The organism is Pseudoalteromonas ulvae UL12 (genome assembly GCF_014925405.1).
Taxonomy (GTDB): Bacteria; Pseudomonadota; Gammaproteobacteria; order Enterobacterales; family Alteromonadaceae; genus Pseudoalteromonas; species Pseudoalteromonas ulvae.
This window is the reverse complement of sequence record NZ_AQHJ01000022.1, coordinates 1-57,671: the sequence shown is the minus strand read 5'-3', so window position 1 is coordinate 57,671 and position 57,671 is coordinate 1. Positions and strand designations below refer to the sequence as shown.

At 41.7% G+C, this 57,671-nt stretch carries 46 protein-coding genes, 31 tRNA genes and 1 rRNA gene (2 of these 78 only partly in view); 52 read left to right on the top strand and 26 right to left on the bottom strand.

All coding sequences use genetic code 11. From position 1 onward, the window contains the following. Nucleotides 1–5 carry the beginning of a bifunctional indole-3-glycerol-phosphate synthase TrpC/phosphoribosylanthranilate isomerase TrpF gene (gene trpCF / locus PULV_RS02430; protein WP_086743059.1) on the bottom strand. It extends 1,357 nt beyond the left edge of the window, so the window shows 5 of its 1,362 coding nt (coding positions 1–5); the start codon lies at nucleotides 3–5; its stop codon lies beyond the left edge, outside the window. Continuing rightward, on the bottom strand, nucleotides 1–1,005 hold the 5' portion of the coding sequence (trpD, locus tag PULV_RS02425; protein ID WP_086743060.1) for an anthranilate phosphoribosyltransferase. 3 nt of this gene lie to the left of the window's left edge; only the first 1,005 of its 1,008 coding nucleotides appear in the window; the start codon lies at nucleotides 1,003–1,005; its stop codon lies off the left edge, out of view. The genes trpCF and trpD overlap by 8 nt, the downstream gene beginning before the upstream one ends. A 4-nt stretch (nucleotides 1,006–1,009) precedes the next feature. Next, nucleotides 1,010–1,600 carry an aminodeoxychorismate/anthranilate synthase component II gene (locus PULV_RS02420; RefSeq protein WP_086743061.1) on the bottom strand — a complete coding sequence of 197 codons (591 nt, stop codon included), beginning with the start codon at nucleotides 1,598–1,600 and terminating at the stop codon, nucleotides 1,010–1,012. Beyond that, nucleotides 1,597–3,171, bottom strand: coding sequence for an anthranilate synthase component 1 (locus PULV_RS02415; protein WP_193330845.1), 1,575 nt, complete (start codon nucleotides 3,169–3,171; stop codon nucleotides 1,597–1,599). The genes PULV_RS02420 and PULV_RS02415 overlap by 4 nt, the downstream gene beginning before the upstream one ends. Nucleotides 3,172–3,640: 469 nt before the next feature. On the opposite strand from PULV_RS02415, the gene rnm reads away from it, so the two are divergent. The 5 genes from rnm to rluB all read left to right on the top strand — a co-directional run bounded on the left by rnm (nucleotide 3,641) and on the right by rluB (nucleotide 7,508). Further along, nucleotides 3,641–4,489: an RNase RNM gene (rnm, locus tag PULV_RS02410; protein WP_193330844.1), complete on the top strand. Its 849-nt coding sequence runs from the start codon at nucleotides 3,641–3,643 to the stop codon at nucleotides 4,487–4,489. A 25-nt stretch (nucleotides 4,490–4,514) separates the two neighbouring features. Further along, a complete protein-coding gene (locus PULV_RS02405) occupies nucleotides 4,515–5,135 on the top strand; it encodes an L-threonylcarbamoyladenylate synthase (RefSeq protein ID WP_193330843.1) in 621 nt (206 codons plus the stop codon). 6 nt (nucleotides 5,136–5,141) lie between these two features. Next, the gene (locus PULV_RS02400) at nucleotides 5,142–5,951 is read left to right on the top strand and encodes a segregation and condensation protein A (RefSeq protein WP_193330842.1); all 810 of its coding nucleotides are present in this window, start codon (nucleotides 5,142–5,144) and stop codon (nucleotides 5,949–5,951) included. A gap of 109 nt (nucleotides 5,952–6,060) precedes the next feature. Continuing rightward, entirely contained in the window at nucleotides 6,061–6,651 is a 591-nt protein-coding gene (scpB, locus tag PULV_RS02395) for an SMC-Scp complex subunit ScpB (RefSeq protein ID WP_086743066.1), read from the top strand. Next, entirely contained in the window at nucleotides 6,648–7,508 is an 861-nt protein-coding gene (gene rluB, locus PULV_RS02390) for a 23S rRNA pseudouridine(2605) synthase RluB (protein WP_086743067.1), read from the top strand. Before scpB ends, rluB begins: the two co-directional genes overlap by 4 nt. Nucleotides 7,509–7,590: 82 nt before the next feature. Here rluB and PULV_RS02385 read toward each other — a convergent pair whose 3' ends face one another. Next, complete coding sequence (locus tag PULV_RS02385) at nucleotides 7,591–8,334, bottom strand: YciK family oxidoreductase (RefSeq protein WP_086743068.1); 744 nt, start codon at nucleotides 8,332–8,334, stop codon at nucleotides 7,591–7,593. 193 nt (nucleotides 8,335–8,527) lie between these two features. Between PULV_RS02385 and PULV_RS02380 the strand changes: the two genes are divergently transcribed. Together PULV_RS02380 and sohB are read left to right on the top strand one after the other, a co-directional pair. Beyond that, nucleotides 8,528–10,957 carry a VolA/Pla-1 family phospholipase gene (locus PULV_RS02380; RefSeq protein ID WP_193330841.1) on the top strand — a complete coding sequence of 810 codons (2,430 nt, stop codon included), beginning with the start codon at nucleotides 8,528–8,530 and terminating at the stop codon, nucleotides 10,955–10,957. Between the two features lie 103 nt (nucleotides 10,958–11,060). Further along, nucleotides 11,061–12,077 (top strand): protease SohB, encoded by a 1,017-nt coding sequence (sohB, locus tag PULV_RS02375; protein WP_193330840.1) that lies wholly within the window; start codon nucleotides 11,061–11,063, stop codon nucleotides 12,075–12,077. A gap of 82 nt (nucleotides 12,078–12,159) precedes the next feature. Here sohB and PULV_RS02370 read toward each other — a convergent pair whose 3' ends face one another. After that, nucleotides 12,160–13,488: a dicarboxylate/amino acid:cation symporter gene (locus PULV_RS02370; RefSeq protein WP_193330839.1), complete on the bottom strand. Its 1,329-nt coding sequence runs from the start codon at nucleotides 13,486–13,488 to the stop codon at nucleotides 12,160–12,162. Nucleotides 13,489–13,652: 164 nt separating this feature from the next. Between PULV_RS02370 and PULV_RS02365 the strand changes: the two genes are divergently transcribed. Together PULV_RS02365 and topA are read left to right on the top strand one after the other, a co-directional pair. Then, on the top strand, nucleotides 13,653–16,361 hold the full coding sequence (locus PULV_RS02365; RefSeq protein ID WP_227009339.1) for an Ig-like domain-containing protein: 2,709 nt from the start codon (nucleotides 13,653–13,655) through the stop codon (nucleotides 16,359–16,361). Nucleotides 16,362–16,612: 251 nt separating this feature from the next. After that, nucleotides 16,613–19,267, top strand: a complete 2,655-nt coding sequence (gene topA, locus PULV_RS02360; RefSeq protein ID WP_193330838.1) for a type I DNA topoisomerase — start codon at nucleotides 16,613–16,615, stop codon at nucleotides 19,265–19,267. A 78-nt stretch (nucleotides 19,268–19,345) separates the two neighbouring features. On the opposite strand, the gene PULV_RS02355 is transcribed toward topA, so the two are convergent. The 3 genes from PULV_RS02355 to PULV_RS02345 all read right to left on the bottom strand — a co-directional run bounded on the left by PULV_RS02355 (nucleotide 19,346) and on the right by PULV_RS02345 (nucleotide 22,455). Further along, the gene (locus tag PULV_RS02355) at nucleotides 19,346–20,110 is read right to left on the bottom strand and encodes a hypothetical protein (protein WP_193330837.1); all 765 of its coding nucleotides are present in this window, start codon (nucleotides 20,108–20,110) and stop codon (nucleotides 19,346–19,348) included. 61 nt (nucleotides 20,111–20,171) lie between these two features. After that, a complete protein-coding gene (locus PULV_RS02350) occupies nucleotides 20,172–20,855 on the bottom strand; it encodes a sensor histidine kinase (RefSeq protein ID WP_086743075.1) in 684 nt (227 codons plus the stop codon). A 1-nt stretch (nucleotide 20,856) separates the two neighbouring features. Beyond that, entirely contained in the window at nucleotides 20,857–22,455 is a 1,599-nt protein-coding gene (locus PULV_RS02345) for a response regulator (protein ID WP_086743076.1), read from the bottom strand. 175 nt (nucleotides 22,456–22,630) lie between these two features. On the opposite strand from PULV_RS02345, the gene cysB reads away from it, so the two are divergent. Next, nucleotides 22,631–23,608 carry an HTH-type transcriptional regulator CysB gene (gene cysB, locus PULV_RS02340; protein ID WP_086743077.1) on the top strand — a complete coding sequence of 326 codons (978 nt, stop codon included), beginning with the start codon at nucleotides 22,631–22,633 and terminating at the stop codon, nucleotides 23,606–23,608. Nucleotides 23,609–23,675: 67 nt separating this feature from the next. Here cysB and PULV_RS02335 read toward each other — a convergent pair whose 3' ends face one another. From PULV_RS02335 to pabB, 3 genes are all read right to left on the bottom strand, one after another. After that, nucleotides 23,676–25,052, bottom strand: coding sequence for an L-serine ammonia-lyase (locus PULV_RS02335; protein ID WP_193330836.1), 1,377 nt, complete (start codon nucleotides 25,050–25,052; stop codon nucleotides 23,676–23,678). A 77-nt stretch (nucleotides 25,053–25,129) separates the two neighbouring features. After that, nucleotides 25,130–25,690 (bottom strand): NUDIX hydrolase, encoded by a 561-nt coding sequence (locus PULV_RS02330; RefSeq protein WP_086743079.1) that lies wholly within the window; start codon nucleotides 25,688–25,690, stop codon nucleotides 25,130–25,132. A gap of 3 nt (nucleotides 25,691–25,693) precedes the next feature. Continuing rightward, nucleotides 25,694–27,037 (bottom strand): aminodeoxychorismate synthase component I, encoded by a 1,344-nt coding sequence (gene pabB, locus PULV_RS02325; RefSeq protein WP_086743080.1) that lies wholly within the window; start codon nucleotides 27,035–27,037, stop codon nucleotides 25,694–25,696. 161 nt (nucleotides 27,038–27,198) lie between these two features. Between pabB and PULV_RS02320 the strand changes: the two genes are divergently transcribed. Together PULV_RS02320 and PULV_RS02315 are read left to right on the top strand one after the other, a co-directional pair. Beyond that, the gene (locus tag PULV_RS02320; protein ID WP_086743081.1) at nucleotides 27,199–28,728 is read left to right on the top strand and encodes a fumarate hydratase; all 1,530 of its coding nucleotides are present in this window, start codon (nucleotides 27,199–27,201) and stop codon (nucleotides 28,726–28,728) included. Between the two features lie 61 nt (nucleotides 28,729–28,789). Next, nucleotides 28,790–30,814 (top strand): S9 family peptidase, encoded by a 2,025-nt coding sequence (locus PULV_RS02315; RefSeq protein WP_193330835.1) that lies wholly within the window; start codon nucleotides 28,790–28,792, stop codon nucleotides 30,812–30,814. A gap of 66 nt (nucleotides 30,815–30,880) precedes the next feature. On the opposite strand, the gene ttcA is transcribed toward PULV_RS02315, so the two are convergent. The 11 genes from ttcA to ccoN form a co-directional block, all read right to left on the bottom strand. Continuing rightward, nucleotides 30,881–31,792, bottom strand: a complete 912-nt coding sequence (ttcA, locus tag PULV_RS02310; protein ID WP_193330834.1) for a tRNA 2-thiocytidine(32) synthetase TtcA — start codon at nucleotides 31,790–31,792, stop codon at nucleotides 30,881–30,883. Between the two features lie 106 nt (nucleotides 31,793–31,898). Beyond that, nucleotides 31,899–32,825 (bottom strand): universal stress protein UspE, encoded by a 927-nt coding sequence (gene uspE, locus PULV_RS02305; protein ID WP_193330833.1) that lies wholly within the window; start codon nucleotides 32,823–32,825, stop codon nucleotides 31,899–31,901. An 89-nt stretch (nucleotides 32,826–32,914) separates the two neighbouring features. Continuing rightward, complete coding sequence (locus PULV_RS02300) at nucleotides 32,915–33,649, bottom strand: FNR family transcription factor (RefSeq protein WP_086743085.1); 735 nt, start codon at nucleotides 33,647–33,649, stop codon at nucleotides 32,915–32,917. A 35-nt stretch (nucleotides 33,650–33,684) separates the two neighbouring features. After that, complete coding sequence (locus tag PULV_RS02295; RefSeq protein ID WP_193330832.1) at nucleotides 33,685–34,359, bottom strand: sulfite exporter TauE/SafE family protein; 675 nt, start codon at nucleotides 34,357–34,359, stop codon at nucleotides 33,685–33,687. Further along, nucleotides 34,352–34,519: a cbb3-type cytochrome oxidase assembly protein CcoS gene (ccoS, locus tag PULV_RS02290; RefSeq protein WP_086743087.1), complete on the bottom strand. Its 168-nt coding sequence runs from the start codon at nucleotides 34,517–34,519 to the stop codon at nucleotides 34,352–34,354. The genes PULV_RS02295 and ccoS overlap by 8 nt, the downstream gene beginning before the upstream one ends. Then, a complete protein-coding gene (locus PULV_RS02285) occupies nucleotides 34,516–36,921 on the bottom strand; it encodes a heavy metal translocating P-type ATPase (protein WP_193330831.1) in 2,406 nt (801 codons plus the stop codon). The genes ccoS and PULV_RS02285 overlap by 4 nt, the downstream gene beginning before the upstream one ends. A 3-nt stretch (nucleotides 36,922–36,924) precedes the next feature. Next, nucleotides 36,925–37,416: a FixH family protein gene (locus tag PULV_RS02280; protein WP_193330830.1), complete on the bottom strand. Its 492-nt coding sequence runs from the start codon at nucleotides 37,414–37,416 to the stop codon at nucleotides 36,925–36,927. A gap of 93 nt (nucleotides 37,417–37,509) precedes the next feature. Then, entirely contained in the window at nucleotides 37,510–38,475 is a 966-nt protein-coding gene (gene ccoP / locus PULV_RS02275; RefSeq protein ID WP_193330829.1) for a cytochrome-c oxidase, cbb3-type subunit III, read from the bottom strand. Further along, a complete protein-coding gene (locus PULV_RS02270; protein ID WP_086743091.1) occupies nucleotides 38,472–38,657 on the bottom strand; it encodes a cbb3-type cytochrome oxidase subunit 3 in 186 nt (61 codons plus the stop codon). Before PULV_RS02270 ends, ccoP begins: the two co-directional genes overlap by 4 nt. A gap of 6 nt (nucleotides 38,658–38,663) precedes the next feature. Beyond that, nucleotides 38,664–39,284 (bottom strand): cytochrome-c oxidase, cbb3-type subunit II, encoded by a 621-nt coding sequence (gene ccoO / locus PULV_RS02265; protein ID WP_193330828.1) that lies wholly within the window; start codon nucleotides 39,282–39,284, stop codon nucleotides 38,664–38,666. 10 nt (nucleotides 39,285–39,294) lie between these two features. Then, complete coding sequence (ccoN, locus tag PULV_RS02260; protein ID WP_193330827.1) at nucleotides 39,295–40,728, bottom strand: cytochrome-c oxidase, cbb3-type subunit I; 1,434 nt, start codon at nucleotides 40,726–40,728, stop codon at nucleotides 39,295–39,297. Between the two features lie 319 nt (nucleotides 40,729–41,047). Between ccoN and PULV_RS02255 the strand changes: the two genes are divergently transcribed. Both PULV_RS02255 and PULV_RS02250 read left to right on the top strand, forming a co-directional pair. Further along, complete coding sequence (locus PULV_RS02255; protein WP_086743094.1) at nucleotides 41,048–41,470, top strand: hypothetical protein; 423 nt, start codon at nucleotides 41,048–41,050, stop codon at nucleotides 41,468–41,470. Between the two features lie 94 nt (nucleotides 41,471–41,564). After that, the gene (locus tag PULV_RS02250; RefSeq protein ID WP_193330826.1) at nucleotides 41,565–42,131 is read left to right on the top strand and encodes a DUF4136 domain-containing protein; all 567 of its coding nucleotides are present in this window, start codon (nucleotides 41,565–41,567) and stop codon (nucleotides 42,129–42,131) included. 107 nt (nucleotides 42,132–42,238) lie between these two features. Here PULV_RS02250 and PULV_RS02245 read toward each other — a convergent pair whose 3' ends face one another. Further along, nucleotides 42,239–42,601 carry a hypothetical protein gene (locus PULV_RS02245; RefSeq protein ID WP_086743096.1) on the bottom strand — a complete coding sequence of 121 codons (363 nt, stop codon included), beginning with the start codon at nucleotides 42,599–42,601 and terminating at the stop codon, nucleotides 42,239–42,241. A gap of 153 nt (nucleotides 42,602–42,754) precedes the next feature. Between PULV_RS02245 and PULV_RS02240 the strand changes: the two genes are divergently transcribed. After that, a complete protein-coding gene (locus tag PULV_RS02240; RefSeq protein WP_193330825.1) occupies nucleotides 42,755–43,510 on the top strand; it encodes a Nif3-like dinuclear metal center hexameric protein in 756 nt (251 codons plus the stop codon). Nucleotides 43,511–43,697: 187 nt separating this feature from the next. Here PULV_RS02240 and PULV_RS02235 read toward each other — a convergent pair whose 3' ends face one another. Further along, a complete protein-coding gene (locus PULV_RS02235) occupies nucleotides 43,698–44,582 on the bottom strand; it encodes a LysR substrate-binding domain-containing protein (RefSeq protein WP_086743098.1) in 885 nt (294 codons plus the stop codon). Between the two features lie 686 nt (nucleotides 44,583–45,268). On the opposite strand from PULV_RS02235, the gene PULV_RS02230 reads away from it, so the two are divergent. The 36 genes from PULV_RS02230 (at nucleotide 45,269) to PULV_RS02055 (ending at nucleotide 53,805) form a co-directional block, all read left to right on the top strand. Then, on the top strand, nucleotides 45,269–46,414 hold the full coding sequence (locus PULV_RS02230) for a dicarboxylate/amino acid:cation symporter (RefSeq protein WP_193330824.1): 1,146 nt from the start codon (nucleotides 45,269–45,271) through the stop codon (nucleotides 46,412–46,414). A gap of 119 nt (nucleotides 46,415–46,533) precedes the next feature. Then, nucleotides 46,534–47,181: a UvrY/SirA/GacA family response regulator transcription factor gene (uvrY, locus tag PULV_RS02225; RefSeq protein ID WP_086743224.1), complete on the top strand. Its 648-nt coding sequence runs from the start codon at nucleotides 46,534–46,536 to the stop codon at nucleotides 47,179–47,181. Further along, nucleotides 47,168–49,015 carry an excinuclease ABC subunit UvrC gene (gene uvrC / locus PULV_RS02220; protein ID WP_227009338.1) on the top strand — a complete coding sequence of 616 codons (1,848 nt, stop codon included), beginning with the start codon at nucleotides 47,168–47,170 and terminating at the stop codon, nucleotides 49,013–49,015. The genes uvrY and uvrC overlap by 14 nt, the downstream gene beginning before the upstream one ends. A gap of 42 nt (nucleotides 49,016–49,057) precedes the next feature. After that, the gene (pgsA, locus tag PULV_RS02215; protein WP_086743101.1) at nucleotides 49,058–49,609 is read left to right on the top strand and encodes a CDP-diacylglycerol--glycerol-3-phosphate 3-phosphatidyltransferase; all 552 of its coding nucleotides are present in this window, start codon (nucleotides 49,058–49,060) and stop codon (nucleotides 49,607–49,609) included. A 174-nt stretch (nucleotides 49,610–49,783) separates the two neighbouring features. Then, nucleotides 49,784–49,859 (top strand) — tRNA-Gly (locus PULV_RS02210). Between the two features lie 14 nt (nucleotides 49,860–49,873). Further along, a tRNA-Cys gene (locus PULV_RS02205) sits at nucleotides 49,874–49,947 on the top strand. Nucleotides 49,948–49,981: 34 nt separating this feature from the next. After that, nucleotides 49,982–50,068: transfer RNA gene (locus PULV_RS02200), tRNA-Leu, on the top strand. Between the two features lie 46 nt (nucleotides 50,069–50,114). Next, nucleotides 50,115–50,190, top strand: a tRNA-Gly gene (locus PULV_RS02195). Nucleotides 50,191–50,223: 33 nt separating this feature from the next. After that, a tRNA-Leu gene (locus tag PULV_RS02190) sits at nucleotides 50,224–50,310 on the top strand. Nucleotides 50,311–50,351: 41 nt separating this feature from the next. Further along, nucleotides 50,352–50,427: transfer RNA gene (locus tag PULV_RS02185), tRNA-Gly, on the top strand. Nucleotides 50,428–50,460: 33 nt separating this feature from the next. Next, nucleotides 50,461–50,547, top strand: a tRNA-Leu gene (locus tag PULV_RS02180). Nucleotides 50,548–50,588: 41 nt separating this feature from the next. Further along, nucleotides 50,589–50,664, top strand: a tRNA-Gly gene (locus PULV_RS02175). A gap of 38 nt (nucleotides 50,665–50,702) precedes the next feature. Continuing rightward, nucleotides 50,703–50,789: transfer RNA gene (locus PULV_RS02170), tRNA-Leu, on the top strand. A gap of 41 nt (nucleotides 50,790–50,830) precedes the next feature. Next, nucleotides 50,831–50,906: transfer RNA gene (locus PULV_RS02165), tRNA-Gly, on the top strand. Nucleotides 50,907–50,944: 38 nt separating this feature from the next. Next, nucleotides 50,945–51,031, top strand: a tRNA-Leu gene (locus PULV_RS02160). A 41-nt stretch (nucleotides 51,032–51,072) separates the two neighbouring features. After that, nucleotides 51,073–51,148: transfer RNA gene (locus PULV_RS02155), tRNA-Gly, on the top strand. Between the two features lie 14 nt (nucleotides 51,149–51,162). After that, nucleotides 51,163–51,236: transfer RNA gene (locus tag PULV_RS02150), tRNA-Cys, on the top strand. 34 nt (nucleotides 51,237–51,270) lie between these two features. Continuing rightward, a tRNA-Leu gene (locus PULV_RS02145) sits at nucleotides 51,271–51,357 on the top strand. A gap of 41 nt (nucleotides 51,358–51,398) precedes the next feature. Next, nucleotides 51,399–51,474 (top strand) — tRNA-Gly (locus PULV_RS02140). Nucleotides 51,475–51,489: 15 nt separating this feature from the next. Continuing rightward, nucleotides 51,490–51,563: transfer RNA gene (locus tag PULV_RS02135), tRNA-Cys, on the top strand. A 31-nt stretch (nucleotides 51,564–51,594) separates the two neighbouring features. After that, nucleotides 51,595–51,681, top strand: a tRNA-Leu gene (locus PULV_RS02130). 32 nt (nucleotides 51,682–51,713) lie between these two features. Beyond that, nucleotides 51,714–51,789 (top strand) — tRNA-Gly (locus PULV_RS02125). 38 nt (nucleotides 51,790–51,827) lie between these two features. Further along, a tRNA-Leu gene (locus PULV_RS02120) sits at nucleotides 51,828–51,914 on the top strand. A gap of 32 nt (nucleotides 51,915–51,946) precedes the next feature. Next, a tRNA-Gly gene (locus tag PULV_RS02115) sits at nucleotides 51,947–52,022 on the top strand. Nucleotides 52,023–52,060: 38 nt separating this feature from the next. Next, a tRNA-Leu gene (locus tag PULV_RS02110) sits at nucleotides 52,061–52,147 on the top strand. A gap of 32 nt (nucleotides 52,148–52,179) precedes the next feature. Further along, nucleotides 52,180–52,255 (top strand) — tRNA-Gly (locus PULV_RS02105). A 38-nt stretch (nucleotides 52,256–52,293) separates the two neighbouring features. Beyond that, nucleotides 52,294–52,380, top strand: a tRNA-Leu gene (locus PULV_RS02100). Nucleotides 52,381–52,412: 32 nt separating this feature from the next. After that, a tRNA-Gly gene (locus tag PULV_RS02095) sits at nucleotides 52,413–52,488 on the top strand. Between the two features lie 38 nt (nucleotides 52,489–52,526). Beyond that, nucleotides 52,527–52,613, top strand: a tRNA-Leu gene (locus tag PULV_RS02090). 32 nt (nucleotides 52,614–52,645) lie between these two features. Beyond that, nucleotides 52,646–52,721: transfer RNA gene (locus PULV_RS02085), tRNA-Gly, on the top strand. Nucleotides 52,722–52,759: 38 nt separating this feature from the next. Then, nucleotides 52,760–52,846: transfer RNA gene (locus tag PULV_RS02080), tRNA-Leu, on the top strand. Between the two features lie 32 nt (nucleotides 52,847–52,878). Further along, nucleotides 52,879–52,954, top strand: a tRNA-Gly gene (locus PULV_RS02075). A gap of 38 nt (nucleotides 52,955–52,992) precedes the next feature. Then, nucleotides 52,993–53,079, top strand: a tRNA-Leu gene (locus PULV_RS02070). A 32-nt stretch (nucleotides 53,080–53,111) separates the two neighbouring features. Next, a tRNA-Gly gene (locus PULV_RS02065) sits at nucleotides 53,112–53,187 on the top strand. A 38-nt stretch (nucleotides 53,188–53,225) separates the two neighbouring features. Then, nucleotides 53,226–53,312: transfer RNA gene (locus PULV_RS02060), tRNA-Leu, on the top strand. 190 nt (nucleotides 53,313–53,502) lie between these two features. After that, nucleotides 53,503–53,805 carry a hypothetical protein gene (locus PULV_RS02055; protein WP_193330823.1) on the top strand — a complete coding sequence of 101 codons (303 nt, stop codon included), beginning with the start codon at nucleotides 53,503–53,505 and terminating at the stop codon, nucleotides 53,803–53,805. Nucleotides 53,806–53,968: 163 nt separating this feature from the next. Here the strand turns inward: PULV_RS02055 and PULV_RS02050 are convergent, their stop codons facing one another. Further along, complete coding sequence (locus PULV_RS02050; RefSeq protein WP_193330822.1) at nucleotides 53,969–55,381, bottom strand: alanine/glycine:cation symporter family protein; 1,413 nt, start codon at nucleotides 55,379–55,381, stop codon at nucleotides 53,969–53,971. A 621-nt stretch (nucleotides 55,382–56,002) separates the two neighbouring features. Between PULV_RS02050 and PULV_RS02045 the strand changes: the two genes are divergently transcribed. Then, nucleotides 56,003–57,536: ribosomal RNA gene (locus PULV_RS02045) — 16S ribosomal RNA — on the top strand. The last annotated feature ends 135 nt before the right edge of the window (nucleotides 57,537–57,671 follow it).

Below are 57,671 nucleotides of genomic sequence, written 5' to 3'. Positions count from 1 at the left end.
GCCATGACTTGCCTCAATGATGTTGTTTAAGGTGTGCAATGCTGAGCCACTTTGCAACACAGAGCGCACTGTGTCCGCTGCGTCTCGGAACGATTTGGCTTTATTTGCGAGATAGAGTAAAGCGGCGACATTGGCAATAATTGCTGCGTTATGAGCTTCGCTTCCGGCTCCTGATAAAATGGCCTTGCTGGCCTTGGCGTTTGATTCAGGACCATGACCTGCTAAATCACTCAATGCAAAGTGCTCTAAACCAAAATCAGACGGGTTTAAGGTATATTGCGTCAGCTCATCTTGATTAAGTTCGACCACATGGGTTTCGCCATGCAGAGCAATTTCATCAGTGCCTGCACCATGAACAACCATAGCCCGTTTGCAACCTAAGGTGCGCAGCGTTTGTGCCATTGGCAGGCATAAAGTTGGGTCGTAGACACCCAGTAATTGAATTTCAGGTGCAGCAGGGTTTGCCAGTGGGCCGAGTATATTAAAAATTGTGCGGGTTTTTAGGGTTGTTCGCACTGGCATCGCGTGTTTAACACCTTGATGGTAGAGCGGGGCAAATAAAAAGGTAAACCCTGTTTGCTCGAGGCATTTGCAGGCTTGTTCGGGAGTCATGTGAATGTTGATGCCCAGAGCCGTTAATAAATCTGCAGAGCCTGAGTTACTCGATACGCTTTTATTGCCATGTTTGACCATGTTTAAACCACAGGCAGCTGCAACAATCGCCGCTGTGGTGGAAATATTAATGGTATTAGAGCCATCGCCTCCGGTGCCACAGCTATCAGCAGTGTGTGTGGCTTTAGCTGTAAAAGGCACCGCATTCGCGCGCATCGCTTTGGCTGCACCAGCAATTTCATCGGCTGTTTCAGTTTTGATTTTTAACGCGATTAATGCTGCACTGAGCTGTATTTCGTTGACTTGACCTTTCATTACTGCATCGAAAAACTCTGTGGCTTGTTCGAATGATAAATCAGTTTGGGCAATCAATTGATGAATAAGAGTTTCCATTTGCTTATCCTGCTTGGCTTAAATATTCTAAACTCTGACGCAGTAATACTGAGCCATTGGGGGTTAAGATCGATTCTGGGTGAAATTGATAACCGATCACTTTATCTTGCTGGTGATACACCGCCATTGGGATCCCTTCAAAATCAGCTATCACAGCTAAATCTTCAGGCACATGTGTGGCCATCAGAGAATGATAGCGCGCCACTGGCATCGTCTCACCTAAGTCAGTAAACACCGGGTGAGCGGCTAAGTTAATATTGGATGATTTCCCATGTACAGTTTGGCCTGCGTGACCAATTACGCCCCCATAACTTTGAGTTAACGCTTGTTGGCCTAGACAAATTCCAAGCATTGGAAATTGCCCTTTACATAACGAAATCAATTCCATTAAACATCCGGCTTCGCTTGGTGCACCAGGCCCGGGTGATAAAACCAAAATAACAGGGGATGTTTCTTTGTTCATTTGATTAACAATAAACTGGGCACTGACATTATTTCGATAAACAATCAATTCAGCGCCAAGCTGTGCAAATTCATCAACCAAGTTATAACTGAAAGAATCAAAATTATCTAAGAAGTAAATTTTATATTTCATAATTTTACCTCGGTTAAAGTAGATTGAATGGCGTTAATTACGGCTTGCGCTTTGGCGCGTGTTTCATTGGCTTCAGCTTGCGGGTTAGAATCAAATACCACACCGGCACCAGCTTGCACATATGCAGTATTGTTGCTTACAAACGCGCTTCGGATCACAATGCAGGTGTCCATTGAACCATCTCCTGTGAGATATCCAACCGCGCCACCGTAGCTACCGCGGCGTTTTTTCTCTGTTTGGCGAATTAATTCAGCGGCTTTGACTTTCGGAGCCCCGACTAACGTGCCCATATTCATGCAAGCTTGATAAGCGTGAATCGCATCAAGCTCAGGTTTAAGCTGGCCAACTACACGAGACACTAAATGCATCACTTGTGAGTAGCGATCGACTTTTAATAGCTCTTTTGCAAAGCGTGTTCCTGGGACGGCAATCCGAGCCACATCATTACGGGCTAAATCGACTAACATTAAATGCTCGGCGCGTTCTTTTTCATCGTTTCGTAGGTCAAGTTCAATACGACTATCTAAATCTGGATTGATGCTGCCATCAGCATTTTTTCCTCGAGGGCGAGTCCCTGCAATCGGATAGACCTCAACCTGATCTGAATCTGCGCAGTATTTTAATGCGGACTCGGGTGAGGCACCAAACAAGATAAAATCTTGGTCATTCATATAAAACATGTATGGGCTTGGGTTTTGCACTTTTAATTGTTTATAAGCTGCAAGGGGATCGGGACAGGCTAGGCTAAACGTGCGTGATGGCACAACCTGAAAGATGTCACCATCAACAATATGCTTTTTCAACTCGATGACTTGTTGGCAAAAGGCTTCGTCACTGATATCAACATGAATTGTTTTATCTGCTTGGCATGCTGACGGTTGGTATTCGTGCACATCGGAGCACAATTGATTGAGTTCTTCTAACTGTTGCCCGACTTCAAAACAATTGGCATGTACATCGGGGCCATTAAAGACATTGCCTACTAATTCAGTGGTCTGTTTTTGGTGGTCAATGATTAATAATGTTTCGGCTAAATAAAACACATAATCTGGGCAGCTGTTATCTTTGCTGCTCACATCGGGTAATTGTTCGAAATTGGCCACCATGTCGTACGCAAAGACACCACCAAGGAAAAGAGCAAATGGATGAGCTGTGGTACTTTTGATTTTGTTAATGCAGGTACGTAAAGCACTAAATGCATTATCCGATGTTAGACGTTTGTACTCGTCTAAATCAGAGGCGGGTGTTTGGTAACGAAGCGTCAGGCTACTGGTTTGCAAATCAACTGAGCAATGCTCCACTTGCTTGGCAAGATAAGGCAGCAATTGTCTACCGTTATTCGATTGTGCATGTAAAGTAACCTGTTCACCTTGGCATTCAATACGAATAGCGGCATCGACTAAAATTAAACTTTTCACACTGTCTTTAGAATCAATTTCAGCCGATTCGAGTAACAGTGAATTTTTTTTAGTTAACTTTGCATACACAGATAAGGGGCTGGCGATGTATTCACGTGCGAGCGTAATGCTCGTCACTTCCCCTGGACTGGTGGTTATATGGCTAAAAATCAAAACTCATTCCCTCTAAAACAAAAAAACCCGCATTGGTCATGGCGGGTATGAAAAACTTAAGACACAAGTCATCCTTCCCGTTAAGGCAAACGCCACCACCAAGTAGTATGATTAGTCTTTAAGTTGTTCATTATTAACCTCAAATTTCGCATATAAAAAAACCCGCAAGATGCGGGTTTTAAAAAACTGTTAGACACGACAGTTCTCACCCGCTGATTACGAGTGCCACCACCAAATGATTGAAAGTGTGTGAACTGATTGATTCATTATTATTCATTGCCTTGTCTATATTCGGGCTTTAGTAAACAGGATAAGGGGTACTAGTGTCAAGGCTTTTGCTACGCAATTGTATATTATTATTTTAACAAATAGTGACTATCTGGTTATAAACGCCTTAAGCATATCTTTTATGGCAAGACGGCTGCTATAATTATATGACTAATGCCTCGCAATATATTGATTTAATTCCATGAAATACGACTTACACAGTCATACACTTTATTCGGATGGCAGCTTAAGCCCCGCGGACCTCATCGATCGTGCCATCGAGAAAAAAGTGGACGTGTTGGCAATCACAGATCACGATACCATTAATGCGTTGCCTGAAAGCCATGCATATATTGCAGATAATGACTTACCATTGACACTAATAAATGGCGTGGAAATTTCAACAAAGTGGAAAAGTTTTGAAATTCATATCGTCGGTTTAAACATTGATGTGACCAATGATACCTTGTTGGCTTTGTTAGACGAGCAACAAAAAAAGCGCGAAGCTAGAGCGATGGAAATTGGCATCCGCTTAGCTAAACATGGAATAGATACGCCTTATGAATCGGCCAAAGCGTTAGCGGGCAATGCGCAAGTAACAAGAGCGCACTTTGCGCGTGTTATTGTGGCACAAGGACAAGCTAAAAATGTGCCTGCAGTATTTAAAAAGTTTTTGGCGCGTGGAAAAATAGGTTACACCCCAAGTGAGTGGTGTGATATGCAAACGGCAATTCACGCAATTAATGCAGCGGGTGGCCAAGCGGTGCTTGCTCATCCTGGCCGTTATCAATTGTCGAATAAATGGCTTAGGCAGTTATTGCAGGACTATAAAGCTGCTGGTGGACAAGCAATGGAAGTGGCTCAGCCTCAACAAGCGCCCACAGAGCGACAGTTTTTAGGCCAATTGAGCCAAGAATATCAATTGTTAGGTTCACAAGGGTCTGATTTTCATTTTCCGACCAGTTGGTTGGAGTTAGGTAAAAATTTATATTTACCCAAAGACTGCCAAGCCGTGTGGCAATCATGGCCGACAGAAAGTCTAAATGGATAAAAGATAATACAGGAATGAATAAATTATGAGTCAGTTTTTTCAAATACATGTGGATAACCCACAAGCAAGATTAATTCGTCAAGCCATTGAAGTGATTCAAAAAGGTGGGGTGATTGTTTACCCAACTGATTCTGGGTATGCACTTGGCTGCAGTATCGGCAATAAAGTCGCAATGGAACGAATTCAAAAAATTCGAGCGCTCGAAAAGCATCATAATTTAACTTTGATGTGTCGCGACTTATCTGAGTTATCGACGTACTCACGTGTTGATAATCAAATCTTCCGTCTGGTTAAAAATAACACTCCAGGGCCGTATACGTTTATCTTCAAAGGTACAAAAGAAGTGCCAAAGCGGTTATTGAATGATAAAAAGAAAACGATTGGGATCCGAGTGCCAGACCATAAAATTACCCAAGCGTTACTTGAAGAATTAGGTGAGCCTTTAATGTCATGTTCACTGATTCTGCCAGGACAGCCACATACTGAGTCCGATCCTGAGGTGATTCGTGATCGACTCGAAAAACAGGTGGATTTAATAATTGATGGTGGCTATTTAATCGAACAAGCGACCACTGTAATTGACCTATCAGAAGACAGCATTGAAATATTGCGTGCTGGCTGTGGTGATGTCACTCCTTTTGAATAAAGCGCCATGAGTAATCCAGTTCAAAGTGTGTTACCGCTGGCTTTTTTGCATGGTGAGGCGTTTACTCAGCGACCGCAAGATCTCTATATTCCACCCGATGCACTTGAGGTGGCTTTGGAAGCTTTTGAAGGCCCGCTTGATTTATTGTTGTATCTGATAAAGCGCCATAAACTTGATATTCTTGAATTATCTATTCATTCGATTACTTGTCAGTATGTTCAATATGTCGAGTTAATGAAAGAGTTTAAGCTTGAATTAGCTGCTGAGTATCTTGTGATGGCTGCGTTATTGGCGCAGATCAAATCTCGACTTTTATTACCAGTACATGAAGAGCTAGCGGGCGAGGAAGAAGATCCTAGAGCAGAACTGGTCCGGCGGTTACAAGAGTACGAGCAATTCAAAAAAGCAGCTGAAGGATTAGATGATATTCCACGTTTAGATCGAGATGTGTTTGTTGTCGAGCTGCCAACGCCAATTAAAGATAAACCAGACGCGCTGTTACCTGATGTAAATATCAAAGAATTGCTGGTGGCATTAACAGATGTAATGGCCAGAGCGCAGATCTTTACACATCATCAAATAAGTGCCGAAGTACTCTCAACCCGAGAGCGAATGAGCCAGATTTTATCTGTATTATCTCAGCAAGACGATTTTGTAGAATTCGCTTTGCTCTTTGATTTACAAGAAGGCCGTAGCGGGGTGGTTGTCACCTTTATTGCTTTGCTGGAACTAATCAAAGAAGGATTAATTGAGTGTGTACAGCCAACGTTTGATGCTCAACTATATTTACGTTTGAAAGGTGCTGAGCCTCAATAGCGTTTATCAGATTAAAACAATGTATTTGCTTGGCATTACCTGTCATAATATCCATTAAATGTTTGTTTCACTTCGCATCGCTAACATTTGATGTTTGTTAGGTTATAGCATGAGCCATTCCCCGATTTCTGATCAACAATTAACACAACTAATTGAAGCTAGTATTTTTGTGGCAGGAAAGCCTGTCACGATTGAAATGCTGAAGTCATCAGTACTCGAAGAGTTTAATGTGTCCAAAAAGCGGATTAAACAGTGCCTTGATGAAATAACGCTACACTATAGTGACCGTGGTATATGCTTAGTGAATGTAGCATCGGGTTATCGATTTGAGAGTCATGCGAGTTTGGCTCCTTGGTTAGGGAAATTATGGCCTGATAAGGCGCCTAAGTATTCTCGGGCGTTATTGGAAACCTTATCGTTAATTGCTTATCGCCAGCCGATTACTCGAGGTGAAATAGAACAAGTACGTGGCGTGACCGTCAGTAGCCAGATTATGAAACAGCTACAAGACAGACAATGGATTGATATTGTTGGACATAAAGAGGTGCCGGGGCGTCCAGCGTTGTATGCAACAACAAAACAATTTTTAGATTATTTTTCGTTAGCTGGTTTAGAGCAACTGCCGCCGTTACCGCAGTTGCAAGAAAGTAAAATAGATCAGCTTTTAAGAGACCCTTCAGTGAGTGAACTGTCCAAATGAGTGAAAAACTGCAAAAAGTATTAGCCCGAGCCGGTAAAGGCTCTCGCCGTGAGATAGAAAAGTTTATCGAAGCTAATCGCGTGAGTGTCGATGGTAAAGTGGCACGTCTAGGGGATAGGGTTGAGCCTAATCAATCCATCCGCCTCGATGGCCATACGGTTAAAATAGAAGAACCAGAAGAGCGAATTTGTCGTGTATTAATGTACCACAAACCAGAAGGTGAGCTGTGTACTCGCAAAGATCCTGAAGGACGCCCGACTGTATTTGATCGTCTTATGCGTTTAGATGATGACCGCTGGATTGCGGTGGGTCGACTTGATGTCAATACATCGGGTTTATTATTGTTTACTAATGATGGTGAGCTTGCGAACCGTTTAATGCACCCAAAATATGAAGTTGAGCGTGAGTATGCGGTACGTGTTTTTGGTGAAGTTACAACACAAACACTCAAAACCTTAACAACAGGTGTTGAGCTTGAGGATGGCCCTGCTAAGTTTCTAAAAATTAAGCCTCATGGTGGCGAAGGCATTAATAAGTGGTTTAATGTCATTTTAACTGAAGGCCGTAATCGTGAAGTAAGACGTTTATGGCAGTCTCAAGATGTAGAAGTGTCGCGTTTGATTCGTGTTCGCTATGGCGATCTTGAGTTAGGCAAACGCATGCCTCAAGGTGGTTGGGAAGAGCTAAACTTAACGGAAGTGAATTACCTACGTAAATTAGTTGATTTAGGGCGTGAAACAGAAACTAAGTTATCTGTCATTCCTGAAAAACGTAAAGACAAACGCGCGAAAATTTCACGCATTCGTAAAGCGGTTAAAAAACATAAACAACGCACGCCAGTGAAAAAACGGACTTAATTTTTGTTTAATCACTGAAGTAAAAAACCGCCCAAAGTAATGACTTTGAGCGGTTTTTTAATATAGCGGGCAGTAAAAAATATTATTTTTGCTGTGCATCGATTGATTGGCCATTTACCCCAATCGAACGATCGCTCATCAAATACATGTAGGTAGGCATTAAATCAATCGCTTTGGCTAATTTGCTACGATCTTCACCCGGATAGGCCGCTGCACGCATACTTGTTTGAGTTGCACCTGGGTTAATACAGTTTATTCTGATATTGGTTTTGGTCACTTCTTTTGACCACGTTTGCATCATCCCTTCAACAGCAAATTTTGAAATAGCATAGGCGCCCCAAAATTCACGGCCTTCACGACCAACACCTGAAGAAGTAAAAATAATTGAAGCATTGTCTGATTTACGCAAAATAGGAAACATATATTTTGTTAAAACAGCCTGTGCGGTCACATTCACTTTCATGATGTTTTCGAACGTAGAGACACAAAAGTGCTCAAGTGGACCTAATGAACCCAAAATACCGGCATTATTTAACAAGCCATCTAAGCGGCCGAATTGATTTTCGATTGTGGCTGCTAAATCGCGGTAATGCTGTTTAGTCGCACCTTTCATATCTAATGGCACAATTGCGGGTTGTGGACCGCCAGCTTCAACAATTTCATCATAGACACATTCAAGTTTTTTGACCGTTTTACCTAACAAGATAACGGTTGCGCCAGCCTTCGCATACTCCAGCGCAGCAACACGGCCGATCCCGTCACCAGCACCAGTAATTAAAATAACTTTATTTTGAAGTTCTAGGGGATGTTTTTGCTCGTTTTGCATTAGAATATCCAATATTGAATTTTGTGCTATTTTATCACAGCAAATTAATGAAGTTGTGGAATTTATGTAAAATTTAGTGGCGAAAGTATTTCGTTTACGTTAACTTTAACTGGTCTAATGTCTGAATAATAATCACCGAACATATTTTTCAATAACTATTAAAAATAAGAAGATCGGGATCGGAGCTATAAATATGAAGAAAGTGCTACTCTCACTCGCAATTACCGCTGCATTAACAGGTTGTGGTGGAGGCGAAAGCCTCGAAGATATCAAAAATAAAGAGATCACAGTGATCCCTGCCTCAACAGTTGCCTTTGATCCGTCAAATGGCGTTGTGTCTGTGCCAAATGATTTACTTTTTGGTGGCACAAAAGATGGCACACTTAATATGCCAGGCGAAGCGGCTGAGCAAATTAATTATGCTGACCCACAAACCGCATTAGGGGCACTCGATGGTTGGTCTACACAAACCCCGTATGTAATTGACTTAATTTTCCCTGCCAACGTGTCATTGGATCAAACTTCTGTTGTGACGCCTGATTCAGTACGAATTTTTGAAGTGATAATGGGCGCAAGTTTAGTTGACCAAGATTGCTCAACTGTGCCTGCGGGATTAGGTTGTAAATTGGTTGGTGAATTAACCTATGGTGTAGATTTTGCGACTAAACCTGTTGGTGATAGCATCGCAATTATCCCGTTAAGACCTTTTAAGCCGGGTTCATCATACATTAATGTTTTGACTACGGGTGTTAAAGACAGTGAAGGTCGTTCTGTTAAGCCGTCTTCGACCTATAGTTTAGTTAAACAAGATATCAATACCCTTCCACTCGTTACTCCTGCGCAAAAACAACTTCAAACAGCGATAAACAGCTATGAAAATGTTATTACATCGAGTGGAATGATTACTAAAGAAGAGATTATCTTTTCTGGTGCGATGACAATGCAATCAGTAGGGACAGCACTGTCTACCGCTAAGAAATTAATGGCGGCTAATTTGCAGCTGAATCCTGCAGCACTTCCGCGCGTGGCAATCAATACAGATGCACCTGTAATAAGTGTTGCAGACATTTTTGCTAGTTTAGGTATGACGGATATTAATCCGTTATTTAGTGCGGTTAAGTATCAAAAAGGTACGATAGCTTTGCCTATCTACAATAAAATGCCTCAAGGTACAGGGATGGAAGCGTTAGCGCAAAGTACATGGCAAGGTTTATGTGACAATGCAGTCACTGTTGCCGGCTATAAAGCACTTGCTGGAGCTGCGTATCCAGTTGATCCGGTTAGTGAAGCTGATGGCCTATGTTTTGCGTTAAGCGAAGGGAGACTTCGTGATTTGGGACTTGATCCACAAAAGCACTTAACTAAATATAATTCTGTACCAAAAGTTCAATATTTAGAAAATACAGAAGTGCAATTCACGACTCCTGATAGTGACTTATCATTAATTAACTATGTACGTTCAACACAAGGTTTGCCAGCTATCGCGATGCCTGAAAGTGGCTGGCCTGTGGTGATTTTACAACATGGTATTACTCGTCAAAAAGAAGATATGCTTGCAGTGACTGCGGCCTTAACATTACAAGGCTTTGCAACTATTGCCATTGATCACCCAATGCATGGCACACGTGGTATAGATGTTGATGCTGATGGCCAAGATGACTTTAATGCCACCACAAAATCAGTTCTTCATTATATGAACTTGACTTCGCTATTGGTTGCACGTGATAACCTTCGCCAATCTGCAGCCGACTTATTGGCTTTGCGTTTAGGGTTGAATTTCATTAATGTGCCAAACATTAACAGTCAAGATGTCAGCTATGTGGGGCAATCATTAGGCTCTGTGGTCGCTCCAATGTTTATGACTCAAGCTAATCAATCACTTGGAAATCCAATGGTTGATGCAATGTTCAAAGTATCAAGTGCGTCTCTATCAAGTGGCGGCGGTGGTGTAGCAAGTTTCTTACTTGAATCACAAGAGTTTGGTCCATTTATACAAGCCTCGGTATTAACTGCTGCAGGAACTGATGAATCAGCTGAGTTTTTGGCGTTTGTACAATCAGTGCCAGCTAACTGTGTTGCATATGCGGCAGATCCTGAAGCATTTGTTACTTGTTCATATGGCGAATTCATGGCGTCATTACAGCAAGCTGGTGAAGTAGAGAAAATTGCTAATATTCAAGCTGCGTTTACTCAGTTTACTTTTGCAGCTCAAACGGTTTTAGATGGTGCAGATTCTACTAACTATGCGGCAGCGCTTCAGGTAACAGGCACTCCAGTTCATATTAGCTTAGTTGTGGGTGATGGCATGGACAACAAGATGGATACTGTTATCCCTCCTTATACCATGAACAACCCGTTAGCGAGTACCATTCCATTTGCAGCGATGGCAGGGTTAAGTGTTGCAACAGAAACGCAGATGACTGCTGAACCTATGTCATATGTCACTAAGTTCATCAAAGGTCATCATGGGTCGTTACTGACTCCTGCAACCAGAGATGGAGCGGGAGCAACAGCTGAGGAAAGTGCTCGCGCTAATGCAGAAATGCAATTGCAAATGGCGACTTTCTTAGCTAGCCGTGGCCGTATGTTAGTGGTTGGCGATAGTAGTTTATTAACCCAATAACTTATTTAAAGTTGAAAAAGCCGCTTTTTAGCGGCTTTTTTTTACCTATTTTTTTTGTAACTGACGTGATAAGTTTCATTAAAATTTATAATGAGGTTCGACTTTGGAATTTTTATATCAATATGGCTTATTTTTTGCCAAAACAATCACTTTCTTAATTGCTGCCGCTATTCTCATGGTCCTTTTTACTAGTGCTGCTCATAAACCGAAAAGCAAAAAAGGTGAAATTCAACTTGAAGATGTGTCAGCTGAACTTGATAAACTCAAAGCTGAATTTTTAGCAAATACGCTGAAAAAAGATGAATTAAAAAAATGGAAAAAAGCTCAGAAAAAAGCAGAAAAATTGTTAGATAAAGAAACAGATAAAAAACTGTATGTAATTGACTTTAAAGGGAGTATAGATGCACATGAAGTTGAACAACTCCGAGAGGAAATAACGGCCATTTTGACCATAGCACGACCTGAGAAAGATCAAGTATTGGTTCGCCTTGAAAGTGGCGGTGGAGTGGTGCATGGATATGGTTTAGCAGCCTCTCAATTACAACGAATTAAAAATGCCAAGGTTGAGTTGACTATTTGTGTTGATAAAGTGGCGGCTAGTGGAGGCTATATGATGGCGTGTGTCGCTGATAAATTAGTCGCAGCCCCTTTTTCAATTATTGGTTCTATCGGTGTTATTGCACAAATCCCTAACTTTCATAAAATTTTAAAGAAGAATGATGTTGATTTTGAGCAAATAACTGCGGGGGAGTTTAAGCGCACATTAACGTTATTTGGTGAAAATACCGATCAAGCGAGAGATAAATTTCGTGATGAGATACAACAAACTCATGAATTATTTAAAACATTCGTAAGTAACGAACGCCCTAATTTGAATATGTCTGAAGTTGCTACAGGAGAACATTGGTTTGCAACGCAGGCGTTTGATAAAGGGCTAGTTGATAAAATCGCAACAAGCGATGATATATTGCTTGAAGCCAATAAAGAGCGTCAGATTTTCAAAGTGCAATTTACGATGAAAAAATCGATGACAGAAAAACTAGGGATTGGATTAAGTTTATCGCTCGAAAAAGCAGTGATAAAATTCATGTCAGCAATGAATGTAATAAAACCTCATTAAACCATGTTTTATAGAGAGATTAAAAATGCCGAGTATTGACTCGGCATTTTTATATTTAACCAGAAATCAGGTTAAGCAGCGTTTATTTTTTAAAATTAATTTCTTCGAGTTCTTTTGCTGCATTCATATCATTAAAGATGTTTTGGTCAAATTCACCCTCCGATTTTGCGACTACACACGTTACCATACAATCGCCAGTGACATTGACAGCCGTACGCGTCATGTCAAGCAGTCGGTCAACGCCCATGATAATTGCAATCCCTTCTACAGGTAAGCCAACTTGATTGAGTACCATTGCCAGCATAATTAAACCTACACCGGGAACACCCGCAGTTCCCACAGACGCAAGTGTGGCAGTCAGTATCACCATTAAATAATCTGAGATACTTAAATCTACAGCAAAGACTTGCGCGATAAAGACAGTCGCAACACCTTGCATGATGGCTGTACCATCCATGTTAATAGTCGCGCCAAGTGGGACAGTAAATGAAGCCACACTGTTTTTTGCGCCAAGTTTCTTAGTCGCTGTTTCTAGCGTGATTGGCATGGTTGCGCTGGAACTTGAAGTGCTAAATGCAAACAGCGCTGCATCTTTCATCTTCATCAAGAATGTTAGGGGGCTCAGGTTCGCAAGTAGTTTTAATAATATGCTGTAATTTATAAAGGCATGAATTATCAATGCAAACAACACAACAAGGAAATATTTACCAAGACTTAAAATGACGCCCACTTCTATGGTCGTGAAAAGTTTAGCCATTAAACAAAAGACACCAATAGGAGCGACATTCATTAGCAAGGTCACCAGCTTTAAAATAATAACATTTAAGTCATCAAAAATGAGTCCTAAACGCTTTCCTGGTTCACCACTTAGTGCCAGTGCAATACCGAATAGTAATGAAAATACAATGACTTGTAGCATGTTTCCATTAGCCATGGCGCTAATTGGATTAGTCGGAAACATGTTAATAATTACTTGGACTAGACTAGGGGCACTTTTATTGTCAAAGGTCGCATCAGTTGGAATCGCGACACCGTCACCTGGGCTGAAAAATAACGCTAAGCTAATCGCTACCGTTATCGCAATCGCAGTGGTTAATAAATACAGTGCGATGGATTTTCCGCCTAAGCGCCCAAGCTTGGCTGGATCACTTAAGTTGCAAGTACCACAAACTAAAGAAATAAAGACCAAAGGGACAACCAGCATTTTTAAGCTAGCTATAAAAATGGCCCCACCAATATGAAATAGGCCATCAACAAAAAAGCCTTTTATCGCTAAGTCGAATAAGCCAAGTGAAATATATCGTTCGCCAGCATCCCCAATAATAAATTTGAGGACAGAGCCTAACAATATGCCAAACACCATACCGATCATGATGCGGCTCGTAAGACTGAGAGAGGTTCTTCTAGTCATAAAAAATAACTACTATTATTAAAATTTTACATAGCCTACCAGTCAAATTAAATTATTAAAGCTAAAAGCGGTAACTTTTTTCAAAAATGCTATGATTTTTACATTGCGAATAGGTTAAGATAGGGTAAATAACTCTATAATTATAACAAGCTAGGGAGAGGTACATGCCTTTAATACGCTTACTCTGTATTACGCTGTTCAGTTTAGCGCTCGCAGCCTGCGGTGGCGGTGGAAGCCTTGAAACCGAAACAGGTTCAAACGATAACTATAAACTTGTGGTAACCATGACCAGTTTTGACTCAGGGGAAGGCATTTCGACAGTGTCTAAGGACATCCCTGGTAAATTGGTCGCGACATTGACTAAAAATGGTCAACCAGACACCAATAAATTAATTTCTTTTACACTCGATGGCGAGATTGGTGTATTGGATCCTACGGCAGGGACTGCGCAAACAAATTCGTCAGGTGAAGCACAAATCAAATTACGTGCGGGTAGTGTTGCTGGTGCAGGTACGGTGACGGCCTCATTTTCTGTACCAGGTGGTTCAAACTTAACGGTTGAGCATGTATTTACAAGTCAAGGTGATGAGGGTGATACCGGTGGGGATGGTGATGTAACTATTTCTTTGTCTGTGTCATCAACCACAGTGTCAGCGGCTAACCCTATCATCGTTTCAGCGGCATTGACTAAGGATGGGGCTGTAGTAAGTAATAAGAAAGTGACATTCACTTCTTCATTAGGTGCATTATCCCCTTCATCAGGTACGGTTTTGACAGATGCAGAAGGGGTCGCACGACTTAATTTAACCGCTGGTAATGTTAAAGGTGCGGGCACAGTTACGGCGACGTTAGATTCAGGTGAATCTGAATCTCTCGACTTTCAAACACAAGGTGACGACACGGGTGTAGTCGGTGATATCAATATCACTATGCAGTTAGTAGACCTCGATGGAAATGAAATTACCAATATTGCGGCATCTAAGCCTGGGCGTGTGATTGCAACTGTCAATGGTATTACAGCGCCTGTTATCGTGACCTTTGAATCTACTGTTGGTGAAATACCAATTAAAACGGCGATTACTGATGCAAATCATCGAGCGACAGTTGATATAATTGCCGGCTCATTATTAGGTGCTGGTACTATTACAGCATCTATAGAGACAGGCGAAACCGGTAAAAAACTTTTTGTAGTGGGCTCTTCAACCGTCATTATGGGATCTGGTGATCCACTAGTAGAGGGTAAGGCGGAGATTAGCTTAGCGCAGATTTCAGCAGGTGGTACAACGGTTGTGTCTGTTAGAATTGTTGATGATCAAGGTAATTTATTTAGCGAGCCGGTTGATGTCAACTTTAGTTCAAGTTGCGCCACATTAAGCACTCCGACGGCTAAACTCAGTACTCCAATTACAACGTCAAATGGTATCGCGAATAGTACTTACCTTGCCAAGGGCTGTGTCGGTGATGATCCGATTAATGTCACTGCAAACGCTGGTGGTATCAATTTATCCGCAACAGGTGTTGTGAATGTCTTACCTGCAAATGTAGGCAGTATCGAGTTTATTTCAGCTTCACCAGAAAAGATTGCTTTGCTTGGCACTGGCGCCTTGGGTGGGTCTGAAAGCTCAACGGTTATCTTTAGAGTGCTTGATACCAACGGTAACCCTGTCAATAATCAAGTTGTGGACTTTTCACTTAATACAGATTTAGGTGGTATCACGATTATTCCAACAAGTGGTACAACTGATAGTCAGGGTCTTGTTCAAACCGTGGTTAACTCAGGTACTATCGCAACTTCTGTGCGAGTGACTGCGATTATTAATGGCTCAAATCCTGTCATTAGTTCTCAATCAAGTGTGTTGGTGGTTTCAACAGGCATCCCAGATCAAGACAGTTTCAGTTTATCCGCATCAGTCCTTAATCCTGAAGGCTGGGATATTGATGGTAATCAGGTGGAAATTACCGCTCGATTAGCTGATGCGTTTAATAACCCGGTTCCGGATGGAACTGCAGTAACCTTTACAACTGAAGGTGGTTCAATCGAACCTTCTTGTACAACAGATAATGGTGTGTGCTCTGTTAAGTGGACCAGTCAATTTCCAAGGCCCGAAGGCGTAAAGCTATTTAATCAAGAAGGTGTAGTTGTTAGAAAACCAACGAATTTTGAGAAATTCTATGGTCAAAAATATGGTGGCCGTGCGACGATTACAGCTACGGCTATCGGTGAAGAATCGTTCCCTGATTTAAATGGTAACGGTCGTTTTGACGCAACTGAAATGAATGCTTTTTTAGGCACTAACATAAGCGGTAAACCTTATGATCTCAAAGAGGCATTTGTTGATCATAATGAAGATGGCTTATATAACCCATCGGAAGGTGGTGATGTTAACAATAGTGGTGCATTAGAAGAGTTTGTTGACTTTAACAATGACGGTTTATTTACAGCTAAAGACAACAAATATAACGGTGTATTGTGCTCTATCCCTGCTCATGAAGGTTGTTCAGAACAAAAATCATTGAATGTACGCAGAAGTCTAGTATTAGTGATGTCTGGAAGTACTGGCTTTAGTACAGTTGGTGATGCCAAGCCTTTAGTGATGACAGGTGAAAACACTGATAGTACTTCTTTTATTATTGCTGATTTGCATAATCAACCTATGCCTGCAGGGACTGTAATCTCGTCAGTCGCCACGGTAGGCTCGGTTGTTGCTGGCGGGGAGTATACCTGGCCAAGTACCAATTTTAATGGTGGCTTTGCGTTTTCTGTGTCAGTGAAAGGTGAAAAAGAACCTAAATCAGGTAGCTTGATTATATCTGCTACGACCCCTTCAGGATTTTCAACTGCATTAGGTAGTATTCCAATTACAATAAATTAAAATTGTAATTGATTTGAAAAAGCGGCATTAAGGTAATTCTTAATGCCGCTTTTTTACATTCTCAGCAGGAAGAGATGCTAATCAAAAAGCAAACAATCTGCACAAAAAACTAGCTAAAATTGCAATTTATTGAAAAAACTTTCAATTTATTGCTTGTCACACTGGCAGTTTGTCGATATACCTTTAATAATAGAGCCCAAAATGGGTGTAACTAATCAATTTGAATACTAATTGTTCATAAATAGGCAGACATGGGTAAATCGCTAGTAATTGTAGAGTCACCGGCTAAGGCTAAAACAATTAATAAATACTTAGGGAAAGATTTTGTTGTTAAGTCCAGTGTTGGGCATATCCGCGATCTTCCTACTTCCGGCCAAAACAAAAAAGCACCGGCAACGAAAACGCCTGCTGAAGTGCGTAAAATGGATCCTGAAGAAAAGGCCGCTTATAAAAAAGCTCGCGACTATACTAATTTAGTTGCTCGGATGGGCATTGATCCCGCTAAAGGTTGGGAACCGCATTATGAAATCCTGCCAGGTAAAGAAAAGGTTGTCCAAGAATTACAAAAATTAGCAGAGACTGCCGACCAAATTTATCTCGCAACGGATTTGGATAGAGAAGGGGAGGCCATCGCTTGGCACCTTGAGCAAGTAATTGGAGGCGACGAATCTAAGTATAAACGAGTTGTTTTCAATGAAATTACAAAAAATGCAATTCAACAAGCCTTCTCGACACCCGGCGAACTTAACACTGATATGGTTTATGCACAGCAAGCGCGTCGTTTTCTAGACCGAGTTGTTGGTTTTATGGTGTCACCGCTACTTTGGCAAAAAGTAGCCAGAGGTTTATCTGCAGGACGCGTACAATCAGTTGCTGTGAGAGTATTGGTTGAGCGCGAACGTGAAATCAAAGCATTTGTACCAGAGGAGTTTTGGGATCTTCATGCAGATGTAGTGGCCAAAGAATCACATATTCGTCTAGCAGTAACTAAATATCAACACTCCGCTTTTAAACCTGTTAATCAAGCTCAAACAATGGCGGCTGTGACGGCATTGCAATCTGCGCCATTTACAGTTGTCGATAATGAGAAAAAACCAAGCAAGAGTAAGCCAAGCGCACCTTTTATTACGTCAACAATGCAACAAGCTGCAAGCACACGCTTAGGTTATGGTGTTAAAAAGACGATGATGTTAGCGCAGCGCTTATATGAAGCGGGTTACATTACTTATATGCGTACGGATTCGACTAATTTATCGACTGATGCAGTTGCAAGTTGTCGAGAGTTCGTAGAAAAGAAATATGGTTCTCAATACTTGCCAAGTGAGCCAATTTCATACAGTTCAAAAGGCAATGCTCAAGAAGCTCATGAAGCGATACGCCCTTCTAACGTTAGTTTCATGTCTGGCGATTTAGATGGCGTTGAAGCGGATGCTAAGAAGCTCTATGAGTTAATTTGGCGACAATTTGTAGCGTGTCAAATGGTGCCAGCTCAATATGACTTGACCACTATCACTGTAGAAGCTGCAGATTACCAGTTAAAAGCAAAAGGACGCGTGTTGGTCTTTGATGGCTGGACACGTGTACAACCCGCTGTTCGTAAAAAGAATGAAGACGAGCAAGCTCTGCCTAAAGTAGCTGTTGGTGATACCCTGACCTTACAAGAACTCGATCCTCAGCAACATTTTACTAAACCGCCTGCACGATTTGGAGAAGCGAGCTTAGTAAAAGAGTTAGAAAAACGTGGTATTGGTCGACCATCTACTTATGCCGCGATTATTTCCACAATTCAAGATCGGGGTTATGCCCGTGTTGAGAATCGCCGTTTCTTCGCTGAAAAAATGGGCGAGATAGTCAATGATCGCTTAGTTGAGAATTTTACAGATCTGTTAGATTTTGACTTTACAGCTAAGATGGAAGGTCGCTTAGATGACATTGCACTTGGTAATCTAGAGTGGACCGATGTACTCGATACTTTTTATAAAGACTTTTCTACTCAGTTGGAAGTTGCAGGCAAAGAACAATCTGAAGGTGGGATGCGTCAAAACCAAATGGTAGTGACAGATATCGAATGTCCAACATGTCAACGCGAAATGGGTATTCGAACAGCATCAACGGGTGTGTTCCTTGGCTGTACAGGTTACAACTTACCACCTAAAGAGCGCTGTACTACCACCATGAACTTAACCAGTGGTGACGAAGCGCTGGCGGTTGATTCTGAAGATGCTGAAACTGAAAGCTTAATGCAAATGAAGCGCTGCCCAATTTGTGAAACTGCGATGGATTCATATCTAATTGATGAACATCGTAAACTTCATGTTTGTGGTAATAATCCAGCATGTGAAGGATATTTAATTGAGAAAGGTACGTTTAAGCTTAAAGGATATGAAGGACCACTGATCGAGTGTGATAAATGTGGTGCTGATATGCAGCTTAAAGCGGGTCGTTTTGGTAAGTATTTTGGATGTACAGCCGAAGAATGTAAGAATACTCGTAAGTTATTACGTAATGGTGAAGCTGCGCCGCCAAAAGAAGACCCTACGCATCTACCTGAACTTGAGTGTGAAAAATCTGACGCATATTTTGTATTGCGGGACGGAGCTGCGGGTATCTTTTTAGCGGCATCAACGTTTCCAAAATCTCGAGAAACACGTGCACCGAAAGTATTAGAGTTGCAACGTTTTAGAGATCGCATTTCACCTAAGTTTCATTACTTAGCTGATGCACCTGCCGCTGATCCTGATGGGCAAGAGGCAATTGTTCGCTTTAGCCGAAAAGCAAAAGAGCAATACGTAATGTCAGAAGTCGACGGTAAAGCAACTGGCTGGACTGCTCACTTCAGAGATGGAAAGTGGGTTGAAGAGCTTAAGAAAGCCACAAAGAAAGTGAAAGAAAAAGAGAAATCTTAATTTCAAACTTATACAAAAAAACCGGCTAAAGCCGGTTTTTTTGTATATATGAAAATAAGTTATAACAACACTACTTGCTTACCATTTCTTTTTAGGTGCAAATAATACGTCCAAATCGTCTTGTTCTTGCGCAGCCTTTTTCTTACGGTCAGTTGCATTAGTCACTTTTAACTCAGTGGTGATTTCTTCGAGGTAACCCTCGATTTCACTACGCTTAGTTGTTATGTATTCATCAGTGTAAGTTTGCGCAGAAAGGGTTGCGAGCGCTTTTTCAAAGTATTGGCGCGCAGAGCCTAGCATATTAGCAGAACGTGCGGCCATGCCTCTTTTAGCTTGGCTATCGACATTTATTCTAAGTTGGAGTTTTTCAAGACGTTTATCTTCATTTAAGAAAAGCTGTGTATCGACCTTACCTTTAGTGTGCTCTGAACGGAGTAAATTGCGTAATTTTTTGATCCCCTGGACAAGGGCGATGATTTGCTTGTCATTATCGGGTAGGGCAACTTTATCATTAGCCGAGCTGTCGTTACTTTGTGAGCTCTGCATTCGTTCATTTGATTCAACTAATCGCGACTTTAATTCTTTAGAATTGGGTGAAAGCTCACACATAGATTTGAGGGAATCTACAATACGCTTGTGCATGACGCCAATTAGGGCTGAAGACATTGGCAGGTTAGCGGCATTCATTAAGATATCTTCTGTTTCTTCAATGATTTTTTTGTATTTAGTTAACTCTTGACGTCGTTCGACTTCTTGTTTTTCTCTGTGTTGCTGAATAGCATGTACCCAGACCGCGATGACGATCAGTGCAACGATTAATGTGACGATGATAGCGGCTATCATAAATACTTCTCTTTAATATTGATCATGGCTTATCCCTCTAATATTACATACATTTATAGACTTAGGGTAGTGTTAGGGTAAATACACTTCCATTAAGTTGGCCCCCATTCGTGAGTGTAATCTGACCATGTTGATTCTTATTTGTGTGAGCGTTTGCAATTAAACTCGCAAAATATAAACCTAAGCCGGTTCTACTCTTTGCTAGTGTTGCTGGTGACATTTCATCTGTTGCTTTTTCAAGCATTTCATCTGGGTAGCCATCACCGTCATCCATAATTTGTATTTGTAACATATTATCTTTTATTGATGCACTCAGTCGAATTGCTGATTTAGAGTAACGCATCGCATTTACGAGGATGTCATTGAGTAAATTACTGATCAGGTCATGGTCAAAAAACCAGCAAAGCTCATCATCAACCTCAATACTACAGTGTAGCACTTTGTTTTGAATATAAAGTTCATTTTTAGTGATTAGCTCTTCAAATAGCTCGTCTAAGTAATGCTCTTCAATATTTAATGGTAAGGTTGCTTGGCTATTGCGATACAAAGCTAGCAGTTGGAGTAAATTTGAATTTAAACGGGCTATTTCATAATGGAACTGAGCGAATTCAGCACGGGTCTTGGGGGTATGCTCAAGCTCAGTGCTGATAGTATCGATTGATTGTAATAATAAACACAGTGAGTTTTTCATGTCATGCATGCTTGCAGCAAGGACGGTTGAAAAATCGAGAGGCGAATGAGACATATTAAACCTTAGTCGCTAAAAGCGCTTTGAGGTGGTTGAATAAATTTTGACTATGAGCAAATCGGTGATCGCCCGGATCGATCGATTCTAACGATTGAGCACATAGGGTAATTAAAGATGGCTCAACCTGCTTAAACTGTTTATCAGCTGCAAGTCGATATAAACATTGTAATAGATTCAGTGCAATATTCACATTGCTAGGGGAGTTTATCAATGCTGTTTTAAATGCTTTTTTCGCTGTTAAGTAATCTTTTTCTTTAAACTTTAACATTCCTTGACGATTGTAATTATTGGCTTTGTCTATGTTTTCTTGTGTAAATTGCTCGGCTTGATGCGCTAAAAATTGATTCGATATTGATTGTTTCAGTTCTGGCTCGTCTAAACGTTGTCCAACAAAGGTAATTTCATTGATTAAATAGGGCTTTAATGTGTCTGGTAATGAATGGCATTTCTGTAATTGTATTTCCATCTCACTGAGTGCTGTACCTTTGTCGTTGGAGAGGTATTTGAGTAAGATTTGATGTAAGTTCACCACTAAGCTCAACTGTATATCATTAGGATATTTACGATTGATTTCACGGTACAGGCTAGCGTAATCCTTGGGAACTCTTAACGACAGGCTCCCATACGAGCCAAATTGAATTTGCAGCATAGTTTGTAATAAAGTGACAAAATCATCGGGCCGTATCTTGATTGAGTAACGTCCAAGCCCGATCACACGTTTAAAGGCATTAAGCGCAGTCTCAAGTTCTAAATATCGAAGCGCAAGTTGCCCTAGTTTTCGTTGTCTGATGAGTGTATTCGGCGAAAGGTCACAAGCCGTTTTTAAGAGTGTATAAGCATGCTCGAAATTACCCATGGCACAATCGGATTCTGCCAATAAGTCATACGCTTCAAGGGCATATTTATTTTTTGAGATTATTTTTTTACAAATTGTTTGTACGTCCGCCAATTGATTGATGCCACTGTATGCTCGGGCAAGTCCCATCTGTGCCCACGTTAATTCATGTTGTTCAATGACTGTTTTGAAAACATTAATGGCCTTAGGATAAAGGCCTGACTTAAGATAAATATCACCTTTTAAACGTAAACATTGCATCGATAGGCGTTTATTTTTTTGCATTAAGCTGTCGCAAAGTTCAATAGCGGTTATATTTTTTCCCTTTGCCAACGCAGAATGAACTGGTTGAAAGACTTCTTGTAATTGCACAAGTTTATCGAGCCGTGTTTTCAGAATATTTTTAGTGAATGGTTTGGCTAAATAATCATCAGGTCGGTACTCTAATGCTCCCATCACTAGTTCCATAGCCGTTTCGCCAGTAATTAGAATATACAAAGTACCGGGCTTTAATAATTGGCGATAATTAAGCTCCTCAAGGACTTGTAATCCACTTAAGCCATCACCTAAGTTGTAATCGACTAATACGACTTGATGCTGATGCTCAGCATATTTACGAATAGCTTCTTCGCCTTCACTACACGTATCAACATGCTTTACGCCAAAACTTTCGACCATTTGTTTGATTGATTGTCGAAAGTCAGAAAAGTCATCAACTACAAGAAACTTGAGATTCGTATAACGTTGTAGAGGATTGTTCATAATTGCGAAATTGATTTAACCATTTATTAAATGTAGCGCTTTGTGGCTAAACTAGTAATTATATTGATGAAAAAGTGCTTTTTTGAGCAAAAATCCTGATTTACTTTAATTAACACTTGGAATAGCCAGCGCAAACGATTATAAATAAAGGTAATAAGAATAGACTAAAACGATCATGAAATTACAACAACTTAGATACATCGTTGAAGTGCTCAATCATAACCTCAACGTTTCTGCTACCGCTGAAAGTCTTTATACATCGCAACCTGGTATTTCTAAGCAAGTTCGAATGCTAGAAGATGAGCTCGGTGTTCAAATCTTTGGCCGAAGTGGCAAACACTTAACGCATGTAACCCCTGCAGGCAAAGATATTATTAATATTTCGCGAGAAATTTTATCTAAAGTTGAAGGGATCAAAGCTGTTGCGAATGAACATACTTTACCTGATCAAGGTAAGTTAAATATTGCGACAACGCATACTCAAGCGCGTTATGCACTCCCGCAAGTGATCCAAGGGTTTATGACAAAGTTCCCAAAAGTGTCTTTACATATGCATCAAGGGACACCGCAACAGATTTCTGATGCAGCTGCTCGTGGAGATGCGGACTTTGCCATTGCCACTGAAGCGCTGCACTTATATTCTGATTTAGTGATGCTGCCTTGCTATCACTGGAATCGCAGCATCGTTGTTGCAAAAAACCACCCACTGGCACAAAAAGCGAATAACCTGACGATTGCAGATGTTGCACAGTATCCATTAATTACCTATGTTTTTGGCTTTACGGGTCGTTCAGAGCTTGATAAAGCGTTTGGTAAACATGGATTAGAGCCACAAATAGTCTTTACTGCAACCGATGCTGATGTGATTAAAACCTATGTACGTTTAGGATTAGGTGTGGGTGTTGTCGCCTCAATGGCGATAGATAAACAAACCGATCAAGATTTAGTCTGTATTGATGCCAGCCATTTATTTGAAGCCAGTACGACTAAAATAGGCTTTAGAAAAGGCACTTTCTTACGCACTTATATGTATGACTTTATTGAACGTTTTGCCCCTCATTTGACCAAAGAACGAGTTGAAAGAGCGAGTTTATTACGTAATCAAGATGATGTTGATGCTTTATTTGCTGATATAGATCTTCCGGTGAGATAGAAATTCTTGTACTGGGATTAAAACATAAAAAAGGGGCTCAATTGAACCCCTTTTTATGTTTATAAGATTAACACTCGATGATATTTACCGCTAAACCACCCCGTGCAGTTTCTTTATATTTAGTTTTCATATCATTGCCTGTTTCCCACATGGTTTTAATGACTTTATCAAGGGATACTTTCTGATCACCAGATCCACGCAGCGCTAAGCGTGATGCATTAATGGCTTTTACCGCCCCCATGGCATTTCGTTCAATACAAGGGACTTGCACTAAGCCACCGACAGGATCACAGGTGAGGCCTAAATTATGTTCCATTCCAATTTCAGCTGCATTTTCAACATGCTCAATATTACCACCGACAATTTCAGTCAATGCACCTGCAGCCATAGAGCAAGCAACCCCTACTTCTCCTTGGCAGCCAACTTCAGCACCAGAAATAGAGGCATTCTTTTTATATAAAATCCCAATAGCGGCAGCGGTCAGTAAATAACGCGTAGCAATGTCGCGATCGACACGTTTGACGAATTTATGGTAATACATCAATACGGCAGGAATAATGCCCGCGGCACCGTTCGTAGGCGCAGTGACAACTCGTCCTCCTGCGGCATTTTCTTCATTGACTGCCAGTGCAAATAAGTCAACCCAATCCATCGCACGAAGTGGGTCATCGTTACTTTCAACGTTGAGCTGCAGATATAAACTAGGCGCACGTCGTTTGACTTTTAATCCTCCAGGAAGGATCCCTTCTGTGCGGATCCCACGCTCAATGCAAGCTTTCATCACTTTCCAAAGATTAAATAATTCATCTTTGATGGTTTCTTCATCGCGTAATGTTTTCTCATTTTTCATCATTAAAGTTGAAACACTGAAACCATTTTCTTTGCACATTTCGAGTAATTCTTTCGCGGAATTAAAGTCAAATGGGGCAGGGTTAAGAGTGCGAATTTCGATAGCGGCTTCTTTTTCAGAATCAAAATCTTGTTCTGAAACAATAAATCCACCACCGATAGAATAATATGTCTGGCGGTGTAAGATTTCTTTGCCTTTATAGGCGAGGATTTCCATCGCGTTACTGTGTTTTGGCAGTGTTTTACGACGGTGAAACACAATCGCACCTTGCGTCGGAAACTTCGCAGGATGGCTTTGATCAAGATAGATAATTTGTTCTTGTTTAATTTTCGCTAAAATAGCATCAACTTGATCAGCATCAATTGTTTCAGGATCATAGCCAGCAAGACCTAAAATCACTGCCTTACCAGAACCATGCCCAACACCTGTTTGACCAAGAGAGCCAAACAATTCAACTTTAACTTCAGTTATTTGCTCCATCAAGCCGAGTTGTTGTAACTCTGCAACAAATAGACGTGAAGCGCGCATTGGGCCAACAGTGTGAGAAGAAGAAGGGCCAATACCGATACTAAACATATCGAATGCACTGATCATATAAAAATACTCTTAAAACCTTGAACGGGCGCTAATCATAACTTGTATACAATTTGATGCAACCAACAAATGTCGCTCTAAGAGACTTGTTTGACCAGATTGAGAGTAATTTGAGCAGTCGCTCCCCATAGCAAGCCATATGGGGTTTTAAAAGCCCTGAGCTGACGTTTTTTATTGGCTCGAATAAAGGATAGAGGTTGCCAATTTTGACTTAACGCGAGCTCTGAAAAGGGGATATAAAAGACAGACTCCACTTCATTGTTATCTATTTTGATAGTGTTTATATCGTTAATTAGGCCAACAAAAGGTTTGATTTCAAAACCGGTGAGTGTCCAATAGGATTGAAGCTCACCTAAGAGTGTTATTTGCTGCTTAGGTAAGCCGAGTTCTTCATGGCACTCTCGAAGCGCAGCGCCTTGTAAAGAATCATCTGTTGGTTCAAGTTTGCCACCTGGAAAACAAATTTCAGCAGGGTGATGTTTGAGATAACGAGGTCGTTTGCAGAATAAAATATGAAGCGTGTTATCAATCTCGCAGATAGGGATTAATACTGCACTTTTTTTCGCTGGGTGCGGGAACCCCTGATTACCGCTTAATGATAGTAATTGGAAACGATTGATAAATTCATTGAGCGTCATTAATTAACCTAAAAGGGGTAAAATTTTATTTACTTTATCGAATGTTTCTTGGTACTCAGCATCCACATTTGAATCAGCGACTATGCCTCCACCAGCCCAACAATATACGTGTTGTTGATTAAAAACGAGGGTGCGAATTGTAATACTGGTATCCATGTTGCCACATGCAGAAATATAGCCAATAGAACCACAATAAACGGAACGCTGATCCGGCTCAAGCTCTTCAATGATTTCCATCGCTCGTATTTTTGGTGCACCTGTGATTGATCCTCCCGGAAAAGCAGCTTCTAATTGATCTAGTGCGGTTTTCCCTTCGGCAAGAGTTGCAGTCACAGTGCTGACCAAATGATGAACTGCGGGATAACTTTCGATTTTGAATAAATGAGGGACTTCGACGCTACCAGGAGTGGCCACTTTACCTAAATCGTTTCTTAATAAATCTACAATCATCACATTTTCAGCTCTGTCTTTTGATGATAAAGAGAGCTGAACAGCTCTGGCTGCATCTTCTACAGGATCAACACTTCGTGGCAATGTCCCTTTAATGGGCTTTGTCTGAATGTGTCCATTAGCAATTTTAATGAAACGCTCTGGCGAAATTGAGGCAATACATCCTTGTGGGTGATTGATGAAACTTGAAAATGGCGCTTGATTCGCCTCTCGCAATGTTAAGTACGCCTGCCATGGATGGCCTGTATATGTTGCTTTAAATCGTTGTGCAAGATTAATTTGATAGCAATCACCAGAACGAAGATAAGCCTGAATTTGCTGAAATTTTTCAGTGTAGCTGGTTTTATTTAAGTTCGATTGCCAATCACAAGTGAGAGAAAATTGAGGTGCGCTACAATCAAGAGCGGTATCTTTTAGGTAGAGCGCTAAGCGATCGTAACCGGGCTGTGCAATGTAAAACCAAGCGTGTTGCTCATAACTGTAAATTAAAGCGTCAGGATACAAACCGACGGCCATATCAGGAAGGCTGATCTCTTTGCTCGCAATATTAGGTAGCTTTTCTAAATATCGACCAAGATCATAAGAGAAATAACCGAGCAGCCCGCCTGAAAAAGGCAAAGAGTGGGGCGCTTTTTGCGTTGCAAATTGCGCCAATTGTTCTGCTAATACTGTAAAGGGTGAATCTGTGCAGGTGTGCCCATTGAGTTGGCACTGATTATTGAATGCTTCGATGGTTGCAATCGGTGAGATTGCGATGATGTCAAATTGCTGTTGTTTGTTATCAGGGTTGGCTGAATCGAGCAAGATGGCCCAAGGGCTCTGTGCAAATTGTGCAAATAATTGGGTGCTATTGAGCGAAATGTCTAATTTTTTGCACGATAATTGTTCGTTTATCATTAACTTCTACTTACCAGACTGGCCGCAAAGGGGCTTGGAGGGTATTATAGAGAAGATAATAAACGAAACTGGTAGCATTTTCAGCTCTCGTTGCAAGATCAACAAGAGCAAATGTAAACTAAAGCCTCCGTCAATGGTTTAACGACTTTAAAGGACCGACCATGAGCATGATCCGTCAGCAAGACTTTATTGATAGCATCGAAGATGCATTACAATATATCTCTTTTTATCATCCACTTGATTTTGTTCAAGCATTAGAAAAAGCCTATCACAAAGAGCAATCTAAGGCTGCCAAAGATGCAATTGCACAAATTCTGATTAATTCACGCATGTCAGCAGAGGGTAAACGTCCATTGTGTCAGGACACTGGCATCATCACCTGTTTTGTAAAAGTAGGCATGGATGTATCGTGGGATAAAACCGACTTAACCGTCCAGCAAATGGTTGATGAGGGAACTCGTCGTGCCTATTTAAATCCAGACAATCCGTTACGTGCGTCAATTGTTGCAGACCCTGCAGGTAGCCGTAAAAATACCAAAGATAACACACCGTCTGTTGTGCACATTGATTTGGTTGCAGGTGGTGAAGTGGAAGTGATGGTTGCGGCCAAAGGCGGCGGTTCAGAAAACAAAACAAAAATGGTCATGCTAAACCCGTCTGATGATGTGGCTGAATGGGTTGAAAAAACCTTACCAACCATGGGAGCGGGTTGGTGCCCACCGGGTATGTTAGGAATAGGTATTGGTGGTACAGCAGAAAAAGCTGCGGTACTGGCAAAAGAATCATTAATGGATCCTGTTGATATTCATGAGTTAATGGAGCGTGGTGCAGAAACCACTGAAGAAAAGCTTCGCCTTGAAATATTCGAACGTGCTAATAAATTAGGCATTGGTGCACAAGGTTTGGGTGGGTTAACCACGGTTGTTGATGTTAAAGTCAAAACAGCACCTACTCATGCGGCTTCAAAGCCCGTTGTGATGATCCCAAATTGTGCAGCAACCCGTCATGTTCACTTTACATTAGATGGTTCAGGCCCTGCGGATTTAAAAGCACCTAAACTTGAAGATTGGCCAGAAGTCACGTTTGAAGTCGGTGCGGACACGCGTCGCGTGAATTTAGATACGCTAACTAAAGAAGATACGCAAGAATGGAAAATGGGTGAAACTGTTTTACTTTCGGGTAAAATTTTAACCGGACGCGATGCGGCTCATAAACGTTTACAAGATATGATCAATTCAGGTCAAGGCTTGCCTGAAGGGGTCGACTTTGATAACAAGTTTATTTATTACGTTGGCCCAGTGGATGCGGTGCGTGATGAAGCGGTGGGTCCTGCAGGTCCAACGACAGCAACACGTATGGATAAATTCACCGATATGATGTTAGAAAAAACAGGCATCATAGGTATGATAGGTAAAGCTGAGCGTGGACCGGCAACTGTTGAATCAATTAAGCAGAATAAATCAATTTATTTGATGGCTGTCGGTGGCGCGGCTTACTTAGTGTCTAAAGCAATTAAAAAAGCCCGAGTGGTTGCGTTTGAAGATCTTGGAATGGAAGCGATTTATGAGTTTGAAGTCGAGGACATGCCAGTCACTGTTGCGGTTGATAGTGAAGGTGCCAATGCACATACTCAAGGTCCTGCAATATGGAAAGCCAAAATTGCAGAATTAGATAAAGAACTCAGTAAATAAACAACGAGATAAAGAGCGCATTTGCGCTCTTTTGTTTTTCTTAATAATAACAAGGTATAAAATGATAAAAAGCACTCTAAGTTTTGCCATGCTGGCAAGTTTAGCTTCTTACGTGCAAGCGGCTGAGCCACTGACCGTAGAAAAACTGAATACATTTAATAAAATTGGTAATATTGCCTTATCACCTGCGGGTGATCAAGTTGTCTACTCACTCAAAACGCCAAATGGCAGTGATTTATATTTAAAATCACTAAAGAATAAGTCTGTAGATCTTAAGCTCACTAGCCACCCAAGCACAGAGCATTCTGTTACTTGGAGCCGTGATGCAAAAAGCATTTTCTTTTTAGCCAATCGCACTGGTCAATCTCAAGTGTGGTCACTCAGCCTATTTGGAGGCGAGGCTGTTCAAGTCACTGATTTAGCGCTTGCTGTTAATGGTTATACCTTGTCGCCAGATAACAAAAAATTAGCACTTGCACTTGAAGTGGTACCAAGTTGTGACACTATTGCCTGCACAGTTAAAAAGACGGCTGAATTTAATAACGAAAAACATCACGCCATGGCGTACGACCAATTATTAATGCGTCATTGGGATACTTGGTCAGATAGATTACGTAGCCATCTTTTTGTGGCGGATGTTACAGAGCAACCAATCACAGACGCTAAAAACATCACAGCAGGATGGGATACCGATATTCCAGCTAAGCCTTTTTCGGGCATGGAAGAAGTGACGTTTACCCCTGATAGCAATCATGTTGTTTTTTCGGCTAAAGAACCTAGTCGTGATCAGGCTTGGACAACAAACTTTGATTTATTCAAAGTCTCAGTGCAAGGTGGAGACATAGAGAATTTAACCAAAGATAATTTAGCATGGGACTCTCAGCCGCAATTTTCATCAGATGGACGCTTTATGGCCTATCTAGCAATGAAAAAACCAGGTTTTGAATCTGATCGATTTGGTTTGATGATTAAAGATCTTAAAACAGGCAAGTTAGACGAAGTGGCACCACTTTGGGATCGCAGTATCTCAAGTTATACGTTTTCGCCTAATAACCGTGCAGTTTATGTGACGACACAAGATGTCGGACAAAAGAGCATCTATGAAATCAGCACTCATTTTGGTGATGTCAGAAAAGTGTACTCTGATGGTATCGCGGGTGATGTGCAACTTGCTGATAACAAAATTATTTTTAGCCGTCATACACTTAATTCCCCAAAAGATCTTTTCCAAATTAATATTGATGGTTCAGAGCTAGTACAACTCACACAAGTGAATGAATCGAACCTCGCGTCGATTCAATTTGGAGAATCGTCACAGTTTAGTTTCCCTGGTTGGAATAAAGAAACCGTGCATGGTTATTTAGTCAAACCATGGAATTATCAAGAAGGTCAAAAGTACCCAATTGCGTTTTTAGTCCATGGTGGGCCGCAAGGTTCATTTGGGAATATGTTTCACTATCGTTGGAATGCCCAATTGTGGGCTGCACAAGGCTATGGCGTTGTGATGATAGATTTTCATGGTTCAACAGGTTATGGCCAAGAATTTACCAATTCAATTTCACGTGACTGGGGTGGCAAGCCACTTGAAGATCTGAAAAAAGGCATGGCGTATATTACAAAACAAGAGCCTTGGTTAGATGCAAATAACGCGTGTGCGTTAGGGGCATCGTACGGTGGTTACATGATGAACTGGATTGCAGGTAATTGGACTGATGGCTTTAACTGTTTGGTGAATCATGCTGGGTTATTTGATATGGATAGTTTTCACCAAACAACAGAAGAGCTTTGGTTTGCTGAGCATGAAATGGGCGGCGAGTTTTGGCAAAAAGACGGGGATTACAAAAAGTTTAACCCTGCTAACTATGTCGACAACTGGAAAACGCCGATGTTGGTGATCCATGGGCTTAAAGATTATCGTGTACCGTATGCGCAAGGCCTAGGTGCGTTTACCACTTTACAGCGTAAAGGAATTGACTCTCGATTAGTGGTGTATCCAGATGAAAATCATTGGATTTTAAACCAAGATAATCTGATCCATTGGTACGGTGAAGTGTTTGACTGGATGAAAAAACACACGCAACAATAACGCGAATATAATAAAAAACCCCGATAACTTATCGGGGTTTTTTAATTTCATCGTCTTGCATGAAGCTTAATTCAACTCAATCGCAATCGCCTGCGTTGTCGATTCTTGTTCTAATCCAACTGGAATAGCAGGGACATCAGGTTTATCTAAGGCAATGTCACCTTCACCTAGCGGCACATCAGTTTTTTGTAAATTCGCAAAATCAAACAAGGACAGATCGGCTAAATGCGAAGGCGTGACATTTTGGATGGCAGTAAAAATAGTTTCAATACGCCCAGGATGGCTTTTATTCCATTCTTGGAGCATCATTTTAATATTTTTACGCTGTAAATTCTCTTGTGAGCCACATAAATTACACGGAATAATAGGGAATTTTTGATGCTCTGCATACGCAGCAATATCAGCTTCTTTACAGTATGCAAGCGGGCGAATAACCATATGCTGACCATCATCTGAAGCGAGCTTTGCAGGCATACTTTTTAATTTACCGCCATAGAACATATTCAAAAATAACGTTTCTACTATATCGTCTCTATGATGCCCTAGTGCGATTTTGGTTGCCCCGATTTCAGTAGCTGTACGATACAAAATACCGCGACGTAATCGTGAACATAGAGAACAAGTCGTTTTACCTTCAGGAATAATATCGGTGACAATTTTGTAGGTGTCTTCTTCCACAATTTTGTAGTCAATTCCTAATGATTGAAAATACTCAGGTAAAATATGCTCAGGAAAACCAGGCTGTTTTTGATCAAGGTTCACAGCTATCAGCTCAAATTTGATTGGAGCAGAGCGCTGTAGATTTTGCAAAATATCGAGCATCGTATAACTGTCCTTTCCACCAGACATGCACACCATAATACGATCGCCTTCTTCAATCATATTGAAATCTGCAATCGCCTGACCTGTATGGCGGCGTAAACGCTTTTGTAACTTATTAAAGTTATATTTCGCTTTTTCTGTGAGTGAATGTGACATTGATGCCCCTTGATCCGTACTTCAAAAATAAGGGGCGTATTATAGGAGGAATTTGTGCAGTTAAAAAGTGATATCAATCAATATCACTTTTTATTATTAAGTAGGCTTAGTCTTGGAGTGGACTGACATAGCCTTCAGGCTTAAGCGCTAACACATCACAGTTTAAACTATCGATAACGTGTTCAGCGGTATTGCCTATTAAAGCTGCACTAAAACCAGTGCGACCGACTGTGCCAATCACGACCAATTCGGCATCAATTTTATTGGCAATCATTGGAATGACATCTTCAGGAAGCCCTTCTTTTACATGGCAAAGTGCCGACGAAATTCCATATTGTGCGGCAATGCTTTCGGTGCATGTTTTATGGTGTGCTTTGACCGACTCATTAAACTCGGAGGCGTTAAATTCAGGGATTTCAATGGCAATGTTCACAGGAGTGCCGGGGTAGGAGTTCACCAAATGGACATCTGCAGTTGCCAGTTGTGCAACAAATTGTGCATCTTTAATAATGCGGTGATTGAGACTTTGATGCTGCTGATCTTCACATGATGCATGGACAGCAGCCAAAACATGGCCATTTTCAGGCCAAGCGTGTTCTTTAACCAGTAATACAGGTGTTGGACATTTACGAATTAAATGCCAATCGGTCGGGGTAAAAATCACTGATTTTAGCGTGTCGTGTTGATGTGTGCCTTTAACGACTAAATCATATTTTTGGTCAATCACATGAGTAATAATGGCTTCAAAGGGACGGTTATGCCAAATAACTTCACAGTTAATAGTCAGCTCACTTTGATAAGGTGCGATTAAGCTTTCAATCCATTGGCGTTTTGATTGGATCACCGCTTCACGCATCGCATCACGTTCATCGTGAGACAACATAGTGGTCATTTCGTATGAAAAATCATAAATAGAGAGAAATGCAGTAATAGATGCACCCGATTTCTTTGCTAATTCGAACGAGCGCAGCAATCCTTTTTGTTGTTCTTTGCTTGGATCGATGACGGCAAGAATTTTTTTGATTGAATTCATTTCAAGGGCCTTACACTTAATTAGGTTAAATTAAGTGTAAGTGATAATAGGAAATTTAGCAGATAAAAGTCGGGTTTGTTTGTGTCAGATCAAGGTTTGATAGCCGCAATTTTATCTAATTCTTCAGCATCAATGATAGTGATAAATTTACCTTCAACTTTAATAACTTGTGCTTTTTGGAAACGACTCAATAAGCGACTAATGGTTTCGACTGTGAGGCCTAAATAGTTACCAATTTCGCCACGAGTCATGGTTAAACGAAATTCCTTTTTAGAAAAACCACGCTCACCAAAACGGCGCGATAAATTAGCTAAAAATGCCGCCAGACGTTCTTCAGCTGTTTTTTTATTTAATAACAACAGCATTTCTTGATCGTAGTTGATTTCACTACTCATCATTCGCATCACTTGTTGGCGCAGTTTCGGTAACTTACCACTAAGTTCATCAAGAGTTGTATAAGGAATTTCGCATACCATGGCTGTTTCCATCGCTTGCGCATAGCTCTGATGTTGCATTTTATTAATGGCATCAAATCCAACAATATCACCTGCAAGATGAAAGCCAGTGATTTGCTCTTCGCCTTGTTCTGATAATGTATAGGACTTAAATGAACCGGAGCGTACTGCATAAATAGCCTTCAAGGGCTGTGATGATTCGAATAAAAAATCACCTTTATGCAGGGGCTTTTTACGTTCGATGATTTCATCTAGCTTATCCATTTCATCATTGTTTAATGTAAATGGGATACATAACTGGCTGATACTGCAGTTATTACAGCTAATCGTGCAGTGAGATTTTGACGCGAGTTTATTCTTGAATTCCATTGATCATCCATACACAACTGGGAATGTTGTCTAGCTTAATGCACGGCTTTGAGCACCGCAATAGTAAAAAGGTAGAAACCATAAAATACTAAAAAATTACCCATTATTAGTCTAAAAATCGGCTTATTAAGCCATTTTGATGCTGTTTGTGCTGTCCAGCCTAAAGAGAGCATTGCAGGGGAGGTGCCTAAGGCAAAGACACACATAAACAGTGCACCTTCAAGGGCCGAAGGGGCAGAGATAGACCAAGTTAATGCTGAGTAGACCAACCCACATGGTAACCACCCCCATAAAGCACCATACGCTAAGGCTTTTGTTTTTGAATCAAGGGGCATAAGGTAGCGGTTTAATTTTACAAGGTGTTGCCAAACGGCCGCTTTACCAAGAGATTCAAGCCAATTGAGTGTCGCGGCCAATCTCATTATGTATAAGCCAACCAGCACCATAAACAAGGCACTGAGATAACTTAAAAACTGTGACAAAAGTAACGATTGGCTAGCAAAGTAGCTACTAACCCCTGCAACCAAAGCGCCAGCAAGGCTATAGCTCAAAAGACGTCCAAGGTTGTACAGTACCGTATATAACTTCGCTTGCGAGGGATCTTTGACAGCTAATTGCAACGAAGAAGCCACCCCGCCACACATGGCTACGCAATGACCGCTGCCAATCAGTCCCATCATAAATGCAGTCAGATAAAAAGAATCAATCATTACTTTTGTTGTGCTGCTCTTTATCGTCTTCAAATAAGATGCTGTGCGCTTGTTTATCTAAATTAGAAAATTGCTCACTGCGAACAGCCCAAAAGAAAATACCCAGAGCAATAATGACTAAAAGGATGGCGATGGGAATTAATATGTAAATTATACTCATACTTTTAATAGCCTTAATGAGTTAGTGATCACAATGATCGAGCTGGCAGACATACCAATGGCGGCAGCCCAAGGCGGTACAAGGCCCATGGCCGCAAGCGGTAAAACAGAGCCGTTATAACACAATGACAGCGCTAAATTTTGTTTAATTATACGTCTTGTTTTCAGACTTATTTGGTGAAGTTGCTGCAGTGCGTTTAAATCAGAGTTAAGTAAAACAACATCGGCAGTATTTTTTGAGATATCTGCACCACTGGCCATTGCAATCGACAAATGCGCACTATTAAAGACGGGGCTGTCGTTGACTCCATCTCCAACCATCGCAATAACATGCCCGCTATCACGGATTGTTTCAACATGGCGTTGCTTGTCGCTTGGTGTACAGCCGACTTGGAGATGTTTGATTGCGAGAGAATCAGCTAATTTATTGCCAGCTTCAGATGAGTCACCAGTCAGAATATGACTTTGGATGTGTTGTTCGTCGCAATAACGAATTAACTGCTCTGCGTGATCTCTGACTTTATCACTGAGCTCAAATGAGGCTACGGCTTTTTTATCAACGTACAACACGACTTGACATGAAGTCTCGATTTCATCAAACCAGGCATTTTGGCCAATGGCGACATGGTAGCCGCGATATTCGGCGGTAATGCCAAGTCCAGTGTGGATTTCGATATGCTGGACATCTGCTGGGTTAATCGCGATTTGTTTTTCAGCCCCAGATTGGATAAATGCTTTAGCGATAGGGTGCTCTGAATGCAGTTCTAAAACATGTGCTAATGCAAGTAAATGTGATTCATCGAATTGCTTGGGTAATTGAGCAGGGTAGAAACGGCTATTCAATATAGTAAATCTACCTTCCGTAAGAGTGCCGGTTTTATCAAAGGCAATCGTATCAATCTTGGTGAGTGTTTCTAGCACGTGGGCTTTTTTAATTAACACTCCTTTTTGTGTCAAGTTCGCCACAGAGCAAGTCAAGCCGGTCGGTACGGATAAGCTCAATGCACAAGGACAAGTGGCGACTAACACTGCAATCGTAATCCAAAACGCATGGCTTGGATCTATTTGATACCAGATAACGGCAGTAATCGATGCAAAAATCAATAATAAGGCGACAAACCACTGCGCTACTTTGTCAGTGACCTCTGCGATTCTTGGTCTGCTTGCCAGTGCTTGATGCTGCAGGGTGACGATTTGATTGAGCAGTGTATTTTGGCCAACTTGGTTGATTTGCACGGTAATCACACCATCGTGATTGATGGTTCCGGCAAAAACTTGGTCACGCTGTTTTTTACCCACCGCTTGATGTTCACCGGTCATCATCGATTCATCAACTGTAGTGCGTCCTTTGATAACAATGCCATCGGCAGGAATGGTTTCACCAGGTTTAATGAGTATTAAATCATTCAGTTTCAATCGCTTAGCAGCAATGACTTTTTCTTCACCGCCATCATCGGCCAAACGCGCTGTTAATGGGAGTAGTTTTTGTAAGTTAGCAGTAAATTCGGTGGCCTTTAAACGCGCTCTAAATTCAAGATATTTACCGAGTAGAAGCAAAAACGTAAACATACAAATGGATTCAAAATATACTTCACCAGTTTCAAAAAACGTTGCCCAACTACTTGCAGCATAAGCTCCAAAGATGGCCAAAGAAACGGGTAAGTCCATGTTTAGTTGCTTGGCTTTTAGGCCTCGCACCGCATTGACCAAAAAGGGCATGGCGGAGTATAAAATCACTGGTGTGGCAAGACTGAAACTTATCCAGCGAAAATACAGCTCAAAATCTTCGTCCATGCCTGAAAACATACCAAAGTACATTGCAAAGGCAAACATCATCACTTGCATGGTCATTAAACCCGCGACTCCTAAGCGGCGGATATACGATTTAGCGACTTGTTTTTTCTGGTGTTCTTCCTCATCGGCTTGGAAAGGGTAGGCTTGGTAACCTATCTTGGCTAACGATTCGATGATTTGACTTAGCTTAATACTTGGGCGATGCCAATGAATAAGTGCTCGATGGGTTGATGTATTGACATCAACACGGATAATTCCCGCCAAGCCAAGTAATTGCTTTTCTATCAGCCAGGCGCAAGCAGCACAGCTTATCCCTTCAATGCTGAGCAACAGCTCAGCTTGATCATCTTGGCCAGTGATAAAATCAGCTTGGATGTCTTCATCATCATAGCTTTTGAACATCTCGAGCTGCTCTGGGATCAGCTCTTTTACTTTTCCTGCGGCTTCGGTCCTGAACTTGTAGTAGTCGGTCATTCCACCTTGAATGATGGCTTCGGCTACCGCTTGGCAACCTAAACAGCAAACAGGTTGTGCTTGGTGATTAAATTCAACATGTTGAGAGAAACCAAGGGGGATGGGTTCAAGACAATGAAAACAGGTATTGCTCATGATTTATTTGTATTCCGGGAAAATTTTAAAAGCGTCGGTAGAGGGCAGAATAATACTTTCTTTAAGCTTCCAGCTTTGATCCATTGGCTCAATAAACACGGTATAGCGTGACTCGGTAATACGATCCGAAAAGCCTGTAAATGCACCGAGACTATTTTTAGTCAATGTCATCTCAAAGTCATTCGCTTTTAATGTCGGGTGATAAAAAGACAGTTTTAAAGCGGTCACTTTACTTGCATCTCCTTTGGTAAATAAAAAGCTGACTAAGTCGTTATCTATCGTCAGGTCGCCGTGGAGAAATAGGGCTTTTGCTTTTTGGAACTTACTTAATTCTAGATTGATTGATTTGCCTTTTTTATAGTAATCATCAACCACCATATCAGGGCCTTTTTGCACAGAATAGACAATAAAAAAGATACAAGTGACGACGGTGATCGCAGGAATAGAAAGAATAAACCACGGCCAAAATTGTTTATACCAAGGAAGAGTTTGCATAATAGTTTCTATCTGAATGTAAGTGGGGGTATTTTACTGGAATTTGAATTAAAAACCTAAAAAAAAGCCTCCAAGGTGGAGGCTTTTTCACTTTTATTTGTCCAAGGACAAACTATAGACGTAAGCGGCAAGAATATGCACTTTATCTTCACCTAACGTATCTTTAAATGCAGGCATCACACCAGCACGGCCATTATTTAATGTTTCTTCAACTGCACGTTGAGAGCCACCATATAGCCAGATATTATCTGTTAAGTTTGGCGCACCAAATGGAAGGTTATGAGCAACAGAGCCTTTACCATCCATCCCGTGACACGCAGCACACATGGCAAACTTAGCTTGGCCTGCGTCAGCATCTTTTTGATTGACTTTACGACCCGATAAGCTCAGTACGTAAGCAGTCATTTCTTTGATACCTTGCTCACCTAACGCATCTTTCCAACCTGGCATTGCTGCAACACGACCGTGTAATAGTGTTGTTTTGATTTGGTCTGGTGCACCACCATATAACCAATCTGTATCCGTTAAGTTAGGAAAGCCAACACCGCCACGTGCATCTGAACCATGACACTGAGCACAGTTTTGCGAAAATAATCGCTGGCCGATTTCAAGTGCTTGCTCATCTTGCGCAAGATCTAAAATGTCACGCTTTGCAAATGATTCAAATAGTGGACCAAAGCGCTCTTCTGCACGTTCAATCTCTTTGTCTAATTGTACAGTTTCACCTGCAGCTTGGGCATCTAGTGTCGCTTGTTTAGATTCAGCCAAAGATTTAACACCTTGGTTTGAACTTGTCCACTTCGCCACACCTTCCCAGTTACCTAAACCTGGATAAGCTGCAAGGTAATAAACAGACCACGCAAACGTAGCGAAGAACATGTAAGTCCACCACTTCGGTAAGGGGTTGTTTAATTCTTCAATGCCATCGAACTCATGACCGCAAGACTCACCTTCTTCTACGCCTGTATAGTTTTTCAAGTTCCAAACTAATAAGCCTAGACAGATTGCGAGACATGCTAAGGTCAATACGATGACCCATATACTCCAAAAGCTAGTCATTTCTCAGACTCCTTTTCCTGATCACCAAGAGTGTTGTGATGCACTTTTTCATCTTCAAAAATAGCATTTGCAGCATCGTCAAAGCGACGTTTGCTTCTTTTGCTGTATGCCCACAACACAATCACAATAAAAAGTACCAATAAAACCAGAGTGAAAATACCTCTGAATGTTCCGTAATCCATAATTAATTACTTCAAGTGAGTACCAAGTTGCTGAAGGTAAGCAATAAGGGCTTGCATTTCTGTTTTGCCTTTTACTGCAGCTTCTGCACCGGCGATATCCTCATCGGTATATGGCACACCAAAGCCTTGAAACACTTCTAGTTTCTTGGCAATTAATTGGCCATCCAGTACATTTTTATCTAACCAAGGGTAAGCTGGCATGTTTGACTCAGGAACCACTGAACGTGGATCCATTAAATGAGCATAGTGCCAATCATCTGAGTAACGCTCACCAACACGTGCTAAGTCAGGACCAGTACGCTTAGAACCCCATTGGAATGGGTGATCCCAAACACTCTCACCAGCGACTGAGTAATGACCGTAACGTTCCACTTCATCACGAAATGGGCGAATCATTTGCGAGTGACAGTTGTAACAACCTTCACGTACATAAATGTCACGACCTTCCATTTCAAGCGCTGTGAGAGGGCGTAAGCCATCGACAGGTTTTGTGGTATCGTCTTGGAACATAAGTGGTGTAATTTCTACTAATGCGCCGAAACTAATAGCAAAGACAACTAAAATAGCCATCAAGCCAACATTTTTTTCGACGATCTCATGTTTGTTTTGTGAATTATTTTCGCTCATTCCTAACCCCTTATGCTGGTTGTACTTCAGCGTCAGCTTGAAGTGAACCTTTTTTGGCTGTCACTGTGCGATACGTGTTGTAAAGCATAATTAACATACCGGCAACGATGAATACGCCACCTACAAATCGCATGAAGTAGAAAGGTTTAGACGCTTCTAACGATTGAACGAAACTGTACATTAATGTACCGTCTGAATTGACCGCACGCCACATTAGACCTTGCATAACACCTGAAATCCACATTGCAACGATGTATAAAACAACACCTACAGTGTGTAACCAGAAGTGCGTATTAACAAGTTTGATACTATACATGCGTGATTGAGCGAATAAATTCGGGATTAGGTGATACACAGCACCAATTGACACCATTGCGACCCAACCTAGTGCACCAGAGTGTACGTGGCCAACAGTCCAGTCAGTGTAATGTGATAGTGCATTTACTGATTTAATTGCCATCATTGGCCCTTCAAAGGTAGACATACCATAGAAAGACAGTGAAACAACTAAGAAGCGCAGTACAGGGTCATTACGTAATTTGTGCCAAGCACCTGATAACGTCATGATACCATTGATCATACCACCCCAAGATGGCACAAATAAAATCACTGACATAACCATGCCTAACGACTGAGTCCAGTCAGGAAGTGCAGTGTAATGTAGATGGTGAGGACCAGCCCAAATGTATAATGAAATCAATGCCCAGAAATGAACAACTGATAAACGATATGAGTAAACTGGACGACCTGCTTGTTTTGGTACGAAGTAATACATCATACCTAAGAAACCAGCCGTTAATAAGAAGCCTACTGCATTGTGACCATACCACCACTGTACCATCGCATCAACTGCACCTGCATAAATCGAATATGATTTAGTCATAGATACAGGCACTGCCATACTGTTCACAATATGAAGCACAGCAACAGTAATGATGAAACCACCGTAGAACCAGTTCGCTACATAAATATGCGACACTTTACGTTTGATTAGCGTACCAAAGAAAACAATGGCATATGAAACCCAAACGACAGTGATTAATAAATCAATTGGCCATTCTAGTTCAGCGTATTCTTTACCACTGGTATAACCTAGCGGTAGAGTAATCGCGGCTAGAACGATCACAAGCTGCCAACCCCAGAAGGTGAAAGCGGCTAATTTGTCAGAAAAAAGACGCGTTTGACATGTACGCTGAACCACGTAATAAGACGTGGCGAATAGTGCACTAGTACCAAATGCGAATATAACAGCGTTCGTATGTAACGGACGCAGTCGAGAGTAGGTTAACCATGGTGTATCAAAGTTCAGTGCTGGCCAGACTAACTGGGCAGCAATCAGAACTCCAACAGCCATACCAACGATACCCCAAATCACTGTCATAATAGTGAATTGGCGCACAACGTTATAGTTGTACTCAGTTTGTGATGCTACTGTTTGGCTCATTTTCCGGCTTCCGCTGCAATTAACTTGCATTAAGAAATGAATTTCCCATCCAATAAAGAATGGGGCCTGCTTATTTTCAACAAGTTTGTTACCTAAAACGTTCAAAATCCTTTGAACATTCCAAAAAATAAACTCGAGAAACCCTTATTTTTGCGGGGAAATGATAAAATTTTTAGTCAAAAAAAGATAGCGTAATTGGGCAAATTTATGACTTCAATCAAATTTTTAGTGCCTAGTCGCTTTATTTTTCACCAATGTTAGATGTTTTGAACCTCTCCCTTTATACTCCCTCGCGTTATTCAATTTAGGTCAATCGATCATGCAACGTGTTTTATTCTATTTACTCAGTGGTTTGATACTTTTAGGGTGTGAACCAGCCCCAAGTAACACTGAGCAATTTTCATCTTGCCAGCCCAATCAACTTTGTAACTATAGTGGTGGAATATCACTCTCGCTAGATAAGCCTGAGGTTCATCCCGAAACTCCTTTTAATTTACTGTTAACACTTCCAGAAGACTGGCAGGTCAAAAATGCAAAAATGACAGGCGTAGAGATGTACATGGGTATGATCCCGGTTTTTTTTGAACAGAATGGAAATCAATGGCATGCACAAACTATGGTCGGAGCGTGCTCTTCTGCAAATATGATGTGGCAGCTAAGTATTACTCTTGAGCATCATATTCATTCATCAGACGCTGAGCTAAAAGAGGTGTTGTATTTTATCCGTGTCCCAAACCAATAAAAGCTCGCGATTTAAATTTTATTCGTTAATAATACGTTCATCTCATTGTTATTATTCTTTTTGAGATATTTTTTACCCATTTAAGGAAGAAAAAATGGAACGTTTACAACTAGTCATTATGAGCGCGTTTGTCGCTTTATTAACCGCTTGTGCGGCGTCAGGCCCGAATGTTAATTTTGATAAAAATCCCGATGTTGATATTTCAAATGCGAAAACCTTTGCTTGGTTAAAACAAACTCATGTTTTAGAAGCGCCTGCGGATTTTAATCCCATTGTAAAAGTGCGGATCGACAGTGCAATTGAACGAAACATGAAAGCAAAAGGTTACACGCTTGTCGCCAACTCTGACGACGCAGATGTAGCGATTTCTTACACTGTTGGTAGTCGCGACAAAGTGAAAGTAGATTCTTTTCCTGTTACTTACCGAGGTGGTTTCGGTTGGGGTCACCCGTACTATGGAAATCATGGCAGCATCAGTATGGGAACAGAAACAACGGTTCGAAATTACACCGAAGGCAAATTAGCAATTGATGTCTATGATGTGAAAACTAAACAACCCGCTTGGCATGGTTGGGCGACGCAAAAAATTACTAAAAGCAATACAGAAGATTTAGATTTATTGATAAATACGATAGTTGATCAAACCTTAGCTAATCTTTAAGTCAGTATTAATTGAAATATCTTGCGACTTAAAAATAGCCCTAGTAATAAAAAACCTCGTTATTGCTAACGAGGTTTTTTATTTAAAACTGAGATTTATCAACAGTTTTAAACCACTCCACGCGGTAAACGACAGTCATGATCTTTTTCAGCTAATGTGACAATCCACAATTCTTCTGCTGTATAACCTTCATCGTTACTACGAGTAATGGCAAACCCAGGTGTCGAAGCCACTACCGGTGCTTTATCATTCGCTTTTTTTGTTGTTGCTTTTGTCGCTTTTTTTGCTTTCGGCACGGCATCAGAACCAAGAGTTGCGATTAAGTCGTTTAAATCGGCCAAACGCATGTTTTTCCCACCATCGACACTGTACCATCCGGCTTTGGCTGTGATGTCAGGTTTTTTACCATTGGCTGCTTCATAAGCGGCTTCGAAAGATGCTAAAACTTCTGTTTTATCAAGAGTGCTCATCGTATATCCTATTTTTAGATACGAGGATTGTATTGAATAATTAAGTTATACCCATTTTTGCATTAATTTTCAATTTTTTGCGATTTTTTCTTTATTTTCGGGCATTTTATCTCGACAATTATGCTGTTTTGAACCGTTTTCGATGAGAGTGAGATGCATAGAAGTGAGTTAGTATCGGTATTAAATGATGTGCTTAAACCGAGTCAGATCCGAGATTTTTGCCCAAACGGATTACAAATTGAAGGTAAAGAGCATATTACAAAAATTGTAACAGGTGTGACAGCGAGTCAAGCTCTGATTGATGCTGCTATTGAGCAGCAAGCCGATGCCATTATTGTTCATCATGGGTATTTTTGGAAAAATGAAGCGTATCCGATTACGGGTATGAAAAAGCGCCGCATTTCAGCATTGCTGAATAATGATATCAACTTGTTTGCATATCATTTGCCACTTGATATCCACCCAGATCTTGGAAACAACGCTCAATTGGCTAAGTTACTTGATATCGAGTTTGAAGCGGGGCTAGAGCCGGGATCATCACCCAGTGTTGCTGTTAAAGGCCGACTACGCACCCCAATGTCCGCAGAGGACTTTGCTGATAAGATCGCTCAGGTTTTGAATCGTCCACCGCTGGTGTCAAATGTAAGAAATAAACCCATAGAAACAATTGCCTGGTGTACCGGGGGTGGGCAAGGTTATATTGATTTAGCCGCAGAGCAGGGGATAGATGCCTTTTTAACTGGTGAAGCATCTGAGCAGACTATGCATAGCTCTATCGAACAAAATATCGATTTCTTCGCAGCGGGGCATCATGCGACAGAGCGTTACGGTATTAAAGCATTGGGAGAGTATTTGGCGAAGCAATATGGATTAGCCGTTCAGTTTATTGATATTGATAATCCTGTGTGAGCCACTGAACTTTAAACTGAGATTACCAACTTATAGTTTACGATTAAGGTGCGCAAAATAATTGGGCACCTTAATCTAGCTATTCATTTGCCGAGCTTAACTCGTTTTTATCTAAAACATTCAACTAAAAAAGATCAACAGATCCCAGTAATATCAATGCTGCTAGCTGATTGAGTATCGCTGTTTATTAACGCTTGTTTTGCTTACAAGTGTTTAGAAAATGTCGATACACAGGGTTGTCTTTCATATTTTTCTTCATGGCTAAATACATTGGCCTTGTTAAGCCCAGTGCCCCCAAAGGAATTGATTTTATTAACCCTTGGCTTTCGTATGGTGTCACGAGCCAATCTGGTAGAGCGGCAACACCCATCCCTGCGCTGACTAATTGAAAAATAAGCAGTCCTTGGTCGACGGTCTTTAGATTCCCATCGTAGCGGGCATTTTGAATAAAATGCTTGAAGATGTCTTGGCGCTCTTTCGGGATAGGGTAGGAAATAATCGTTTCGTCTTTTAAATCAAGGGCTGTTACGTACGCTTTTTTTGCAAGCGGATGATCCGGTGAAACAATTAATTTCAATTTAAAGTCAAAAAGGTGTGCGTACTCTAGTTTATCGGGCTCTCGTGTATCTGAAGTTAAGACCAAATCTAATTCATCATTGAGTAAATCTGGGATGGCGTCGTAGCTGAATCCTCGTTCATAATCGACTTTGATGTCAGGCCAGAAGTTATTGAATTCTTTTATCGTTGGCAGTAACCAATGGAAGCAAGCATGGCATTCGACACTTAAGCGCAATTGAGAAATCGGCTGATTTAAGCTTTCTTTCAATCTGCATTTGGTGGCTTCCACTTTAGGCAGGACTTCATTGGCTAATTCTAATAACAACATACCTTGGGGCGTGAAGCGCACTGGATGGGTCTTTCGTTCAAATAATTGACAGTCTAACTTATTCTCTAAATCTTTAATTTGATGAGACAGTGCCGATTGAGTCAAAAACAATTCACGCGCAGTATTAACTAAAGAACCCGTGTCTTTCAGCGTGGCAATGGTTTTCAGGTGTTTAATGTCTATCATCTTTAATAATTCTCATGTTTAGGGTGAGAGAACGTTAGTTAATCTCTATCATACTGGCTTAATTTGGATGTTTCAACATCTGGATGGCTGTTTGTTGCGTTCTCAATATTCGCTATCAACAATAATGCAACAAAAGACAGCGTTGTCATAGTTATTTTTCACTTTGAATCGTTTGATACGATTTCTATTTACATATTAAAAGTGAATTTACTTCATTGAAGATGAAGTTCGTTGAAGTAAATTAGGTATGTAATTGTTTGTTTTTTGGTCTGTTGCGCTTTTTTGCATTAATGCTTAATTAATGATCATTTTACATATGCAGATATTGACCTTGGCATATTGCCTTCGAGGAAAAAATAAGACACAGGCAAATATTGAAAACACTCAAGCAGGCGGTCTGAAATCTTTACGCACAGACTATAAAGTAGGTTTGTGATGCCGTAACGAGCACATATAGATGTATGTCCAAACTGAAGTTGTTCTTTATATTCAATAGGGAAGCATGGGCTGATAGCTCAATTGATCTGTATGACTCATTTTATAGATGTTTATACGAAAAGAGACACTTTGTTTAAAAACACAGCACTTAACCTGCTACTCGGCGTTTTTTTGTTTATAACTCGTTAAATAGTGATAAAAGGAAACACTAAAATTAACACATCACCATTTGGATGCAGGAACTAAGAATGAACTTGATTGTAAAACTAGTGCTGGGAATTATCGCTGGCTTCTTAATTGGGATGTATGCGCCCACACTGATGGTTGAAGTGATTTATACCGCTAAAGTGCTTATTGGTGAGTTAATTGGCTTTACTATTCCACTCATTATTTTGTTTTTTATTACATCAGGAATCGCAAGTTTACCGCAAAATTCAGGTTCGTTATTAGGCAAGACTGTTGGTTTTGCTTATGGTTCGACCCTTATTGCTGGAACATTAGCGTATTTAATCGCCAGTTTACTCATTCCAAGTCTAGGTGGTCAGTTGAGTTTTGATAGTCAATCAGCCGCAGAAGTCCACGCATTACTCTCTGTCGAGATCCCACCATTAATGGGGGTGATGACAGCTTTAGTGACTGCTTTTGTATTTGGTATTGCTATTAGTAATCGTGGTTTAGATAATTTGAAAGTTATTTCTGACCAAGGTCGTGATGTAATAGATGCATTATTATCTAAGGTTATTATTCCTGCATTACCTTTTTATATTGCCGGTGTGTTTGCTGAAATGACCGTAGCAGGCACTGTCTTTGATACACTCAAAACATTTGCCTTAGTCCTAGTAATGGCATTGACGCTGCACTGGTTATGGCTAACCGTATTATATGTTGCGACAGGTATAGCCCTGAAACGTAATCCATTAGAGCTTATTAAAAATATGCTACCTGCGTATTTTACTGCATTGGGCACGATGTCGAGCGCGGCCACTATTCCTGTGTCATTACAATCGAGTAAAAACAATCAAGTTAAAGAACCGATTGCTAATTTCTGTGTGCCTTTATGTGCCACTATCCATTTATCAGGTTCCACGATTACCATAGTAACTTGTGCGACGGCCGTGATGTTTTTGTCGCCTGATTTAGCGTTACCAACCCTAGCTGGTATGTTGCCGTTTATTTTTATGTTGGGTGTGGTCATGATTGCAGCACCAGGCGCGCCAGGTGGTGCGGTGATGTCGGCGTTGGGTTTATTAACGACTATGCTCGGGTTTAATGAAGCGGCTATTGCATTAATGATTGCGTTATATTTAGCACAAGATAGTTTTGGGACTGCGTGTAACGTAACGGGCGATGGTATTATTGCCCTATGGGTTGATAAATTTTCACAATCAAAATAGTCAGTTACTCGCATATATTAAATTGTTTATAGTGATAGCGTTTGTAGCTAAATATGGTATCTTGATCACGGCTTAATTGTGATCTTTTAATGACTGCATTTGTAAATGAGGAACCTGCTTTGATTAACGTACTTTTAGTTGATGACCATGAGCTGGTAAGAACCGGTATAAAGCGTATATTGGACGATGTTCGTGGCTTTAAAGTAGTCGGTGAAGCCAAAACCGGAGAAGAAGCGGTTACATTTTGTCGTCAGAATCACCCAGATATCGTCTTGATGGACATGAATATGCCAGGCATGGGTGGTCTTGAAGCGACTAAAAAGATTTGTCGTTATTGCCCCGATGTCAAAGTTATTGTGCTGACGGTACATTGTGAAGATCCTTTTCCGAGTAAAGTGATGCAAATTGGAGCGCATGGCTACCTCACCAAATCAGGTGGACATGACGAAATGGTCAATGCGATTCGCGCTGTGAATTCCGGTCAGCGTTATATTGCCCCTGAAATTGCCCAGCAGATTGCGTTGGCACAATTTAGCGGACGCAGTGATGAAAATCCTTTTCAAAGCTTATCTGACCGTGAATTACAAATTATGTTGATGATTACACGTGGTGAAAAGGTACAAAATATTGCAGATCAACTAAATTTGAGTTCTAAAACTGTGAATAGCTATCGCTATAGAATGTTTGAAAAACTTGGCATTGGTGGAGATGTAGAATTAACGCATTTAGCGATTCGTCACAAAATGATTGAAATTGACACCGAATAGCGCTCCTTTGTCTAGCAACTTTATCCCAGCAGAGTTTTTAAAAACGTTATCGAGTGAACCAGGTGTGTACCGGATGCTCGATAGCGATCAACAAGTTATTTATGTTGGTAAAGCGAAAAACTTAAAAAAACGAGTCAGTAGCTACTTTCGTGCCAATATCCCAGAAAGTAAAACCCGTGCGTTAGTGAAAAACATTACTAATATTGAAATCACGTTAACCAATACCGAAACCGAAGCACTATTGCTTGAAAATAACCTCATCAAGCAATATATGCCGCGCTACAATATATTGTTACGTGATGATAAGTCTTATCCATATATTTTAGTCACCGATCATAAACATCCCCGCATTGCGTTTCATCGTGGTGCGCGTAAACAAAAGGGTGATTATTTTGGCCCTTTTCCAAGCTCGGGCGCGGTTTCTGAAAGCTTACGCTTAATGCAAAAAATCTTTCCGGTGAGGCAATGTGAAGATGCCTATTACAGAGCGCGGTCTCGACCTTGTTTACAATATCAATTAAAACGCTGCTCAGCTCCGTGTGTGAATAAAGTCTCTGATAGCGACTATCAGCAAGAAGTTAACTTTGTGAAGTTATTTTTAAGTGGAAAATCTTCACAAGTGATTGCTGCATTGGTCGAAAAAATGGAACTCGCCAGTGGTGAGTTGAACTTTGAATTAGCGGCCAAAATAAGAGACCAAATACTGTTACTGCGTAAAATGCAAGAACAGCAATCGGTGAGTGGTAACTTTGCTGAAATGGATGTCATTGGTTTCCAATCTTTAAATGGTCTAACAGCTATTCACTTATTGATGATCCGTGATCACAAAATTTTAGGCAGTAATACTTTTTATCCTAAAATCCCTAAAAATTCGGAACACACCGAAGTATTGTCTTCTTTTTTAGCCCAGTATTATTTATCAGTGGGCCGAACGAGCCGGATTCCAAAAGAATTAGTTTTGCCATTTACTTGTGACGAAGTGTCAGTACTTAGCGAGGCACTGACCCAGATCGCCGAGAAAAAGGTCGAACTGAAAGTTGTGCAACGCGGTGAACGCGCGAAGTATTTAGAGCTAGCCAATAAAAATGCTTTAAACAGTATTATCACAAAACAAAGTGCGCAAGATTCAATTAATAAGCGTTTTGCCGCTTTAAAACATGCGCTCAACCTTGATGATATCCAACGAATGGAGTGTTTTGATATTAGCCACACGATGGGTGAAAACACTGTGGCTTCATGCGTTGTTTTTGATAGTCAGGGACCAAACAAAAAAGAATACCGTCGCTTCAATGTTGAAGGGATAACCGGCGGTGATGATTACGCCGCGATGGCATTTGCGCTAAAAAAACGTTATGGCAAGATGACCGATATTAATAAAGTTCCAGATGTGATTTTTATCGATGGCGGCAAAGGGCAGCTTTCACAAGCTGAGCAATTTTTTGCGAATTGGACTCTCGACAAACTACCACTACTTGTCGGCGTTGCAAAAGGTGTGAGTCGAAAAGCAGGCCTTGAAACCTTATTAGTTGACGCAGGTCGAAAAACGATTAACCTCAGTGCGGATTCAATTGCCTTGCATTTGATTCAACATATTCGTGATGAATCACATCGTTTTGCGATTGCTGGTCATCGAAATAAACGCCAGAAACAACGTACACAATCACTTTTAGAAGAAATACCAGGAGTAGGACAAAAAAGACGTCAAGCCATGTTAAAATACCTTGGTGGCATGCAAGGTGTTCTTGATGCAAGTGCCAAGCAGTTAGAAAAAGTACCCGGGGTCAGCGTTGAGTTGGCTGAAAAGATATTTAATCATTTGCATGACAAAAGCTAACGCTTCATGCGAAGATAACCAAAAAGATACCCTCTAGTAGTTATGTGGAATATTCCAAATACCCTTACAGCCTTTAGACTTGCCTTAATCCCCGTTTTTATGGCGATTTTCTATCTACCTTACACATGGGCATTTTTTGCTGCAGCCTTTGTATTTTGGCTTGCGTCAGTAACCGATATTCTTGATGGTTATTTAGCAAGAAAACTTAAGCAATCAACGCCATTTGGTGCCTTTTTAGATCCTGTCGCTGACAAAGTAATGGTCAGTGTTGCGCTCGTTATTCTTGTTGAACATTATCAAAGCTTGTATGTCACCATTCCTGCAATGGTGATTATTAGTCGCGAAATTGTGATCTCTGCTTTACGGGAATGGATGGCCGAGCAAGGTAAACGCGGAAATGTGGCTGTGTCTCAATTAGGTAAGATAAAAACAGCTGCACAAATGTTAGCGATTATTGGTTTGATTTGGCAATTTGAAACTTGGATGACTCAACTTAGCTTTGCGCTACTATACATTGCAACGTTGCTAACCTTTTGGTCTATGGTGCAATATTTGTCAGCAGCATGGTCAGAATTACAAAAAAGCAGTTATTAAACGTTCAATTAAACAGCGCTTTAGATAAAAAATAAGCAAACAGTTCAAAAGTGACATTTTTTGTATTGACGATAAAGATAATCTCTGTAGAATTCGTCCTCGTTGAAAGGCACTAGCTCAACAACAAAGTTAGGGGTAAGCACCTAGGTCACCAAACCATCAGCTTACAATGATGCGGCACTAGCTCAGTTGGTAGAGCGCAACCTTGCCAAGGTTGAGGTCACGAGTTCGAGCCTCGTGTGCCGCTCCAAATTAAATAAATATGGCGGAATGGCAGAGTGGCCATGCAGCGGATTGCAAATCCGTCCACCTCGGTTCGACTCCGGGTTCCGCCTCCATTTATTAGATTTCACATCACGAAAGTGACCCGTTGCCCGGGTGGTGAAATCGGTAGACACAAGGGATTTAAAATCCCTCGACTAACAAGTCGTGCCGGTTCAAGTCCGGCCCCGGGCACCATCTCTTAATGAGTGAAATAACAATTTAGCAATACCGAAATTATTATGCGGCACTAGCTCAGTTGGTAGAGCGCAACCTTGCCAAGGTTGAGGTCACGAGTTCGAGCCTCGTGTGCCGCTCCAATAATTTAATCACATTCGCGAAAGCAACCCGATGCCCGGGTGGTGAAATCGGTAGACACAAGGGATTTAAAATCCCTCGACTAACAAGTCGTGCCGGTTCAAGTCCGGCCCCGGGCACCATTATGTGAAAAAGCTAATACATACCGAAGAATTAATATGATGCGGCACTAGCTCAGTTGGTAGAGCGCAACCTTGCCAAGGTTGAGGTCACGAGTTCGAGCCTCGTGTGCCGCTCCAATAATTTAATCACATTCGCGAAAGCAACCCGATGCCCGGGTGGTGAAATCGGTAGACACAAGGGATTTAAAATCCCTCGACTAACAAGTCGTGCCGGTTCAAGTCCGGCCCCGGGCACCATTATGTGAAAAAGCTAATACATACCGAAGAATTAATATGATGCGGCACTAGCTCAGTTGGTAGAGCGCAACCTTGCCAAGGTTGAGGTCACGAGTTCGAGCCTCGTGTGCCGCTCCATATTAATTTTTAATCACAGTGCGTAAGCACAACCCGATGCCCGGGTGGTGAAATCGGTAGACACAAGGGATTTAAAATCCCTCGACTAACAAGTCGTGCCGGTTCAAGTCCGGCCCCGGGCACCATTATGTGAAAAAGCTAATACATACCGAAGAATTAATATGATGCGGCACTAGCTCAGTTGGTAGAGCGCAACCTTGCCAAGGTTGAGGTCACGAGTTCGAGCCTCGTGTGCCGCTCCATATTAATTTTTAATCACAGTGCGTAAGCACAACCCGATGCCCGGGTGGTGAAATCGGTAGACACAAGGGATTTAAAATCCCTCGACTAACAAGTCGTGCCGGTTCAAGTCCGGCCCCGGGCACCATTATGTGAAAAAGCTAATACATACCGAAGAATTAATATGATGCGGCACTAGCTCAGTTGGTAGAGCGCAACCTTGCCAAGGTTGAGGTCACGAGTTCGAGCCTCGTGTGCCGCTCCAAATTAAATAAATATGGCGGAATGGCAGAGTGGCCATGCAGCGGATTGCAAATCCGTCCACCTCGGTTCGACTCCGGGTTCCGCCTCCATTTATTAGATTTCACATCACGAAAGTGACCCGTTGCCCGGGTGGTGAAATCGGTAGACACAAGGGATTTAAAATCCCTCGACTAACAAGTCGTGCCGGTTCAAGTCCGGCCCCGGGCACCATTATGTGAAAAAGCTAATACATACCGAAGAATTAATATGATGCGGCACTAGCTCAGTTGGTAGAGCGCAACCTTGCCAAGGTTGAGGTCACGAGTTCGAGCCTCGTGTGCCGCTCCAAATTAAAATAAATTCGGCGGAATGGCAGAGTGGCCATGCAGCGGATTGCAAATCCGTCCACCTCGGTTCGACTCCGGGTTCCGCCTCCATTTATTTTCACTTTAGCGAAAGCAGCCCGATGCCCGGGTGGTGAAATCGGTAGACACAAGGGATTTAAAATCCCTCGACTAACAAGTCGTGCCGGTTCAAGTCCGGCCCCGGGCACCATATAATTAGATATCAACATACCGAATTTTTATGCGGCACTAGCTCAGTTGGTAGAGCGCAACCTTGCCAAGGTTGAGGTCACGAGTTCGAGCCTCGTGTGCCGCTCCATATTGATTTTTAATCACAGTGCGTAAGCACAACCCGATGCCCGGGTGGTGAAATCGGTAGACACAAGGGATTTAAAATCCCTCGACTAACAAGTCGTGCCGGTTCAAGTCCGGCCCCGGGCACCATATAATTAGATATCAACATACCGAATTTTTATGCGGCACTAGCTCAGTTGGTAGAGCGCAACCTTGCCAAGGTTGAGGTCACGAGTTCGAGCCTCGTGTGCCGCTCCATATTGATTTTTAATCACAGTGCGTAAGCACAACCCGATGCCCGGGTGGTGAAATCGGTAGACACAAGGGATTTAAAATCCCTCGACTAACAAGTCGTGCCGGTTCAAGTCCGGCCCCGGGCACCATATAATTAGATATCAACATACCGAATTTTTATGCGGCACTAGCTCAGTTGGTAGAGCGCAACCTTGCCAAGGTTGAGGTCACGAGTTCGAGCCTCGTGTGCCGCTCCATATTGATTTTTAATCACAGTGCGTAAGCACAACCCGATGCCCGGGTGGTGAAATCGGTAGACACAAGGGATTTAAAATCCCTCGACTAACAAGTCGTGCCGGTTCAAGTCCGGCCCCGGGCACCATATAATTAGATATCAACATACCGAATTTTTATGCGGCACTAGCTCAGTTGGTAGAGCGCAACCTTGCCAAGGTTGAGGTCACGAGTTCGAGCCTCGTGTGCCGCTCCATATTGATTTTTAATCACAGTGCGTAAGCACAACCCGATGCCCGGGTGGTGAAATCGGTAGACACAAGGGATTTAAAATCCCTCGACTAACAAGTCGTGCCGGTTCAAGTCCGGCCCCGGGCACCATATAATTAGATATCAACATACCGAATTTTTATGCGGCACTAGCTCAGTTGGTAGAGCGCAACCTTGCCAAGGTTGAGGTCACGAGTTCGAGCCTCGTGTGCCGCTCCATATTGATTTTTAATCACAGTGCGTAAGCACAACCCGATGCCCGGGTGGTGAAATCGGTAGACACAAGGGATTTAAAATCCCTCGACTAACAAGTCGTGCCGGTTCAAGTCCGGCCCCGGGCACCATATAATTAGATATCAACATACCGAATTTTTATGCGGCACTAGCTCAGTTGGTAGAGCGCAACCTTGCCAAGGTTGAGGTCACGAGTTCGAGCCTCGTGTGCCGCTCCATATTGATTTTTAATCACAGTGCGTAAGCACAACCCGATGCCCGGGTGGTGAAATCGGTAGACACAAGGGATTTAAAATCCCTCGACTAACAAGTCGTGCCGGTTCAAGTCCGGCCCCGGGCACCATATAATTAGATATCAACATACCGAATTTTTATGCGGCACTAGCTCAGTTGGTAGAGCGCAACCTTGCCAAGGTTGAGGTCACGAGTTCGAGCCTCGTGTGCCGCTCCATATTGATTTTTAATCACAGTGCGTAAGCACAACCCGATGCCCGGGTGGTGAAATCGGTAGACACAAGGGATTTAAAATCCCTCGACTAACAAGTCGTGCCGGTTCAAGTCCGGCCCCGGGCACCATCTCTAAAATCATTTTAAATTCATTCTTTTCATTGATTTATAAATAGAATAACACACCCCTGTATTCTAATTTTATGCTACGGAAAATATGAAATTCATCTTAGTCTTCATTATTGCGACGTTATTTGTTGGTTGATCTCTATTTAATTTTAATGATCGTTATAATGGAAGATGTTGGGAAAAAGTGATTTTGGCTCCTAGTGCGGGAGATAACAGTTCTGTATTATCCGAAGCGCTTGAACATAATTTATCGACATCTAATAAAATAGAAGTTATTACGCCTGTTATGTTGCCTTTTTTATTAGCTGAGCATAATTTAGTTGATATTTACCAGCAAAATCACACTAAAGCTGTCTTTGAGTTAGCAAAGAGAATGAATGCTCAAGGTGTTATTCTAAGTACCGCAGAAGGGATTGAGCCAACAAGGAGAGAACTCCAAGCGTCCGTACAATTATCAGCACAACTATTGATGTTGAATCGAAAGCTATTGTGATGAGCTCTAAAATTGCTGATAGCTCTATGTTTAGTAATGTTAGAGATCTTATTGCTTTCAATGCTAGTAAACTGATGTCTGATTTAGATAAGGCATTTATCAAACTTAACGCTATCCAGTAGATAAAGAGACACCATGGCGTGTATGCCATGGTGTCTATTACTTACCAAATGTCTTTGGGGATCTGTTTATCAAGAGTCGGATGCTTACTTCGGTCAAATGTCGGGATTTTCCCTTCTTTTAATTGGCTTAAATAATCACGACTTAACCATAGTACGATGCTCGAGAGCATAAATAGTGCAATGATGTTAACAATGGCCATAAAGCCCATTGAAATATCGGCCAATGTCCACACTAAACCAAGCTCACTCATTGCACCAAACATCACCATTGCCAATACTAATACTCTAAAAATGATCATCCCCTTAGCATGATTATGTTCAAGAAACATCAAGTTAGTTTCCGCATATGAATAGTTTGCAACGATAGAAGTAAATGCAAAGAATAAAATAGCAATCGCGATAAAATAAGCACCCCATGAGCCTACTTGTGATTCAAGTGCTGCTTGTGTTAGTGCAATACCAGTAAGCCCTGAATTAGCTTCTAGCTGACCAGACAAAAGAATAATAGCGGCAGTGGCTGTACAAATAACGATGGTATCGACAAATACACCGAGCATTTGCACATAACCTTGTGATGCTGGGTGGGGTGGATTAGGTGTCGCTGTTGCTGCGGCATTGGCTGCGCTACCCATTCCAGCCTCATTAGAAAATAAACCACGTTTAATCCCCTGAATCATTGCTTGCATGATCCCATAGCCTATCGCCCCAGCCCCGGCTTGCTCTATACCAAATGCACTGTTGATGATCATCATAAATACATCAGGTAATGCCTGGTAGTTTATGATGACAATATACAAGGCAATTAGTAAATATAACCCAGCCATCGCAGGGACGACCGCTTCAGCAAAACGAGAAATTGTCTTGATACCGCCAAAAATAATCACTGCGGTACCAATCACAAGTGCTATACCAACATAATGTTTTGGCAGATCAAAAGCGACTTCAAATGCAGCTGCAATCGAATTGGACTGCACGGCATTGAATACCAACCCAAAAGCTAAAATAAGGCACAGAGAAAAAATGACACCCATCCAGCGTTTACCCAATCCAATTTCCATATAATAGGCAGGGCCACCACGAAAGTTACCCTCATCATCCCTAGTTTTATAAACCTGTGCCAAGGTGCTTTCTGCGAAACTTGTTGCCATGCCGATCAAGGCAATCACCCACATCCAGAAAATCGCGCCAGGGCCACCAAGATAAAGTGCCACAGCAACACCGGCCATATTACCAGTACCAACACGCGCAGCTAACGAAGTACAAAATGCCTGAAAAGATGAAATGCCATCGCCACAGCCTTGACGGCTATTGAACATGACCTTGAACATATGAGGGAATTGAGTGATTTGAATGAAGTTCAAACGAACCGTGAAATATAAGCCGGCTGTGACAAGTAAATAAACTAGTACATGGCTCCAGAGTAAATTACTGAGTCCATTAATCAGTTCAGTCATATATATACCTTATATAAATAGTAAGCGTACAAAAAAGTGCCGCGTAATCTATCATAGATAGACCTCTGAGTTTAATGAGTTCTTATTATCTAACGATAATCAATACGAATCACTTACCTTATCCACAGATTTTTGTGAGTAACTTGGTTGTAACCTGTATCTATCCATGTATGTTGAAAATACTTCAAAAAATGTAAAAATAACCCTTGCCAAAAAAGTTCGCCGCTCTATAATGCGACCCCACTGAGACGGCAGACAGCAACGCTTAGCGAGGCGAAGGTCGAATCAGAGAGTTAAATAAAACTTAGTTTGGTTTTGAAAGAAATTTAAAATTAAGTGTTGACTTGAAAGGTGAAATGTTTATTATGGCGCTCCACTTCGCAGCAAGCTCCTAGAGTTGGCGCTGCAACGTTCTTTAACAATATAAAGCAATCATCTGTGTGGGCACTCGTACAGGTTGAGTTCTAACAGCTACGTTACTTCGGTAATGAAGCAAAAAATTTAGAGTCTCAATAATGAATGAGTGACTATACAGTCAATTTGATTTCACTTTCTCTTTTTATTAAGAGTTGTGGAAACAAAAATCAGAATTCATTGAGCAGTCGAAAGACTAAAAACTTTTAATTGAAGAGTTTGATCATGGCTCAGATTGAACGCTGGCGGCAGGCCTAACACATGCAAGTCGAGCGGTAACATTTCTAGCTTGCTAGAAGATGACGAGCGGCGGACGGGTGAGTAATGCTTGGGAACATGCCTTTAGGTGGGGGACAACAGTTGGAAACGACTGCTAATACCGCATGATGTCTACGGACCAAAGGGGGCTTCGGCTCTCGCCCTTAGATTAGCCCAAGTGGGATTAGCTAGTTGGTGAGGTAAAGGCTCACCAAGGCGACGATCCCTAGCTGGTTTGAGAGGATGATCAGCCACACTGGAACTGAGACACGGTCCAGACTCCTACGGGAGGCAGCAGTGGGGAATATTGCACAATGGGCGCAAGCCTGATGCAGCCATGCCGCGTGTGTGAAGAAGGCCTTCGGGTTGTAAAGCACTTTCAGTAAGGAGGAAAGGTTAGTAGTTAATACCTGCTAGCTGTGACGTTACTTACAGAAGAAGTACCGGCTAACTCCGTGCCAGCAGCCGCGGTAATACGGAGGGTGCGAGCGTTAATCGGAATTACTGGGCGTAAAGCGTACGCAGGCGGTTGATTAAGCGAGATGTGAAAGCCCCGGGCTCAACCTGGGAACTGCATTTCGAACTGGTCAACTAGAGTGTGATAGAGGGTGGTAGAATTTCAGGTGTAGCGGTGAAATGCGTAGAGATCTGAAGGAATACCGATGGCGAAGGCAGCCACCTGGGTCAACACTGACGCTCATGTACGAAAGCGTGGGGAGCAAACAGGATTAGATACCCTGGTAGTCCACGCCGTAAACGATGTCTACTAGAAGCTGGGGTCCTCGGACAACTTTTTCAAAGCTAACGCATTAAGTAGACCGCCTGGGGAGTACGGCCGCAAGGTTAAAACTCAAATGAATTGACGGGGGCCCGCACAAGCGGTGGAGCATGTGGTTTAATTCGATGCAACGCGAAGAACCTTACCTACACTTGACATCCAGAGAAATCGCTAGAGATAGCTTTGTGCCTTCGGGAACTCTGAGACAGGTGCTGCATGGCTGTCGTCAGCTCGTGTTGTGAGATGTTGGGTTAAGTCCCGCAACGAGCGCAACCCCTATCCTTAGTTGCCAGCGAGTAATGTCGGGAACTCTAAGGAGACTGCCGGTGATAAACCGGAGGAAGGTGGGGACGACGTCAAGTCATCATGGCCCTTACGTGTAGGGCTACACACGTGCTACAATGGCAGGTACAGAGGGCAGCAAGCTAGCGATAGTGAGCGAATCCCTTAAAGCTTGTCGTAGTCCGGATTGGAGTCTGCAACTCGACTCCATGAAGTCGGAATCGCTAGTAATCGCAAATCAGAATGTTGCGGTGAATACGTTCCCGGGCCTTGTACACACCGCCCGTCACACCATGGGAGTGGGTTGCACCAGAAGTAGCTAGCTTAACCTTCGGGAGGGCGGTTACCACGGTGTGATTCATGACTGGGGTGAAGTCGTAACAAGGTAGCCCTAGGGGAACCTGGGGCTGGATCACCTCCTTATCACGATTTAGAACTGATTTGTTCGTAGTGTCCACACAGATGATTGTTAGTTAGTACTTAGTGCTAATTAATATTGCTCTTTAAAAATTTGGAAAGCTGATAAAAAAATTCTAATGAATGTTCTTCGGAATGTTT

Bases quoted from the DNA above. Each gene is read 5' to 3' on its own strand.
- PULV_RS02420 (WP_086743061.1), bottom strand. From the start codon at position 1,600: ATGAAATATAAAATTTACTTCTTAGATAATTTTGATTCTTTCAGTTAT.
- rnm (WP_193330844.1), top strand. From the start codon at position 3,641: ATGAAATACGACTTACACAGTCATACACTTTATTCGGATGGCAGCTTA.
- PULV_RS02405 (WP_193330843.1), top strand. From the start codon at position 4,515: ATGAGTCAGTTTTTTCAAATACATGTGGATAACCCACAAGCAAGATTA.
- PULV_RS02400 (WP_193330842.1), top strand. From the start codon at position 5,142: ATGAGTAATCCAGTTCAAAGTGTGTTACCGCTGGCTTTTTTGCATGGT.
- scpB (WP_086743066.1), top strand. From the start codon at position 6,061: ATGAGCCATTCCCCGATTTCTGATCAACAATTAACACAACTAATTGAA.
- rluB (WP_086743067.1), top strand. From the start codon at position 6,648: ATGAGTGAAAAACTGCAAAAAGTATTAGCCCGAGCCGGTAAAGGCTCT.
- PULV_RS02385 (WP_086743068.1), bottom strand. From the start codon at position 8,334: ATGCAAAACGAGCAAAAACATCCCCTAGAACTTCAAAATAAAGTTATT.
- PULV_RS02380 (WP_193330841.1), top strand. From the start codon at position 8,528: ATGAAGAAAGTGCTACTCTCACTCGCAATTACCGCTGCATTAACAGGT.
- PULV_RS02370 (WP_193330839.1), bottom strand. From the start codon at position 13,488: ATGACTAGAAGAACCTCTCTCAGTCTTACGAGCCGCATCATGATCGGT.
- PULV_RS02365 (WP_227009339.1), top strand. From the start codon at position 13,653: ATGCCTTTAATACGCTTACTCTGTATTACGCTGTTCAGTTTAGCGCTC.
- topA (WP_193330838.1), top strand. From the start codon at position 16,613: ATGGGTAAATCGCTAGTAATTGTAGAGTCACCGGCTAAGGCTAAAACA.
- PULV_RS02355 (WP_193330837.1), bottom strand. From the start codon at position 20,110: ATGATAGCCGCTATCATCGTCACATTAATCGTTGCACTGATCGTCATC.
- PULV_RS02350 (WP_086743075.1), bottom strand. From the start codon at position 20,855: ATGTCTCATTCGCCTCTCGATTTTTCAACCGTCCTTGCTGCAAGCATG.
- PULV_RS02345 (WP_086743076.1), bottom strand. From the start codon at position 22,455: ATGAACAATCCTCTACAACGTTATACGAATCTCAAGTTTCTTGTAGTT.
- cysB (WP_086743077.1), top strand. From the start codon at position 22,631: ATGAAATTACAACAACTTAGATACATCGTTGAAGTGCTCAATCATAAC.
- PULV_RS02335 (WP_193330836.1), bottom strand. From the start codon at position 25,052: ATGATCAGTGCATTCGATATGTTTAGTATCGGTATTGGCCCTTCTTCT.
- PULV_RS02330 (WP_086743079.1), bottom strand. From the start codon at position 25,690: ATGACGCTCAATGAATTTATCAATCGTTTCCAATTACTATCATTAAGC.
- pabB (WP_086743080.1), bottom strand. From the start codon at position 27,037: ATGATAAACGAACAATTATCGTGCAAAAAATTAGACATTTCGCTCAAT.
- PULV_RS02320 (WP_086743081.1), top strand. From the start codon at position 27,199: ATGAGCATGATCCGTCAGCAAGACTTTATTGATAGCATCGAAGATGCA.
- PULV_RS02315 (WP_193330835.1), top strand. From the start codon at position 28,790: ATGATAAAAAGCACTCTAAGTTTTGCCATGCTGGCAAGTTTAGCTTCT.
- ttcA (WP_193330834.1), bottom strand. From the start codon at position 31,792: ATGTCACATTCACTCACAGAAAAAGCGAAATATAACTTTAATAAGTTA.
- uspE (WP_193330833.1), bottom strand. From the start codon at position 32,825: ATGAATTCAATCAAAAAAATTCTTGCCGTCATCGATCCAAGCAAAGAA.
- PULV_RS02300 (WP_086743085.1), bottom strand. From the start codon at position 33,649: ATGGAATTCAAGAATAAACTCGCGTCAAAATCTCACTGCACGATTAGC.
- PULV_RS02295 (WP_193330832.1), bottom strand. From the start codon at position 34,359: ATGATTGATTCTTTTTATCTGACTGCATTTATGATGGGACTGATTGGC.
- ccoS (WP_086743087.1), bottom strand. From the start codon at position 34,519: ATGAGTATAATTTACATATTAATTCCCATCGCCATCCTTTTAGTCATT.
- PULV_RS02285 (WP_193330831.1), bottom strand. From the start codon at position 36,921: ATGAGCAATACCTGTTTTCATTGTCTTGAACCCATCCCCCTTGGTTTC.
- PULV_RS02280 (WP_193330830.1), bottom strand. From the start codon at position 37,416: ATGCAAACTCTTCCTTGGTATAAACAATTTTGGCCGTGGTTTATTCTT.
- ccoP (WP_193330829.1), bottom strand. From the start codon at position 38,475: ATGACTAGCTTTTGGAGTATATGGGTCATCGTATTGACCTTAGCATGT.
- PULV_RS02270 (WP_086743091.1), bottom strand. From the start codon at position 38,657: ATGGATTACGGAACATTCAGAGGTATTTTCACTCTGGTTTTATTGGTA.
- ccoO (WP_193330828.1), bottom strand. From the start codon at position 39,284: ATGAGCGAAAATAATTCACAAAACAAACATGAGATCGTCGAAAAAAAT.
- ccoN (WP_193330827.1), bottom strand. From the start codon at position 40,728: ATGAGCCAAACAGTAGCATCACAAACTGAGTACAACTATAACGTTGTG.
- PULV_RS02255 (WP_086743094.1), top strand. From the start codon at position 41,048: ATGCAACGTGTTTTATTCTATTTACTCAGTGGTTTGATACTTTTAGGG.
- PULV_RS02250 (WP_193330826.1), top strand. From the start codon at position 41,565: ATGGAACGTTTACAACTAGTCATTATGAGCGCGTTTGTCGCTTTATTA.
- PULV_RS02245 (WP_086743096.1), bottom strand. From the start codon at position 42,601: ATGAGCACTCTTGATAAAACAGAAGTTTTAGCATCTTTCGAAGCCGCT.
- PULV_RS02240 (WP_193330825.1), top strand. From the start codon at position 42,755: ATGCATAGAAGTGAGTTAGTATCGGTATTAAATGATGTGCTTAAACCG.
- PULV_RS02235 (WP_086743098.1), bottom strand. From the start codon at position 44,582: ATGATAGACATTAAACACCTGAAAACCATTGCCACGCTGAAAGACACG.
- PULV_RS02230 (WP_193330824.1), top strand. From the start codon at position 45,269: ATGAACTTGATTGTAAAACTAGTGCTGGGAATTATCGCTGGCTTCTTA.
- pgsA (WP_086743101.1), top strand. From the start codon at position 49,058: ATGTGGAATATTCCAAATACCCTTACAGCCTTTAGACTTGCCTTAATC.
- PULV_RS02050 (WP_193330822.1), bottom strand. From the start codon at position 55,381: ATGACTGAACTGATTAATGGACTCAGTAATTTACTCTGGAGCCATGTA.